47 protein-coding genes are annotated in these 53,007 nt (G+C 41.9%); 25 read left to right on the forward strand and 22 right to left on the reverse strand.

Going from position 1 to position 53,007, the window contains the following annotated elements; genetic code table 11:
• The first annotated feature begins 167 nt into the window (after positions 1-167).
• Both ANME2D_RS16770 and ANME2D_RS06045 read left to right on the forward strand, forming a co-directional pair.
• Positions 168-1,982 (forward strand): sensor histidine kinase, encoded by a 1,815-nt coding sequence (locus tag ANME2D_RS16770; RefSeq protein WP_052368596.1) that lies wholly within the window; start codon positions 168-170, stop codon positions 1,980-1,982.
• Positions 1,979-3,034, forward strand: coding sequence for an ABC transporter substrate-binding protein (locus ANME2D_RS06045; RefSeq protein ID WP_052368597.1), 1,056 nt, complete (start codon positions 1,979-1,981; stop codon positions 3,032-3,034). Before ANME2D_RS16770 ends, ANME2D_RS06045 begins: the two co-directional genes overlap by 4 nt.
• On the opposite strand, the gene uvrA is transcribed toward ANME2D_RS06045, so the two are convergent.
• The 3 genes from uvrA to ANME2D_RS06060 form a co-directional block, all read right to left on the reverse strand.
• Positions 3,035-5,851 carry an excinuclease ABC subunit UvrA gene (gene uvrA / locus ANME2D_RS06050; RefSeq protein WP_048089838.1) on the reverse strand — a complete coding sequence of 939 codons (2,817 nt, stop codon included), beginning with the start codon at positions 5,849-5,851 and terminating at the stop codon, positions 3,035-3,037.
• Between the two features lie 71 nt (positions 5,852-5,922).
• Positions 5,923-6,285, reverse strand: coding sequence for a hypothetical protein (locus ANME2D_RS06055; RefSeq protein ID WP_048089839.1), 363 nt, complete (start codon positions 6,283-6,285; stop codon positions 5,923-5,925).
• A 2-nt stretch (positions 6,286-6,287) separates the two neighbouring features.
• Entirely contained in the window at positions 6,288-7,598 is a 1,311-nt protein-coding gene (locus ANME2D_RS06060) for a homocitrate synthase/isopropylmalate synthase family protein (RefSeq protein WP_048089840.1), read from the reverse strand.
• Positions 7,599-7,721: 123 nt separating this feature from the next.
• Between ANME2D_RS06060 and ANME2D_RS06065 the strand changes: the two genes are divergently transcribed.
• Together ANME2D_RS06065 and ANME2D_RS06070 are read left to right on the forward strand one after the other, a co-directional pair.
• Complete coding sequence (locus ANME2D_RS06065; protein ID WP_048090011.1) at positions 7,722-8,867, forward strand: pyridoxal-phosphate-dependent aminotransferase family protein; 1,146 nt, start codon at positions 7,722-7,724, stop codon at positions 8,865-8,867.
• Between the two features lie 90 nt (positions 8,868-8,957).
• Positions 8,958-10,490, forward strand: coding sequence for a hypothetical protein (locus ANME2D_RS06070; RefSeq protein WP_157833983.1), 1,533 nt, complete (start codon positions 8,958-8,960; stop codon positions 10,488-10,490).
• A 13-nt stretch (positions 10,491-10,503) separates the two neighbouring features.
• On the opposite strand, the gene ANME2D_RS06075 is transcribed toward ANME2D_RS06070, so the two are convergent.
• The 4 genes from ANME2D_RS06075 to ANME2D_RS06090 form a co-directional block, all read right to left on the reverse strand.
• Complete coding sequence (locus ANME2D_RS06075) at positions 10,504-11,598, reverse strand: DegT/DnrJ/EryC1/StrS family aminotransferase (protein ID WP_048089842.1); 1,095 nt, start codon at positions 11,596-11,598, stop codon at positions 10,504-10,506.
• 6 nt (positions 11,599-11,604) lie between these two features.
• Entirely contained in the window at positions 11,605-12,264 is a 660-nt protein-coding gene (locus ANME2D_RS06080; RefSeq protein ID WP_102044966.1) for an acyltransferase, read from the reverse strand.
• Positions 12,265-12,274: 10 nt separating this feature from the next.
• Entirely contained in the window at positions 12,275-13,249 is a 975-nt protein-coding gene (locus ANME2D_RS06085) for an MraY family glycosyltransferase (RefSeq protein WP_048089844.1), read from the reverse strand.
• Between the two features lie 325 nt (positions 13,250-13,574).
• On the reverse strand, positions 13,575-14,105 hold the full coding sequence (locus tag ANME2D_RS06090; RefSeq protein WP_157833984.1) for a PEF-CTERM sorting domain-containing protein: 531 nt from the start codon (positions 14,103-14,105) through the stop codon (positions 13,575-13,577).
• A 279-nt stretch (positions 14,106-14,384) separates the two neighbouring features.
• Between ANME2D_RS06090 and ANME2D_RS06095 the strand changes: the two genes are divergently transcribed.
• The 9 genes from ANME2D_RS06095 to ANME2D_RS06135 all read left to right on the forward strand — a co-directional run bounded on the left by ANME2D_RS06095 (position 14,385) and on the right by ANME2D_RS06135 (position 25,002).
• Positions 14,385-15,008 carry a PIG-L deacetylase family protein gene (locus tag ANME2D_RS06095; protein WP_048089846.1) on the forward strand — a complete coding sequence of 208 codons (624 nt, stop codon included), beginning with the start codon at positions 14,385-14,387 and terminating at the stop codon, positions 15,006-15,008.
• 82 nt (positions 15,009-15,090) lie between these two features.
• Positions 15,091-16,221, forward strand: a complete 1,131-nt coding sequence (locus ANME2D_RS06100; protein ID WP_081810163.1) for a DUF354 domain-containing protein — start codon at positions 15,091-15,093, stop codon at positions 16,219-16,221.
• The gene (locus ANME2D_RS06105; RefSeq protein ID WP_157833985.1) at positions 16,184-17,536 is read left to right on the forward strand and encodes a phenylacetate--CoA ligase family protein; all 1,353 of its coding nucleotides are present in this window, start codon (positions 16,184-16,186) and stop codon (positions 17,534-17,536) included. Before ANME2D_RS06100 ends, ANME2D_RS06105 begins: the two co-directional genes overlap by 38 nt.
• Positions 17,537-17,544: 8 nt before the next feature.
• Positions 17,545-19,152 (forward strand): polysaccharide deacetylase family protein, encoded by a 1,608-nt coding sequence (locus tag ANME2D_RS06110; RefSeq protein ID WP_048089849.1) that lies wholly within the window; start codon positions 17,545-17,547, stop codon positions 19,150-19,152.
• A complete protein-coding gene (locus tag ANME2D_RS06115) occupies positions 19,142-20,170 on the forward strand; it encodes a lipid II:glycine glycyltransferase FemX (RefSeq protein ID WP_048089850.1) in 1,029 nt (342 codons plus the stop codon). Before ANME2D_RS06110 ends, ANME2D_RS06115 begins: the two co-directional genes overlap by 11 nt.
• Entirely contained in the window at positions 20,167-21,171 is a 1,005-nt protein-coding gene (locus ANME2D_RS06120; RefSeq protein WP_048089851.1) for a lipid II:glycine glycyltransferase FemX, read from the forward strand. The genes ANME2D_RS06115 and ANME2D_RS06120 overlap by 4 nt, the downstream gene beginning before the upstream one ends.
• 14 nt (positions 21,172-21,185) lie before the next feature.
• Positions 21,186-22,316, forward strand: a complete 1,131-nt coding sequence (locus tag ANME2D_RS06125; protein ID WP_048089852.1) for a carboxylate--amine ligase — start codon at positions 21,186-21,188, stop codon at positions 22,314-22,316.
• An 88-nt stretch (positions 22,317-22,404) separates the two neighbouring features.
• Entirely contained in the window at positions 22,405-23,532 is a 1,128-nt protein-coding gene (locus tag ANME2D_RS06130) for a carboxylate--amine ligase (RefSeq protein ID WP_048089853.1), read from the forward strand.
• A 6-nt stretch (positions 23,533-23,538) separates the two neighbouring features.
• Positions 23,539-25,002, forward strand: coding sequence for an MATE family efflux transporter (locus ANME2D_RS06135; protein ID WP_048089854.1), 1,464 nt, complete (start codon positions 23,539-23,541; stop codon positions 25,000-25,002).
• A gap of 7 nt (positions 25,003-25,009) precedes the next feature.
• Here ANME2D_RS06135 and ANME2D_RS06140 read toward each other — a convergent pair whose 3' ends face one another.
• The 3 genes from ANME2D_RS06140 to ANME2D_RS06150 form a co-directional block, all read right to left on the reverse strand.
• On the reverse strand, positions 25,010-27,028 hold the full coding sequence (locus tag ANME2D_RS06140; protein WP_048089855.1) for an LVIVD repeat-containing protein: 2,019 nt from the start codon (positions 27,026-27,028) through the stop codon (positions 25,010-25,012).
• A gap of 270 nt (positions 27,029-27,298) precedes the next feature.
• Entirely contained in the window at positions 27,299-27,844 is a 546-nt protein-coding gene (locus ANME2D_RS06145; RefSeq protein ID WP_048089856.1) for a hypothetical protein, read from the reverse strand.
• 327 nt (positions 27,845-28,171) lie between these two features.
• A complete protein-coding gene (locus ANME2D_RS06150; RefSeq protein WP_048089857.1) occupies positions 28,172-28,750 on the reverse strand; it encodes a nitroreductase family protein in 579 nt (192 codons plus the stop codon).
• A 111-nt stretch (positions 28,751-28,861) separates the two neighbouring features.
• Between ANME2D_RS06150 and ANME2D_RS06155 the strand changes: the two genes are divergently transcribed.
• Complete coding sequence (locus ANME2D_RS06155; RefSeq protein WP_048089858.1) at positions 28,862-29,404, forward strand: DJ-1 family glyoxalase III; 543 nt, start codon at positions 28,862-28,864, stop codon at positions 29,402-29,404.
• A 38-nt stretch (positions 29,405-29,442) separates the two neighbouring features.
• Here ANME2D_RS06155 and ANME2D_RS06160 read toward each other — a convergent pair whose 3' ends face one another.
• The 5 genes from ANME2D_RS06160 to ANME2D_RS06180 all read right to left on the reverse strand — a co-directional run bounded on the left by ANME2D_RS06160 (position 29,443) and on the right by ANME2D_RS06180 (position 36,237).
• Entirely contained in the window at positions 29,443-30,597 is a 1,155-nt protein-coding gene (locus ANME2D_RS06160; protein ID WP_048089859.1) for a hypothetical protein, read from the reverse strand.
• Positions 30,598-30,605: 8 nt separating this feature from the next.
• Entirely contained in the window at positions 30,606-31,067 is a 462-nt protein-coding gene (locus ANME2D_RS06165; RefSeq protein ID WP_157833986.1) for a hypothetical protein, read from the reverse strand.
• Entirely contained in the window at positions 31,064-31,390 is a 327-nt protein-coding gene (locus tag ANME2D_RS06170) for a hypothetical protein (protein WP_048089861.1), read from the reverse strand. The genes ANME2D_RS06165 and ANME2D_RS06170 overlap by 4 nt, the downstream gene beginning before the upstream one ends.
• A gap of 776 nt (positions 31,391-32,166) precedes the next feature.
• Complete coding sequence (locus ANME2D_RS06175) at positions 32,167-33,078, reverse strand: hypothetical protein (protein WP_048089862.1); 912 nt, start codon at positions 33,076-33,078, stop codon at positions 32,167-32,169.
• A 27-nt stretch (positions 33,079-33,105) separates the two neighbouring features.
• A complete protein-coding gene (locus tag ANME2D_RS06180; RefSeq protein WP_048089863.1) occupies positions 33,106-36,237 on the reverse strand; it encodes a hypothetical protein in 3,132 nt (1,043 codons plus the stop codon).
• A 274-nt stretch (positions 36,238-36,511) separates the two neighbouring features.
• On the opposite strand from ANME2D_RS06180, the gene ANME2D_RS06185 reads away from it, so the two are divergent.
• The 3 genes from ANME2D_RS06185 (at position 36,512) to ANME2D_RS06195 (ending at position 40,413) form a co-directional block, all read left to right on the forward strand.
• Positions 36,512-38,068, forward strand: a complete 1,557-nt coding sequence (locus ANME2D_RS06185) for a zinc ribbon domain-containing protein (RefSeq protein WP_157833987.1) — start codon at positions 36,512-36,514, stop codon at positions 38,066-38,068.
• 99 nt (positions 38,069-38,167) lie between these two features.
• Positions 38,168-38,944: a hypothetical protein gene (locus tag ANME2D_RS06190; RefSeq protein WP_048089864.1), complete on the forward strand. Its 777-nt coding sequence runs from the start codon at positions 38,168-38,170 to the stop codon at positions 38,942-38,944.
• Positions 38,945-39,120: 176 nt separating this feature from the next.
• Complete coding sequence (locus ANME2D_RS06195) at positions 39,121-40,413, forward strand: sodium-dependent transporter (protein WP_048089865.1); 1,293 nt, start codon at positions 39,121-39,123, stop codon at positions 40,411-40,413.
• A 5-nt stretch (positions 40,414-40,418) separates the two neighbouring features.
• Here ANME2D_RS06195 and corA read toward each other — a convergent pair whose 3' ends face one another.
• On the reverse strand, positions 40,419-41,300 hold the full coding sequence (gene corA, locus ANME2D_RS06200; RefSeq protein ID WP_320408809.1) for a magnesium/cobalt transporter CorA: 882 nt from the start codon (positions 41,298-41,300) through the stop codon (positions 40,419-40,421).
• Positions 41,301-41,324: 24 nt separating this feature from the next.
• Positions 41,325-41,483, reverse strand: coding sequence for a hypothetical protein (locus ANME2D_RS18905; RefSeq protein ID WP_320408807.1), 159 nt, complete (start codon positions 41,481-41,483; stop codon positions 41,325-41,327).
• 218 nt (positions 41,484-41,701) lie between these two features.
• On the opposite strand from ANME2D_RS18905, the gene ANME2D_RS06205 reads away from it, so the two are divergent.
• The 7 genes from ANME2D_RS06205 (at position 41,702) to phaC (ending at position 48,537) form a co-directional block, all read left to right on the forward strand.
• Complete coding sequence (locus ANME2D_RS06205) at positions 41,702-43,018, forward strand: hemolysin family protein (protein WP_048089866.1); 1,317 nt, start codon at positions 41,702-41,704, stop codon at positions 43,016-43,018.
• A gap of 89 nt (positions 43,019-43,107) precedes the next feature.
• Positions 43,108-43,974 (forward strand): universal stress protein, encoded by an 867-nt coding sequence (locus ANME2D_RS06210; RefSeq protein ID WP_048090013.1) that lies wholly within the window; start codon positions 43,108-43,110, stop codon positions 43,972-43,974.
• A 236-nt stretch (positions 43,975-44,210) separates the two neighbouring features.
• Positions 44,211-45,218: a TIGR00341 family protein gene (locus tag ANME2D_RS06215; RefSeq protein WP_048089867.1), complete on the forward strand. Its 1,008-nt coding sequence runs from the start codon at positions 44,211-44,213 to the stop codon at positions 45,216-45,218.
• A gap of 55 nt (positions 45,219-45,273) precedes the next feature.
• Positions 45,274-45,879 (forward strand): ATP-dependent Clp protease proteolytic subunit, encoded by a 606-nt coding sequence (locus tag ANME2D_RS06220; RefSeq protein ID WP_048089868.1) that lies wholly within the window; start codon positions 45,274-45,276, stop codon positions 45,877-45,879.
• A 13-nt stretch (positions 45,880-45,892) separates the two neighbouring features.
• On the forward strand, positions 45,893-46,579 hold the full coding sequence (locus ANME2D_RS06225) for a DUF432 domain-containing protein (protein WP_048089869.1): 687 nt from the start codon (positions 45,893-45,895) through the stop codon (positions 46,577-46,579).
• Positions 46,576-47,397, forward strand: a complete 822-nt coding sequence (locus tag ANME2D_RS06230) for a mechanosensitive ion channel family protein (protein WP_048089870.1) — start codon at positions 46,576-46,578, stop codon at positions 47,395-47,397. Before ANME2D_RS06225 ends, ANME2D_RS06230 begins: the two co-directional genes overlap by 4 nt.
• A gap of 51 nt (positions 47,398-47,448) precedes the next feature.
• Positions 47,449-48,537 carry a class III poly(R)-hydroxyalkanoic acid synthase subunit PhaC gene (gene phaC, locus ANME2D_RS06235; RefSeq protein ID WP_048089871.1) on the forward strand — a complete coding sequence of 363 codons (1,089 nt, stop codon included), beginning with the start codon at positions 47,449-47,451 and terminating at the stop codon, positions 48,535-48,537.
• A 13-nt stretch (positions 48,538-48,550) separates the two neighbouring features.
• Here phaC and ANME2D_RS06240 read toward each other — a convergent pair whose 3' ends face one another.
• The 5 genes from ANME2D_RS06240 to ANME2D_RS06255 all read right to left on the reverse strand — a co-directional run bounded on the left by ANME2D_RS06240 (position 48,551) and on the right by ANME2D_RS06255 (position 52,554).
• A complete protein-coding gene (locus ANME2D_RS06240) occupies positions 48,551-49,735 on the reverse strand; it encodes a radical SAM/SPASM domain-containing protein (RefSeq protein ID WP_048089872.1) in 1,185 nt (394 codons plus the stop codon).
• On the reverse strand, positions 49,722-49,886 hold the full coding sequence (locus ANME2D_RS17910) for a hypothetical protein (protein ID WP_157833988.1): 165 nt from the start codon (positions 49,884-49,886) through the stop codon (positions 49,722-49,724). The genes ANME2D_RS06240 and ANME2D_RS17910 overlap by 14 nt, the downstream gene beginning before the upstream one ends.
• A gap of 17 nt (positions 49,887-49,903) precedes the next feature.
• Complete coding sequence (gene dmpI, locus ANME2D_RS06245) at positions 49,904-50,095, reverse strand: 4-oxalocrotonate tautomerase DmpI (protein WP_048089873.1); 192 nt, start codon at positions 50,093-50,095, stop codon at positions 49,904-49,906.
• 45 nt (positions 50,096-50,140) lie between these two features.
• Positions 50,141-51,433 carry a tryptophan--tRNA ligase gene (locus ANME2D_RS06250; protein WP_048089874.1) on the reverse strand — a complete coding sequence of 431 codons (1,293 nt, stop codon included), beginning with the start codon at positions 51,431-51,433 and terminating at the stop codon, positions 50,141-50,143.
• A gap of 86 nt (positions 51,434-51,519) precedes the next feature.
• Positions 51,520-52,554 (reverse strand): phosphate uptake regulator PhoU, encoded by a 1,035-nt coding sequence (locus ANME2D_RS06255; protein WP_048089875.1) that lies wholly within the window; start codon positions 52,552-52,554, stop codon positions 51,520-51,522.
• A 98-nt stretch (positions 52,555-52,652) separates the two neighbouring features.
• On the opposite strand from ANME2D_RS06255, the gene ANME2D_RS18815 reads away from it, so the two are divergent.
• Entirely contained in the window at positions 52,653-52,784 is a 132-nt protein-coding gene (locus ANME2D_RS18815; RefSeq protein WP_277812910.1) for a hypothetical protein, read from the forward strand.
• The last annotated feature ends 223 nt before the right edge of the window (positions 52,785-53,007 follow it).

Raw genomic sequence — 53,007 nt, forward strand, 5'->3', positions numbered from 1 at the left:
TGTCATTACCCCACATTACCCTACATTGTAATTCTTCTACTTTTCGGATAGGCTCTTAGTTGCCCGATCACATAATTTTTTCGTATTAAAATTTTTAGATACACAACGAAGGGATAATGTTTATCTGATTCTTAGATAATCAAGAGATATAATACGGGGGCAGATATGTGAGTATACGATCCGAACTTGTTATCTTTTTCCTGCTTATATCAGTAATACCGCTATCTGCTGTTGTTTACGCATCTTATGAGCACAGTAAAGAAGCTATCCGCGACTCCGTTATGGCCAACCTGCTTGGCGCGACAGAAAATACCGGTAATGCGATAGATAACTGGATGGATGCAAGAAAGGATGATATTCGTGTGATTTCCCAGTCCAGAATAGTTGTATATGCAGAAAAAGAGCACCTTCAAGAGTACCTGAATACCTTTGAATATGAATACCAGGGTGTATACAAAGAGTTTTTTATGCTTGACCTGGATGGGAACATAATATTCTCGACCTTAAACAGTACAGGAAATAGAGATAAAGAACTTTATTTTATCGAAGCCTATAAGGGGAAGCTGTATGTATCCGATGTCTCTTTCTCCGAGATTACAGGTTCCTCTGAGATAACAATCACCAGCCCGATTAAAAAGAATGATACAATCACAGGAATAATGGCGGCAAGAGTGAGTATTGAGAACCTGTACAGGATAATAGAGAATATTGATATCGGAAAATCCGGGGAGATATTTATAGTTAATAAAGATGGGGACATCATCTTTAATGAGAACAGATCCATAATCCTGCCTGGTAACATAAATAATAATTTTGCAGTAAAAGAAGTGACATATGAAAAGAACGGGATAAACGAGTATACCAGTTACAAAGGTGAAAAAGTGCTGGGCTCATATTACTGGCTGCCGCTTTACAGATGGGGGCTTATAGTCGAGCAGAATATAGATGAGGCGTATGCAGGAGTTGTGATTCTTGAGCGGCTGATGTTGGGTATATCTTCTTTTGCTATTATTGGTGTCGTTTTTCTGGTCGTCATTATCTCAAGAAAACTCACAGAACCTATACGATCTCTTGAAGATGGAGCGCAGGGTCTTGTTAAAGGGAACTTCAAACCAATACCTGTATCCTCAAGCAATGAGATCGGCCGGTTGACAGAGATGTTCAACACGACCGCCACTGAGCTTTTATGTATCAGGAAAAAGCTTGAGGCCAAAATCGAAATAGTAGATAAAGATCTGAAAGAAAAAAATAAAGAGCTTATTACAGCAAATGAAGAATTAAAAAAACTCGATGAACTTAAATCCGATTTTATCTCTCTTGTCTCCCATGAACTCAAAACGCCTCTTTTATTAATAAGGTTATCAGCTGAGTATCTTGAATCTGAGGATAATGTAGATCCTGCTTTGAGGAAAGAGCTGCTGCAGAAAATAATAAGGAACGTCGATCGCCAGACACGGTTGATAAATGATATCCTTGATATATCAAAGATCGAAGCCGGGAAGATGGAATTACGATTAGAGCATGTGGATATTAGTGAAATAGCGAGTATGGCTTTTGAGAATATCAATCAGTTTGCTTTGAAAAAAAATATAACAGTTTCTTTAGATATTCCTGAAAAACTCTCTCCAGTACTTGCTGATAGAGAAAAGCTTATTATTGCTTTAAACAATTTCTTCGAAAACGCATTGAAATTCACCCCGGGTGGTGGAAGTATCCTTCTGTCGGCGAAGGATTGTGTGGATAGTGTAGAGGTTAGAATGAAAGATACGGGTATCGGGATAGAGAAAGAAAAATTAGGAAAGATATTTGAAAAATTCTACCAGGTGGATGGCACATCAAGAAGAAGAGCAGGTGGCTTCGGGCTTGGATTAGCAATATCCAGCGGAATAATCAGAGCGCACGGCAGTGAAATACATGTGGAGAGTGAACCTGGAAAAGGCAGTGCTTTTAGTTTCAGATTAAAAAAGGCAGGTAAAATATGAGAATTTATATTTATATATTAATAATACTGCTATTATCATCGGCCGGGATTATTCTCTATGAAAAATCACAAACTCAAAAGTCGATATACGTTGTTTCAATGACTGCAGATGAGATGTCGGAAAACCTGAAGAATGGGACTATTAAGGGTTTCATATCATGGGAACCATATGATTCAAAAGCCGTTGCCGACGGCTATGGACGGTATCTGGTGAATTCTAAAGATATATGGGATAACCATCCATCATGTGTCCTGGCAGTATCTGAGGATTTGAAAGATGAAGATATGATTAAAGCCATTATCTGGGCGCATGTAAAAGGTACAGGGTTCATCAACGATCCTGTAAACAGGGAAAAAGTCTTAAAATATGGATCAGAATATACCGGACTTGATAGGGCGACAGTATCGGCAGCGATCAATAATACGATGTATGTAGAATTCCCAGATCCTAATGAGACAAAAAAAGGTTTCGAGATACTGGATAAAGCCGGAACTTTTAAAAAGAATCCAGTTTCAATGGGTTATAATAATCCGGATGAATTTCTATCAAGTATAATCCTTGATAAATATTATAATGAGATCAGAAAAAGACTGGATGATGATCCAGACTGGGTGCCACGTGCTGTTAACGGAAGTCTCAGATTCGCATATTTAGAGGGTAATTTGCATGAATTGGCGATGTATGTTGCACAAAAAGAAGGGTATTTTGAGAGGGTGGGCCTTGTCCCCGGCAAGAATATCCAGTTCATCGGCTACCGTAATGGGCTTGCAATAACTAATGCTTTTGACCACCGTGAAGTGGATGCAGCAATCCTCGGCATGACACCGATTTTAAGATACAGGATAAACAATAATGGCAGGGTTAATATTATCAGTGGAGTTAATTCTGGTGGTTCTTCGCTCATAGTGAGAGCAGATTCTGGTATAAAATCTCTCGATGACCTCAGCGGGAGTACAATTGCTACCCCTGGATTTGGCTCATGTCAGGATGTCATAATGAGGAAGATGTTTGAAGGGTTTGAGATAAAGGCCATCTCCATCAAGGCTCAATGATTATGCATTAAGGATTTTTTTCAGGTAGTAACCCGTGTAAGAGCCTTCTATCTTTGCTACCTTTTCAGGCGTCCCCTCTGCAATGATCCGCCCGCCGTTATCCCCTCCTTCAGGGCCAAGGTCTATTATATGGTCTGCCACCTTTATGACATCGAGGTTGTGCTCTATGACAACGACGCTGTTGCCTGCATCCACGAGCAGGGATAGCATATCAAGCAGTTTCTGTATATCGGCAAAGTGCAGTCCTGTCGTGGGCTCATCAAGGATATAGAGCGTCCTGCCAGTATTCCTTTTAGTGAGTTCTGTCGCAAGCTTGATGCGCTGTGCCTCTCCACCTGAGAGAGTGGTAGCAGACTGCCCGAGCCTGATATACCCAAGCCCGATATCAAAGATCGTCTGGAGCGGACGCTTAATCCTGGGAATATTCTCAAAGAACGCAAGCGCCTCTTCCACTGTCATATCCAGCACCTGCGCGATATTTTTATCCTTATATAAGATCTCAAGCGTCTCGCTGTTAAAACGCTTCCCGCGACATACCTCGCACGGCACATACACATCAGGGAGGAAATGCATCTCGATTGTTATTATACCGTCTCCCTGGCATGCCTCGCACCTTCCTCCTTTAACATTAAAACTGAACCGCCCTGGCATGTATCCTCTTGCCCGCGATGAGGGGAGCTTGGCAAAGAGCTCTCTTACAGGTGTAAAAACGCCTGTGTACGTGGCAGGGTTTGAGCGCGGCGTCCTTCCGATAGGGGACTGGTCTATTATTATGATCTTATCTATTTTCTCAGACCCGATTATACCCCTGTGTCTTCCCGGTTTTTCTTTTGCATGGTAGAACTTCTGTGCCAGGGCTTTGTAGAGAATATCGTTAACCAGTGTACTCTTTCCTGAGCCTGATACACCTGTGACACAGGTCATCACTCCAAGCGGTATGTGGACATCTATCTGCTTCAGGTTATTCTCACCTGCCCCTATGATCATGATCTCGCTTACGGGTTTTCTTCGTTTATCAGGAACCTGTATCACTGCTTTGTGGCAGAGGTATTTCCCTGTCAGGGATCTCTCGCATCCGATAACATCCTCCTGACTTCCTGTTACCACGATCTCGCCGCCGTGCACTCCTGCGCCAGGCCCCATATCCACGATAAAGTCAGCACTGCGGATCATCTCCTCATCATGCTCCACTACAATCACAGTGTTGCCAAGATCCCGAAGCTGGGTGAGCATGCGTATCAGCCTGCCGTTATCCCGTTGATGCAAACCTATACTGGGCTCATCAAGGATATAAAGAACCCCGACAAGGCTTGAGCCGATCTGCGTGGCAAGGCGAATCCTCTGGCTCTCACCCCCTGAAAGTGTGCCCGCTGCCCTGTCCAGGGTAAGGTAATCAAGACCCACATCCATAAGGAAGCCAAGTCTTGCCTTAAGCTCCTTGAAGATGGGTTTTGATATGATGGCATCTTTTTCAGTGAAATTGATATTCTCAAGAAATTCCCGTGCCGCTCTCACAGACAGGCGGGATATAGAGATAATGGATCTACCTTCTATCGTGACAGCAAGGCTGGATGGTTTTAAGCGCTCGCCATTGCAGACCGTGCAGGGTTTTATGCTCATGTACTGCTGGATCTTTTCTCTTGATTCTTCGGATTGTGATTCCCGGTGTTTTCTTGCCAGATGGGGTATTACCCCTTCAAAACTGCTCCAGTGCTCCCAGAACCCGTCGCGATCGCGCGGCACATACCTGAAATGGATCTGCTCACTCCCTCCGTGCAGTATTACCTGCACATGCTCAGGATTCAGATCAGAGAAGGGCGTATCAAGTGAGAAACCATAATGATTTGCCACTGACTGAAGCATCTGTCTGTAATATCCGTATTCATATCCCCAGGGCTCTACAGCCCCCTGGCTGATCGATCTGCTTTTATCAGGGATTATCAGATCAGGGTCGAACTCCATTGTACTTCCTAGCCCCTGGCATGAAGGACATGCGCCCCTGGGACTGTTGAACGAGAACATATTTGGCTCAAGCGGCTCAAAACTTATCCCGCATCTTGCGCAGGCAGCATGCTCGCTGAACAGAAGCTCTTTGCTCTCAGGGATATCAACTACAAGGATACCGCTGCCCTCCCTGAGCGCTGTGGCGACCGAATCTGCAAGCCTCTCCTCTATTCCCTGTTTTATTACCAGGCGATCTACAACGACATCGATATCATGCTTCTGCTGCTTGTTAAGATTGATCTCCTCTGATAGCGCATACATCCTGCCGTCCACACGTACCCTGCTGAACCCTGACTGAGCAAGCGCCTCAAACATCTGCTTGTACTCCCCTTTCCTCTGCCTTGCAAGCGGGGCCAGTACATGGATCTTCGTGCCTGAGGGCAAAGCCATGAGCCTTTGTACTATCTGTTCCACCGTCTGCGGGGCTATCTCACTTTTGCAGCTCGGACAGTGCTGCTTTCCTATCCTGGCATACAGCAGGCGCAGGTAATCATATATCTCAGTGACCGTGCCCACAGTGGAACGCGGGTTCTTGCTAGTGGATTTCTGCTCAATAGAGATAGCAGGCGACAGACCCTCAATATACTCCACATCAGGCTTATCCATCTGGCCGAGGAACTGGCGGGCATACGCTGATAATGACTCAACATACCTGCGCTGGCCTTCAGCATAGAGTGTATCAAATGCGAGTGAGGATTTCCCTGAGCCTGAGAGCCCTGTTATAACAATCAGCTTGTTCCTTGGAAGCTCAAGATCGATGTTCTTCAGGTTATGAGCGCGTGCGCCTTTTATAATGATCTTATCTGTTGACATGAAGAGGATGGATGTTTTGCTATATGGCGGGAAGTAACTAAAACATTATGCCAGATGCTTCTTATAGTAGATCAATATTTATAAGAATCAACCTCTTCTATGATCTTTCTGTCTTTTTTAAGAGATTCGTTTTTAATATCAATGTCTGAGGGTATTACTCTCTCTGTTTCTTTGACAGTACCAACCGTCATGGCAATCTTCTGCAGAGAATCTTTTCTTTCTTTTGAGATTGGTTTGCGTTTTTCATGCGCTTTTTTTAATTTATAACCTGCATGCGGCAGTTCGGATTTCAAAAGCCCCAGCTCTACTTTTCTTTTGTTGATTAAATTAAGTATCGGCTGTCTTGAGTTCTCAGGCATGGACGCAAGCATGCGCTCAAGCTTGGCAAGGACTGCATCTTTCTCAGGTTCAATAGTTTTATTTTCGTTTTCCATAATTAACCGGGATTATTTTCCCCTTTATCATTTTCAAGCTGATTTATTTCATCAGCACTGTGTTCATCGATAATCGGCTGAAGCATGAAATATTTCTCGACATATTTCTTGAGTTCTTCATCTGATATGCTGGAGACACGCTTCTCCTGATTATACAGTTTCTGGATCTCGGCCTGGATAGCCTTAATGCGCAGATCGCTTTTATCAACTTTTATAGCTATATTCATCAATTCGTTCAGCGTTTCCTCCACCTTAAAGCGTATTACCTCAAGCCCTGAGGAATCGCCTATCAATAACTGTCTCTTTCCTCCTACAAGTTCAGGCGGATAGGGCTCATAGGTGAAAGGATTCTTAATTATCCCTGCTGTATGTATGCCGCTCTCATGAGCAAAGATATTTTTTCCAACAACCGATTTATTGCGCGGCACCCTTATTCCTATCTCCTTTTCCATAAACCCAGCAAACTCTGTGACTGATTGCAGATTATATTTCTGGAATCCTTCTACACGCTGTATCAGGAATACTGCAACCTTCTCAAGCTCAGCGTTCCCGGCCCGCTCACCTACTCCTAAGAATGTCAGGCTTGACCAGTTAGCTCCATACCAGTATCCTGCAATGGAGCACGCGATCGACATCCCGAAATCATCATGGATATGGGTCTCTATATTTCTTGCCCCTGTATTCTTTAGCCTGCGCACAATATAGGGTATGCCGTACGGCTCATCGACATCAGGGAACGGCAGGCCGTAGCCCAGGGTATCGCACAGGCGTATTGTACAATCAGGGTCGATCTCAAGTAACTTCTCAACAAGCGGGAAGACAAAACCTTCATTATCCGCGCGGGTCATATCCTCGATATGCGCCCTGGTACGAAGCCCGTGATCCACTGCGTACTGCAATGCATCAGTATACTTCCTCTCAGCCTCATCACGTCCTGTCAATCCCATCTTGTCGATGACATGTGAGTCCGAGACAGACATCAGTATGCCTGTTTCTTTTATCCCGTCCATTCCGAGCACGAAATCAATATCTTTTGGATTTGCCCGCGCCCATCCTGTAACCTCAGGGAACTCATAACCCCTGTCAAGCATTTCTCTGACGGCTTCCCTATCACGTTCATTGTACACGAATGTCTCAAGCTTTTCAATCCCGATCTTGTGGAGATACTCATAAATCTGGATCTTATGCTTTTTTTTCATCACTATTCCGGGCATCTGTGAGCCGTCCCGGATTGTGCTGTCGCTTATAAATACCTCCTGTCCCAGTGGTAGCCTGATCTTGGGTAAATCCTCGTATGACCTGTATACCTTCATCGTCTGATTGATTGTTATTGGGATTTATATTACTTGTGGTATTGGAGGGAGATGACAAAAGATATACATGCAAGTTAGTTGTATTATGCGAAAGATGAGAGAGAAAATCAGGAGAACTCCCATATGAATCTTGAAAACACTTTACTGATGATACCCGGCCCCGTGCCTGTAGCCCCGAGGATACTTCGTGCTATGTCAAAGCCGATAATCGGGCACAGGGGAAAAGAATTCGGAGATATGTATAGTGAATGCAGACATATACTTTCTGAGCTTTTTGCTACAAAAAATGATATTTTTATCATAAGCGGTTCAGGCAGTTGCGCCATGGAAGCAGCGGTTGGCAACGTTATCGGAGAAAATGATACGCTTGTGACCATAGAGAACGGAAAGTTCGGGGAGCGCTTCAGGGAGATAGGGGAGCGCTATGGTAAAGTAAGATCTGTTAAATTCGACTGGACAAAAGGTGAATCAATAGAACTGGATCGAGTGGAAGATGCCCTGGACGCGGGAGCAAAAGCTGTTACTCTTGTGCATAATGATACCTCAGTGGGTATAAAGAACCCGGCAAAAGAGGTAGGAGCGCTTGCAAAAAAGTACGGCGCCCTGTTCATAATGGATGGCGTTACGACCATAGGCGGGGATGAGGTACTTGTGGATAAATGGGGTGTGGATCTGGCTGTGGTGGGCTCCCAGAAATGCATCGGCGCCCCACCAGGATTATCTGCGATCTCGGTGAGTAAAAAAGCATGGGACTCCATTGTCGAGAGACCTCCTTACTACATGGATCTTAAGGCATACAGGAAATCAGCAAGCAAAGAAATTGCCCAGACACCATATACGCCTGCGGTGCCGCTGTTCTTCGCGCTGCACGAAGCACTGCGCATCATAAAAGAGGAGGGGCTTGAAGCCCGTATCAAGCGGCATGCCAGGTTTGCAGAAGCCATACGCGCTGCAGCAGATGCGATGGATGTGGAGATGTTCCCGCAGTTAAATGAGTACAGCAGATACTCAAATACGGTCACTGCCATGAAGATACCCACAGGCATTGATGACAAGAAACTCAGGGGCGGGATAAAAGATCTGGGAATCCAGGTTTCAGGCGGCCAGGGACCTCTTGAGGGCAAGATATTCAGGATCGGAAGCATGGGTAATATAAGTAAGCTTGATATCCTGAGTACCATACAGACAGTGGAGCTTGTGCTTCATAAGAACGATGTCGTCAAGAAGATGGGAACTGGAGTCGAGGCAGCAAGCAATGTGTTGAAGTAATTGCAGTTCAATAAACAGCGACCTGCATCTGGAAGATGATAATCATTATTCTGATAGGTTTTTATAGTAGAATAATAATAAAGATATGATTTGCATATGCCTATAGCTGATGAGTTCATAAAATACTGCACCCAGATACTGGAAGTTAATTTCGGAGAGTATTCCAATAAAATCATAAATAAAGTAAAATCAAAGAAGAATTTAAATGATGCATCGAGCATCAGAGATTTTAAAGAATTTATTTGTCTAATCGGACTCTACACCAGTGTGCTTGCAGGGAAAAATAAAGCAGTTGATATATGTGATGCTCTAAGGGCTAAAGCAACGGAGATAACTGGAGAACAAAAGCCACCTGAGGTTTCTATAATCAGCGAAATGGACAGAGAGATAAACACTTTTTTGATGAAAAAGACTCTTTCAACTGAAGATGATACTACCGATTATGCTAAATATTTAGCATTGAAATACGGCGACAATACTAAAGAGGTTGAAAAAGATCTTATTAGAAAAATTAAAATTTATATCAAGAATGCAATCAACATAAATAGAATAAAAGAGGCAATAAACCGATTCCTTACAAACTACCCGCAACCAGCACAGAATGATATTGATGATTTTATCCATTATATTCGCTTATTAAAACTTAAGTTCAGAGAAGATGAACTGCTGCAACAGATTAAAAAAGAAAGACTCTTCCGTAAATTCCAGGAACCCCGGAATTCAGAGGAAAAACCCGAGATTAATCAATTACTGGACCTTATTAAAACCCATAATGATAAAAAAGATATCATCAAATCAATACAAAAACAAGAGATCAGTCATATCATTAACCATGAGCCAGGATTATCTGATATATTGCTATCTGAAGATCTTGAGGATCATAAATTGAATAATCCCATTGCGCTTTGCGATGAAAAGCTCATGGTACTTATCGATAATAAAGGCGGAATTGTTAGAGGAAACGGAAGCAGTGAGACCAAAGAGATCTACAATGAGTTGCCTAAAAGAGAGGATGATAGATCCTTTGAGCCTAAAATCAAAGATGCACTGGATTATTTTTTTGAAACAAAAGGTATCCCGGCCGAATCAGATATTGATGATATCGTAGATTATTTAATCTTGTGCGGCCATAAGCAGGACAAAAAACAACTTATCGAAACGTTTAAGCAACTTTCAAAAGAAAAGATCATTTCGGCATTGAATTACTGTGTAATAAATAATGAGATCAAGTATTTCATTCGTAGATCTACATCATATACTCAGCTGGATATTGAGAATTTCATCTACTATATGAAAGCAAAAAAACTCGATATAAACGATGATGATGTGAAGGATATGATCGAGAGAGAGCGGCTTTTCAACAGGTTCAACGAGATGGATCGAGAGAAAAGCAAAGAGGAAAAAATATCCAGACAGTATATTGCATTGTCTAATTCTGGTAAGAAGAACTATTATGAGTATATTCTCATGCTTGATGAAGAGCTAATCCAGTTAAAATTACAACTGAAACTAGCGAAGGTTTTGAAAAAGAATCAAAAACATGGGAAAATTGGCAAAAAGCATTTAAAGAAAACTGATAATCAGGATGTAGATCAAAATTCTGTTATCCTCAAGTTACAGTAGCCAAAATCAACGTTCAACAGCCAGATAATATCTCCCTCAATGCCTCAGAGATCGTATCCAGATCACTCTTACTTACAGAAGGATGAACCGGCAGGGATATGACCTCGGACGCTGCTCTCTCGGATACTGGCAGAGAGTCGTTGTATCCTATCTGCTTATAGAAGGGCTGTTTATGTATCGGCAGGGGATAATATATCCCTGTTCCTATTCCTCTGTTGCTTAAGAGGGATGCAGCATCATCCCTTAAGATAGATTCGCTGTTTAACCTCACAGTGTACTGGTGGAATACATGCCTGCAGTGCCCTGATATACAGGGAATCTTTATTCCTTTGATTTTATTTAACCTGCTGCTCAGGTACTCCGCATTATTGATCCTGGTCTGATTGAAACCATCAAGTCTCCTTAGCTGAACCAGTCCCAGAGCAGCAGCCATATCGGTCATGCGCAGGTTGTACCCCAGCATCTCATGGAAATACCTCTGCTTTGAGCCGTGTGATCTGATCATTCGTGCGCATTCTGCTGCGCTCTTATCATCTGTTGTGATCATGCCCCCTTCTCCTGTGGTCATGTTCTTGGTTGGATAGAAACTGAATGCGCCTGTGCCGAATGAGCCCGTCATTTTATTATCATATGTAGCCCCGTGCGCCTGGCATGCATCTTCTATCACAAGCAGGTTATTATCCTGCGCGATCTCAAGTATTCTCCTCATATCTGCAGCCTGCCCGTACAGATGAACAGGAACAATTGCCTTTGTCTTCGGGGTTATTTTCTCAACAATGCTCTCAGGATCTATATTGTATGTGTTCTCCTCGATATCAGCAAAAACCGGCCTTGCGCCGGTGAATAAAATCGAGTTGGATGATGCAACGAAAGTAAAGGGAGTAGTTATAACCTCATCCCCGGTCCCGATATTATGCGCAAGTAATGCAACATGAAGCGCGGCAGTTCCTGAGCTAACTGCAACCGCATATGATGTGCCCGCATACTCAGCAAAAGCAGACTCAAAATCTTTTACTTTCTGACCTTCAGCAATATTACCGGACCTGAGCGCCCCGGTAACAGCATCGATCTCTTCTTCACCAATAAAAGGCTTTGCTATAGGAATCATAATTATTCAGATGGTATTAACAGTTCTTAGTTCTTCGGTCAGATCCTTTATTACGGCCGGGAAACCTATCGCTAATTTCCATGGCGGCACATCCTTTGTCACAAGTGCGCCTGCAGCCACCATAGCGCCCTCACCGATCTCAACTCCAGGCAGTAAAGTGGCATTTGCCCCAACAGATGTACCACTTCTCAGTATCGGGCCTATCAGATCTGATTTTCTCCTTACAGGATATCTATCATTGGTAAGCACTGCGCACGGCCCTATGAAAACATTATCCTCAATTACAACGTTCAATGGTATGTACACATTCCCCTGTATGCTGACGTTGTTTCCAATCACTGTGCGTCCATCTATGATAGTATTGGTGCCGATAAGCACATTATCCCCTGTGATGGTCTCTTCACGGATCAGGACATTGTGTCCGGTACGCAGGTTACTGCCAGTCTCGACATCAGTATAAATAATAGAATTCGACCTGATGACCGCATTATCCCCTATAACAGCACCTCTAAAATCCATGTCATCTATACTTATCCCATCAGATGCTGCCTGCCGCAGAATACTGGCTGTTGGATAGCCAATAATCACACCTTCACCAAGTATGGTGTTCTTTCCAATGTTACTTTGCCCATATATTTTGAAATACCCTGTTCTTTTATGTTCCATAATTAACTCCTTATCCATCAATAAATAATATCCCTATAATAGAGAACACGGCTGTAACTGCATACATAGCATAGGTTGCCTGTTTTTCTGTCATCTTCATGTAATATGGAAGTACCCACTTAAGAGTGAGGGGATTTGGGACCTCGAGTGTGCCATCGTCCCTTATCTTTCCAAATTTTGCAGGTGGGTATTTTTTGATGCGCCAGTACACATACAGCAAGAAATTGACCGTATGGGGAATAAGCATTACAAACCCGCTGATGATGTAACCCTGCATGACTATCATTACGCCAATCGCCGCACCTACGGTCAATGATCCTATGTTTCCCCAGAACACGCGGGAGGGGTAGCGCTCGAATAGATGAAAACCAAGTGTTGCACCTGTGATCGCAAAGATGGCCATAATCTTATTGATATCCTCAATAGACCCCGTTATCAGGGATTTAATGAGCAGTGAGATAAGAACTATGAGCGAAAGTCCTGATGACATTCCATTGAAGCCTGAATGCATATTCACGAGATTAGCAGTTACCAGTACGTAAGTAGGCACGATAAATTGACTGTAGAAATTTGCAAAATCGACCTGGCCAAAAAAAGGAGATATCACTCCTGAATGTGTTGCATACTGTATTAATGGATATGAGCTATAATACACAAGGATAAGCTTTACTGTCCTTCCGATATCTATCATATCATCGAGGATGCCGAACAGACCAAACAGCATAATCACACTTAGTATCACATAATTGATGGCATCGAATTTATAGAACAGTGAATTTATGGACAGAGAGAAAAGAGCAGCAAGCATGATGGCAATCCCCCCACCTGTAGGTACCATCTTCTCACCCTTCTTATGGTAATCCTTTGCCACAAAACCCTTTTCTTTGAGCTTCCGTATAAGGTACGGCATAGTGATAAGCATAATTAAAAAAGGAAGCAGAAATACAACCGCTATCTCAATAAAAAGCCAGTAGATATACTTCAAATACTCTCACCCTGATTATAAATATAAATAAACCTCAAACACTCACCAGGCTAATAATGGTGGATTACATATATAGATTTATTTGACAAAATAAAGGAAAAAGAGAAATATCAGTTAAGTGTTCTGCATTTCAAGGACGGCTCTCCCGTATACGAGTCCATGCATCCAAGTGTACAGAACATCTTTTCCCTGATATAATCCTCTTGAATATAGATCTTCCTGTTGCAATTCTCACATTTAACTTCAATTATCTCCAATATACATCCTCTTTTTACTGCAATAAAAGAGTAGCCAGGAAAGTCTGGCTATCTTTTCTCAATCTCTGTTAGCTGTTTCTCCCTTTTCTGTACTGGAAGAGGAATACCAGTCCCATTATTGCTGCGATCGGCAGAGCTACTGTCGGGAATTCAGGGACGCTGACAGGAGGCGTTGGTGTTGGAGTAACTACTGGTGTTGGTGTTGGTGTCGGTCTTATTTTGATGTCATTCTGTATCTTTGCTTTCTTAGTTATAGGATCACCGTGAGTGAATTTTGCTGCATAATTGATGGTGAGGTCTTCATCTGATCCACCTTTACCATTAACAAGGGTAACAGTAAATGTCTTAGGAGAGGTGAAATCTCCTGAGATTGATGTCCTTTCTTCCCCATCAATAAATACATCGAACTTATCTGTTATTTTAAATCCAACGCCACTGACTTTAAGTGATGTTATATTACCATCTTCTGCAGTTACAGTTACTTCCTGTGTTGCCGTTCCACCTGCGTCGATAGTTATCACGCCAGGTTCCACTCTGATCTCATTCTGAGCCGCCGCTATTCCCGTAATGGCTATCATCACAGCAAAAAGCGTAGCCACAGCTACAATTTTGTTCCTAATATTAACCACTCCTTTAATTTTCGCTCAAGGCCTACCCACTCGCCAAGAGCATTAGGTACTACTACCTGTGACTATATAAATTTAGCGATTTCCAAAGGCAGAAATTATATCATTATCAAGATAATATTGGATATATTTAATATTGCTTTATATTCAATCCTGCTGCAACTCATGGTCCAGAAATACCGAACTGTATTTTAGATAGGCTTATTACAGATGCGGTATTATTATAAAAGCATTAACGGGGGTAAGGTAGGAATGGTAGGAACCATTTTAATTCTCAGCCCGCACACAGACGATGGTGAGTTAGGTTGTGGGGGCAGTATCGCCAGATTTGTTGATGAAGGAAAAGAAGTGTATTACGTGGCACTCTCAACGTGTGAAAAATCAGTACCGGCCGGGTGCCCTATCGATATACTCATGCATGAGGTCAGGAAGGCTACAAAAGTGCTTGGAATAGAGAATTTGCTTCTTTATGGTTTTGAGGTCAGGGAATTCCCGCGTCTCAGGCAGAATATCTTAGATGCGCTTATAGAAATAAGAAAGGAAATCAACCCGGATATTGTTCTCGCCCCGTCCTCCTATGATACCCACCAGGATCACAAGATTGTCAGAGAAGAGACCCTGCGTGCTTTTAAGAAATGTACCATACTGGGCTATGAACAACCCTGGAACAATATAACCTTTAATACAATGGCATTTATCCCCTTAAAGAAAATACATATATTAAAGAAGATAGAAGCATTGAATTGTTATGAGACCCAGAAGGATAAAGGCTATTTTTATGAGGATTTCATTAAAGGGCTTGCTCAAACAAGGGGAACGCAAATAGAAGAGGAGTACGCCGAGGCATTTGAAGTTATTAGATGGGTCATAAGATGAAATGGATTTATACGTAAAGTCATGTCAACTTATGCACAACCCTCCTGCATATAGAAAAGTTAATAAAGGATTTATGCGTTAATTGGTTGTAAGAGTGGAGTTAATTGTAAGAGTGGAGTTAGTCGTGAGAGTGGTAATTGATATAGGCCATCCTGCCCATGTGCACTTTTTCAGGAATACAATAAGGAATCTTGAGAACAGGGGACATGATGTAAAGATCACAGCCAGAAATAAAGAAGTAGCTCTTATGCTGCTGAGTTTATACAGGCTTGAATACACCAATATTGGTGAGAACTATGATAGCATACTGAAAAAAGCCCTGGGAATGCCTGTGATAGATTATAAGCTTTATAAAACCATTAAAAGCTTCAAGCCCCAGCTTCTTATAGGAGTACATAACCCCTATGCTGCCCAGGTCGCTAAACTTACAGGTGCAAAGAGTTTAATTTTCACGGATACAGAGAATGTTAAAATAGCGAGCGCACTGACGTATCCTTTTGCCAGTACTATATGCACGCCTGCATGCTTTAGAGAGATACTTGATTCTGATAAACATGTAAAATATAATGGGTACAAGGAAATTGCCTATCTACATCCTGCATATTTTAAACCTGATGTTTCAGTTCTTGATTCTCTTGGTATATCCAAAAACGAGAAATTCACAATCATGCGGCTTATATCCTGGAGAGCCAACCATGATATAGGTCTGAAAGGGATTAAAAAAGAGGAAGAATTTATAAGAGAACTGGAGAAATCTGGCCGCGTTATTGTAAGCTCTGAGAGAGCACTCGATAAAAAGCTTGAGAGGTTTGCCCTTAAAATCCCTCCTGAGAAGCTTCATTCCCTGCTTGCTTTTGCGCAGCTCTACATAGGAGAAGGAGGTACTACAGCAGTCGAAGCAGCCATGCTCGGGACACCGGCAATCCACATAGAGGCTGATTCAAAAGGCAGGGCTACAGGCGAATCGAGCGGCAACTTCCTTGAACTGAGAGATAAGTACGATCTACTTTATTTCTATCCAGATACTGCTTCTGCCCTCAAGAGAGCAGGGGAGATACTTGAGGATAAAAATTCAAAACCAGAGTGGGGACGTAAGAGGGAGAGGCTGTTAAAGGATAAGATAGATGTAACCGCCTGGATGACCGATTTTATTGAAGGATACCCTGGGAGTTTTTATGAGTACAGGAGGGGGAGTGTACAGCAAAATTTTTAGAAATCTATTATTCCCGGTAATGGAGCTGTGTTATGGTACAAATACACAGCAGTATCTTTCATTGCTTTGCAAAACACAGTGGTGGTCAAGAGAAGGACTTGAAGAATTGCAGAACAAAAAACTCAGGGTGCTGATCAATCATGCATATACCAATGTTCCATATTATCATAAAATGTTTAAAGAGAGAAATATCCGTCCTGAGGATATAAAGAATAAGGATGATTTAGAAAAATTACCCATTCTGACAAAGGATATAATACGTAAGAACCTGCCAGAGCTTGTTGCAAGGAATATTAATAAGTCAAGGATTATAGAATTTCACAGCAGTGGCTCAACAGGCGAACCCATGAGGTATTATCTTGATAAAGGAGCATATTCCTCCGGATGGGCGCAGACATATCGCTGCTGGACATGGGCCGGGTATAATATAGGCGATCCGTATGTAAAGATAAGCCTGAACTCAAGAACAGCAGCCAGTAAAAAGATCCAGGACAGATTACTAAATACCTGTTATGTTTATGCTTCAGGAATTACTGAGAATAACCTGGGTCAGGAATTAAGCAGAATAAAAAAATGTAGCCCTAAGATCATCAGAGGATACGCATCGTATCTATATACTATATCGAAACTTATGGAGAATCTATATATATACTATACAGGAGCTAATATTGCGACCACCGGGGATATGTTATTTCCACATTACAGGGAGGCTATAGAAAGGCAGTTCAATTGTAAGATCTTTGATGGGTATGGTGGAGAAGGAACCCCGATCTCTTTTCAGTGCGAGAACCATAATGAATACCATATCTGCGATGAAGATGCGGTTGTAGAATTTATCAGAGAGGGAGAAAGAGTAGCACCGGATGAGATCGGCAAGATTGTTTTTACAAATCTCAATAACTATGCTATGCCGTTTATCAGGTACGATATAAACGACCTTGGAAAATCCTCTGAGGAGCTGTGCAACTGCGGTAGAGGACTATCCCTTATGAAATCAATTGAGGGCAGGGATACGGATATAATAATAACTCCTGCAGGTGGTTTTATAGTAGTACAGTTCTTTACGGTTCTATTTAAAAGCATTGAGGGAGTAGACCAGTTTCAGATAATCCAGGAAAGAATAGATAGAATAATTGTAAAAATTATTAAAAATGATAGATTTACAGCAGATGATCTACATAATATAAAGAACAAAATCCAGAGCAAAGTTGGGGGTGATGTAGAAGTGAATATAGAATTCGTTGATGAGATTCCATTATCGGGAAGGTCCGGGAAGCGAAAATTTATCATATCCAGAGTACCGCTGAGAATTTGAGATCCGATATGAGCATAACAATTAATTTTGCAAAAGACAGGTACTCTCTGTATGGCCTGAGAAGTTTCCTTATAAAATACGGTATTGATCTTACAAGCACAGATCAAAGATCACAGATACGGTTTGTTTCTTTTAATCATAATAGAATCAGTCTTAAAAATATAACCGGCTGGATTGAACTGGGGAATGAGAGATTACCTGTGTTTAGAGCTCCTCTTGACCTGGCTGATGAAGGGGATGCACTGCTAACATACTCAGGGGGTAATAGAAAATACCCATGTGCTGTTACTGCGGGCGAGGATATCATCATAGGCCTGGATATATTCGGGCATATAGGCTACAGCCTGTCGGGATACCTTGAGAAAATATGGATGCATATAGGAGGAGAAAAGAATGGGATAGTAAACATTCCATTTGCCGATTACTATGGTGAAATTTTATTTAATTCATTGCTCAATGCCCATAAGAGGTCAAACCTGCCCCTTGTACACAAGGCATTCTGGCCAGACGGGAAGAGATTTGCAGTCTGTCTGACACATGATGTTGATGAGATAAAAAAATTGTACCAATGGATAACCTATCCTCTCAGATTTGCCGCCAGATATGACCTGAGGGGTATCTATAACCAGTCATCCTCATTTATACATAAGATCAGGGGAAAAGAACCGTACTGGACTTTTGAGAGGATAATGGAACTGGAGAGTAAGCTTGGTGTCAGATCCTCTTTTTTCTTTCTTAATGAAACAGGGAAAGTAAAACTGCTTGATAAAAAAACCTGGAGGCACTCCGGCAGAAGATACAGTTTTAATGACCCGAAAGTTGCAAGTATGATAAAGGAACTGCATTCAAAGGGATGGGATGTTGGTCTGCATGGTTCTTTTTATTCACATAACGACTTTGAGAAAATACAAAAAGAAAAAGAAGCACTGGAGGGTGCACTTGGTAGTGAGGTCCATGGCATCAGGCAGCACAACCTTAATCTTAGCATCCCCCAGACATGGCTGCATCAGGAGAGGGCAGGGCTTGAGTATGATACTACCCTGGGCTTCAATAACTGTATTGGCTTTAGATGGGGCACATGCTTTCCGTTCAGGCCTTTTTACGCACATGAGGACCGCGCTCTTTCTATCCTTGAGATCCCTCTTGTGATCGAGGATCTTCCTTTTTACAGGTACAAAAACCCATGTGTAGAGGGATTAAAGGTTCTAGGAGAAGTGGAGAGGTCCGGGGGTGTAGGCACATTGCTGTGGCACCACTCAGTATTTAATGATTATGAATTCCCGGGATGGAGTGCTCATTATGAGAAAATGATAGAGTACTGCAAGAAAAAGAATGCCTGGGTTACAAGCGCCAGGGAGATCTCCAGATGGTGGATATGGAGAGAAAAAACAAGCTTTGAGTGGGATTATGAAGGTACATGCCTGAGAATAATCCCTTATCCAAAGGAGAAAAACCATTTCCTGAATGTTTATCCACCTGAAAAGATGATTGTTAAGAAAATCTCCAATGCCAGGGTTACCGGGACAAATGGGGATCTATTTTCAATCCGAACAGATAGTCTTAGAAATAATGAGTGTGTAGAGATAGAATTCACGGAGTGGAACCATGGAAATTGAGTCGAGAATCGCTGATGATAGCGATGCTGAACTGTGGGATAGGATAGTGGAATCTTCACCCCATGGCACTGTATTCCATACATGGAAGTGCCTGAAGATATTAGAGAAATATTCTAAAACAAAGCTGTACCCTGTAATAGTACAAAGGGGCATTGAACCTGTAGGGTGCATTCCCCTCTTTTACCAGAAAAAACTGTGGATGAAGCTTCTATTTTCCCCCCCGCCCCATGTAGCCATCCCCAGGCTTGGACCTGTATTAGCGGGTTATGATGGATTAAAGCAGCATAAAAGAGAATCAATTACTATAGAATTCCAAAAGAGTGTTGATGAATTTATATTCTCCAGCATAAATCCGGATTACCTTGTCTTAAGTTCTGCGTCTTTGCAGGACTCACGCTGCTACAAGTGGGGAGGATACGATGTTGAACCGACATACAATTACATCTTCTGCCTGAATGATGAGTTAGATAAAATATGGTCGAATATCAGAAAAAACACAAAACAGGATATAAAAAGAGCGCAGAGGCGTGGTATCTCTGTAAGGGAGGGCAATAGAGAGGATATGCTGCGTGTCTATGAGCTGCTGGTGGAACGATATGCCGAGCAGGGAAGGAAAGTCCACGTCCCAAAAGACTATCTGCTTGAGATGTACGATGCACTCTACCCCTACAATCTCAGGGTGTTTGTGGTAGAGCATGAGGGGAATGTTATTAGCGGTTCAATTGATGTTTATTTTAAACATTCAGCCGCTGCATGGATAGGTAATGTTAAGGCAGTTGAGCACGCTAACGATTTATTAGACTGGGAATGTATTAAATGGGCATATGATAATGGCTTCAAGTATTACAGGATAACAGGAACCGCAGGCGATAGAAGGCTTTATAGCTCTAATTCAAAATTCAATCCAGACCTGGTAGTTACTTTTTTGGCAGAGCGATATTCTTCCTCTATATCAAAGCTAATTACTGATATTGTTAGAAAAAACGTTAGTGTAAAGAGGTGGGTGAACAAGATATGACCCTGGAGATAAAGGTAGCCGGTGAGTCGGATGTAGAGAAATGGAATAGTGCAGTAGCATCATCATCGCATGGAACATTATTTCATACATGGGAATGGCTTAAGATCGTACAAAACCATACCAGCAGTGTCCTTTATCCTCTAATGGCCTACAGGGGCGAAAACCTGGTCGGAATCTATCCAGTATTTATACAAAAAAAAGGATTTTTTAATATTGCCTTCTCACCTCTTCCTAAGGCATATCTCCTGTACCTGGGGCCGGTTATCATGGATTATGATAACTTGAAGCAGAATAAAAAAGAGAGTACTTTTATGCAGCTTCAGGAAGAGATCGATAGATTTCTCTTCATGAAACTCAAATGCAAGTATGTCAGGATTCGCTCCTCCCCTGGCCTGTTTGATTCAAGACCTTTTATATGGGGCGGATACCAGGTAGAACCACTATACACCTATCGTATTAATCTTACCGGTGGCGTAGATCGTGTATGGGAGCAGTTTGATAGAAAGCTCAGAGTAGATATTAACCGGGCGATTAGAGAGGGTGTCAGGGTAGAAGAAGGGAATAAAGAGGATTTAAGATTTATACGCTCCTCCCTGTACAGGAGATTTGAGAGGCAGGGTTTTAAGCCATCAGACCATAGTAGATATCTATCAGAATTATATGATACATTTTATCCAGACAACCTGAAGATTTTTATTGCTACATACAAAGGAGAGAAAGTAGGAGGTATGATCTCTCTGTGCTACAGGGATATCATGTACCTGTGGGTGGGCGTGCCAAAATCAGATCTAAAAGGAATATCTCCTAACGACCTGGCACAGTGGGAAGCTATAAAATGGGCATGTAATAATGGATACAGATATTACGAGGAAATGGATGGCGGCGATGATCCAAGATTGCGGCATTTTAAATCAAAATACAATCCTGAACTTGCTATATGGTATTCAGCAGTTAAGTACTCATCATATATTTATAAAATAGCAAAAGAAACTGTAAAATAGGGAGGAAGAAAAGAATGAATGCGGTTATCATAAATGGTGAGTTTAATGTTGCTCTATCTGTTTTGAGATCTCTGGGAAAAAAGGATATAGATACTACTGTAGTTGCAAGTGACAGGTATGCACTGTCATTCTATTCAAAATACTGCAACCATAAGGCAATATCTAACTACAATATTGATTTTTTCAAGAGAATGTCTGGGGAGGATATTATAATGCCTATGGATGAGGATGTTATGCTGCTTCTTGCTAAGAATAAGCAGAGACTGAGATGCAGACTGCCATTCTCTGAATACTCTACTCTTGAAAAAATCATTAACAAATCTTCATTGATCAGGCATGCCATGGAGAATAAGATTCCCTGCCCTAAAACATGCTTTGTTAATGGTTCAGATACTTTAGATGGGGTAGCAAAAGAACTTGATTTTCCAGTTGTAATAAAACCTAATAGCGGAACTGGCGGGAGTGGAATAGCAATAGTAGATTCACCAGAAGAACTAAAAAATACTTACAGGCATGTTTTAAAAAATTATGGCCCGGCCTCTATTCAAGAAAAAATTCCTTTTAAGGAAAAATATAAAGTACAGGCCCTGTTAAATAGCGATTCAAAGGCAAGGAGAGTTACCGTATTAAAAGTACACAGGGCATATCCACTGGTAACAGGGCCTTCAGTTTTTGTGGAAACCGTGGAGCGGCCGGATCTAGTAAATTATAGTTTAAAGTTGCTTGAATCCCTGAATTATTATGGTATGGCTGATTTTGATTTTGTGATAGATGAACGCAATAAAAAGCCAGTATTAATGGAAATAAATCCGAGGTTCTGGAAATCAATTCAGGCAGCAATTACATCCGGGGTTGACTATCCGTATTTATTATATAAAATGGCAATAGAGGGGGATATCGATGTTTCACTTAATTACAAACTCGGGGTAAAGTGTCGTTTTGCCATATTTAATGACCTGTATCGTTTACTGACAGTATTAAGGGGAAACTACCCTCTCTCTTATAAACTGACCAATCTGGTTGATTATCTTAAATTTCACCAGGATGATTCATATTACATCTTTGAATTAGAGGATGTTAAGCCATTTCTGGCTTTAATCCCGATCAAACTACACAGAAAATTTGGGGCAAAGAAGGATACATAAGGGGTGATTTAATTCTGTATATTAAATTGAAAAGCACTGGTAAGAGCGGTACTGAGCATAGAACAGGACTAATGGAAAGGAGCAAAAGATGAGTGCAGTAATCACTGCTGGTGACGGTAACACTGCTTTAGCAATAACAAGGTCTCTTGGAAGAAAAAAGATAGACACTACTGTAGTTTCAAGTAATAGATACGCGTTAACTTTTTTTTCGAAATATTGCAGTCGCAGGATAGTATCTAATAACCATATTGATTTTTTTTCAAAGCTATCTGATAAAGATGTTGTAATGCCTGTGGATGAAGATCTGATGATGCTTCTGGCTAAAAATAAGGCAAGATATAAATGTAGATTACCATTTTCTGATTACCCTGTTCTTGAAAAATTAAGTAATAAATCCTCACTGGTTAAACATGCAATAGAGAATAATATCCCCTGTCCTAAAACATACTTTGTTAATGGCTCAGATAATTTAGACAGGGTAGGAAAAGAGATTGGTTTTCCACTTTTGATAAAACCTGATAGAGGAACCGGCGGGAGAGGAATAGCAATAGTGGATTCGCCAGAGGAATTAAAAAGTGCTTACAAACATGTCCTGAATAATTATGGTCCCCTGATTATTCAAGAAAAAGTTCCATTTAAGGAAAAATATAAATTGGAATTTTTGTTAAATAGAGATTCCAAGGTCAGGAGAGCGACTATATTAAAAGTAATCAGGACTTATCCTTTAAAGACAGGGCCGTCAACCTTTGTAGAAACTGTAGAGCAGCCCGATGTATTAAAGCTGGGCATGAGGTTTCTGGAACATCTGGATTATTACGGTGTAGCTGACTTTGATTTTGTAATAGATGAACGCGATAAGAAACCAAAACTATTAGAAATAAATCCGAGGTTCTGGGGCTCAGTGCAGGCAGCTATTGCGGCCGGGGTTGATTATCCATATTTGCTATATAAAATGGAGGAAGAGGGAGATATAGATGTTTCACTCAGTTACAAAACAGGATTAAAATGCCGCCATCCCGTATTTTCTGATTTATATCATTTACTCGCCATATTAAAAGGTGAATATCCTGTCAATTATAAACTAACTGAATTAATAAATTATATTAAATTTCATGAGGATGATGCGTATTACATCTTTGAGCTTGAGGATATTAAACCATTCCTTGCCTGGATTCCAATAAAATTCCTTAGAAGGTTAAAGCGTATAACATTCTGAGTACATATGAAGAAGACATTAACGTTCTATTCAATCCTTTTTATACTATTTGTAGTCCTGCAAAGAGGGGTAGGCGCACTGACAAAGGTCGTGCTTGCAAATAGCATAACGCCTTATGAATATGGAATTATAACGCTGGTGGCGATCTCACTGCCTGGAATGTTCCAACTGGTATCCACCCTCAATTTTTTTTACATACTGTCCCATGCTGGTGAGGGCAAGAACTATTTCGGATCAGCAGTGGCTTTTAGTCTACTGGTAACAACCCTCTTAGCTATTATTTTGCTTATATATAATAAAGAATTTTTTAATTACCTAAACCTGCCTATGGAGAGATGGGAACTTCTCTATATCGTGATCATAAGTTCGCTTCTTTTTATTAGCATAACCGTGGTCTTCCAGGGACTTTTTAAGGGATTGAGAATCTACTCTATGCCAGGGATAATAATGACCCTGCCATCGCTATTCAGATTAGCGGTTGTATTCATTCTAGTTTATATACTCAATATAAACTCTTTTGCTATAGTAATTCTTATTTTTGCTCTCTCTAACGCCATTCCTCTGGTATATATATCATTATCAGAGCGGTTCAGGAGTTATATTAGCATGATTCGGCCGATCAACATCCCGTCAAAAAGGATGTTTGTCTTTGGCGCCTCGCTCTTCATTGTTGGCTCTTTTTCTTCAATGGGGCAGTACATAATTAAAATTGTCCTGAGCCATGATCTGGGCGTTGTATGGCAGGGCTATTATGATGTTTCTTTAACTATCGCTTCTGTTCTGCTCTTCTCAGTGGGCACTATGAGCTACGTATCCGTACCAGAAGCAACAAATCCGAACAAAAATACTATTTATGAAAAAGGAGGGTTAGGTGATGTAACAAGAGGGCTGTTCTCTCTGCTGGTCTTTCTGATAATAATACTGTACTTCTATGCAGACTACATCGTGGTAAAATTTTTTTCAGAAGATTATATACTTGCATCCGAGTATGTATTTATATTAGCGATAGGCTATCTTTTCAATTTTATTCAGATATTCCTTGCAAACTTGAATCTATCTTTTACCAAAAATGCAAAGGATTACATATCACTTACCATTAGAAGCTTTTTTCTCCTGCCTTTGTTCTTTTTCCTGACCAGATTCTTAATAAATTTTTTTGAAGGATACGGCTATGGAAATGGATTTGTGGGAGCATATATATCCTATACAGCTCTTTTGAGCCTGTATACACTGTTAACCATACATTACTCCAGTGATCTCTCCCCTCTTAAGATTCTCCTGCACAGGATAGATCGGCTTATTACGTCGCTTACAGTCACATTCCTGTTTTTATATTATATAGATCCACCCGTCCTGATAGGGATTATTACCTCAGCCGCTCTATTTACATTACTGGTTATCAGCTCAGGTTACCTGAGCAAAACAATGTTCCTTGAGATCATAAGAGGCTCAAAACCAAGCCTGCAATAACTATACTTTAATCTGCAATTGGCACAGAGAGGATATATGCTCCTGCTTTGCCAGCAGCAACAAACAGCTTTCCATCAGAGTAACGTATATCTTCTGCATTCTCTGGCAGGTCAAAGGTATCTATTAGCTTTATGTTTGATGGGTCTGTAATGTCAAACACCCGGATATCTCCTGTAGGCCCCCCGGCTGCATAGGCGATGTTATTATAGATATCGACTGAGCGACCAGACCATGCGCCTGAATAATCTATCTTATTAAGTAGAACAGGGTTTGCTGCATTACTTATATCGAGTGTAACTATGCTGCTCCCGGTAAGAGCAAATGCAGTATTTCCGCTGATTGCAACATCTTTATAAGCTACTCCAGAATCGAATACACTTACAGGCACAGGATTGGTTTTTTCGCTTATATCAAATATATGCAGTCCTCTGCTGCCGCCTGCAACTGCGGCTAATAAATAGTCCTGGCCGTATTTTGCGAACCTGCTTTTTGAGGTATTATATGCTGATTTTGATACATATACAAGCTTTTTCGGGTCGGACATACTGATAACTCCCAGTGATTTGGTGGGGTAATAGATAGAGGTGTACAGATAATCCCCGTCTGGCAGGGCATTACCATCAATATTATCCCCGTAGCGGTTCACCACAAGCTCAGGATTTTCCGGGTCAGTTATATCAATCGTATTAAGCCCTCCCCAGTCAGATGCAGCAAACAGGTAATTACCCTGTATCTCTACACCCTCATTTCTCCCCCCGCTATTAATAAATGCAACTTCTCTGGGCTCTGCAGGGTTGCTCACATCCACAACCCAGACTCCATCGTTATGGGCACCTATGTAGAGGTAATTATCTTTTAACGCTACTGAATCCGCACCACCAACCACAGGTATTGTTACCATTAATCCTGGTTCTTTTACATCTGATGTATCATATATGACCAGACCCTTGGATTCGGCTGCAACAAATGTGTATCTGGATGTCGGGAATATTCCCTCAATATATCCTTTAATACCTGTTCCTTTGCCAATGATTTTGATATCAGGTGGATTGGAGATGTCTATTATATCGAATCCCTGATACCTTACTGACACGTAGGCATAGTTATCAAGGATCTTGATATCATTGGCATTGATGCCCATCAGTTTTGTCACACCAATGGGATTTTCCGGGTCTGATATATCCACAACATGCACGCCCTTATGGTACTCGGCAACATATGCGTATTTTCCTTCCACAGCAACACCGGACAGGCTACTATTTCCAGAGTCTGCAGACCAGCTTCCCCTTATCGATGGATTTACTGGATCTGTAATATCTATAATATCCAGCCTGTTATCAGATTCCATGGCAACGTACAGATAGTTATCAGATGTTGTGAGTCTTCTGGGTCTGTTATAGCCGCCAAGTTTAAGTTTAGCTGCAAGCACAGGATTTTTCTTATCAGATATATCAACTACTAATACCCCGGCACCCGGGGCTGAGAGAAAAGCGTAATTCCCTTTGATCTCAACATCACGCAGTTGTGCTGATTTCGATGTAAGCGGCTCGATGTATGATACCATAACTGGTGAAGATGGGCTGGAGATATCAAGAATAACAAGCCTCTTCGTGTTCGCTATGTACAGATAGCCTGAGTCGATATACAGTGCTCTCACAAGATATTCCGTATTAATTCTAAAAACGTAATCTTTCCAGTCAAGCTGCGCTATTTTGCTTTCGGATGAGGTATCATATACCCTGACCTCAGTGCCCTGACCGGCATACAGGTAACCATTCGCCTCCACCATATCAAACGAATTTCCATTTCCAAGGTGTCCGATCTTCTGGATCTTTGAGGTAATAACTGTCGGGGTCTGTACTGGTGCTGGCTCCGGGGTTACAGTCGGAGCAGGCGGGGGATAGGTCTCTTCTCCTGTCTCAATGAAGAATATGGCAGCAACACCCGCTAATACAATTATAGTTATGACTATTGCCTTCTCCAGTTTTGTTGAATTCCGAAGCCATTTAAGGAATCTGTTATACATTTATAAATCTACTATTCAATTTAATTTACAAGCTATCCCACTGAGCAATTATGAAATGGACTATGATTGAATAAATACTTTATTATCAAAAAATGTAGGAGGATAGTGGGTAGTTGGGGATTGTGGTGGTTGGTGGTGTAAAAAAAGTTTATTTTACTACCCACTATTGATTCGTAGATATGCGAACTTGATATATATAGTTTACGTTCTTTGTAAACTTACGCTTCTTTTGAAAAAAAAAGACTAAAGCCAGGGTTCCAGCTTCAGTTTTTAATTACGCCGCTTCAACAGGAAGAGCAATGCCAATAATCCAGCCAGGGAGATTATAAACCCGAACCCAGGAGCAGACGGAGTTGGTGTTGGTGTAATTATCTCGTCCGGAGTTTCTTCAGGAGTCTCTTCTGGAGTTTCTACTGGTGTTACTTCCGGAGTCTCTTCAGGTGTCTCTTCTGGTGTTACTTCCGGAGTCTCTTCTGGAGTTTCTACTGGTGTTGGCGTAACCATGTCATACGGGGTTTCCATCGGTGTTGGTGTTACGCCCGGGGTTCCTGTTGTATCAGGCGGAGCCCCTATAGCCATCAGAGCTGCACTGGGATCTTCAGCATAGTTTGGTTGGTCTCTAAAACTACTCCCATAAGTAGTCAAATCTGCTGCAGCTTCTGGGCTTGCAGGTGCTGGGTTAACATGACATGTACCGCATGTACCTTCACCATACACTGCAGTTAGATTTGAAAGATATTCGGGTCTTGCTAAGGCATCCGGTGCCCCAATAAAAGCTACGATTAGTAGTATTACAGGTATTATTTTCCTATTCATTTATTCATCTCCCTTCTATACATATCTTATATCTTTTATTCTCTGTTTTGTTTAGTGATTTCGTGCAAATGTCTCTTTTACACAGGATTAACATCTAAAGCAGAGAATCATACATTAACATAAAATCACTGATTTGATATAAAAACATCGAAAGTTTTTAGGATTGTTTTAGTTTTTTAGCATATATAAATGCTAATTTTTGTTTTTTATAGTTTATAACGATACAATTTTCTATTTAACTCCCGGATACTGCCCCGAATGCTCATATATACTTTATTCATAATCATCATAGTTATCAATAAAAAAAGATCTAAACTAAAGAAGGGGTTATTTTAACCAGATAATTTCTGGCTTGCTTCTTTCAGGCATCTTGATTTCGCCTTTCGGATAGCCGAATATCAGCGGTGCAACAGCTTTATAGCCCTCCGGAGCGCCGAGTTCTTTTAAGAAAGTCTCGTCCATGAGTGCAGGCAACACGCCCCCAACCCAGCAGCTTCCAATACCTCTGGAGTGCGCTGCCAGCATCATGTTCTGTGCCGCCATAGCGCAGTCCCAGTCGGTTGTCATCATGTTTTTATTCCCGAGGATAATCACAAGCACAGGTGCTCCGTAGAACATATCCGTGCCCTTTGTTTTAAGAAAGACGAGAAATTCCTTTGCATTTTGTGATGTGTCTTTAAACGGATCAATTAAAGGGATCATAGCCTTCTTGCCGTTTTCCGAGATCTTTCTCATAACGTCTTTATTCTCTATTACTAAAAAGCTCCAGGGCTGAAGATTAAAACCTGAAGGAGCATACTTTGCGCAGTCGATGAGGAATTCAATCTCCTCCTCCGGTACAGGATCGTCCCTGTATTTTCGAACGCAACGCCTTGTTTTTATTATTTCGATTACATCTTTCAACATTACCACCTTTATCTTAAATGGTTCTTAATATTAAAAACCATATCGCTCATAGCTTTCTTAAAATGGCGAAGGTATTTAACACTAAATGAAATAGATATCGTGGTAATCAATATGATAAAAGCACTGGTTCTAATGGCAGAGGGCTTTGAAGAGATTGAACTCTCAAGCATAGTAGATATACTGAGAAGAGGCGGAATAACAGTGACAACGGCTGGTTTAAAAGGCGGAATCATAACAGGGTCCAGAGGTATTAAAATACAGCCTGACTCGTCGCTGGATAGCATTAAAGAGTTGTATGATATTGTAATATTACCTGGCGGCTCTCCAGGATACATAAATCTTGGCAGGAACAAACGGGTTCTGGATCTGGTGAACAAATACCATAACGAAGGAAAGATCGTTGCAGCTATATGCGGGGCTCCTTCTGTGCTGGCAAAATGTGGTCTCCTCTCCGGACGGAAGGCAACCATTTATAAAGGGATGGAAAACGAGTTAAAAGGCGCGGAGTACGTAGTTGAACAGGTTGTTGAGGATGGAAATATAATAACCTCACAGGGTCCTGGAACAGCTATCAGGTTTGCTTTAACAATATTAAAGAGGCTCACAGACGAGGAAAAAGCAGGAGAGATTCAAGATCAGTTAATGTTCAGGTGAATGAGAGATAAACACTTTTTAAATGTCTGCTGCCATAATTATACCTCAGGCTCAAAATAATGCAGCATCACAGTAAAACCCGCCTCATGTGCATCTTTTGCAACTTTAAGTATGCGCTTTGTCTTTTCTTTCATATCAGGCTCAATATCAGGTCTTGAAAGCAGCCTCTCGCACTCCTCAACCAGTGGCTCAGGTTCCTGCTCGTTTTCCATTGCATAGAGTTCCATTAGACCTGAGAGAACGGGAAAATCGCCGAGATTTCTTACTTTCTCAACATAGTCCTCAAGCTCATTTTGTGTACCGAATTCCTCATCAAGAGAGTCGGGATCCATATTAACGATGGTTACTGAGCCGCAAGTATCGTATTTACCGGGCGGGAGATCTAATTTTTTTGGTTTTTTGATTTTGGCTGGCGTTTCCGCCTGTAGAGGAGCTTTTTCTGCGGTGTAAACATCGGCAAAATACTCCTTCAAATGGAAATAATAAAGGTATCCTTCAAGTTTGTCCCTGTTCTCTCGCAGGCTTTTTATGTATTCTTCGATACCTGCTTTTGCCTTTTGGAGATTTTCCTGGGTTGGTTCTAATTTGTATTCGCATAATGGGACAAGGGCTTTAGGGAGGGCATATTCTACCTTTCTCCACATCTCGCCGGATTTTTTATACTTATTCAGGTAAGGGATTACCTGTGTCAGAGGTTCATATGCTTCTTCGTATCTTCCAAGGTTCAATAAGGCATAACCGCGCCACAGGTATCCTACTGCAATTTCGTCATAAAGTCTGTATTTAATTCCCGCTGCTATGTCTTCATCTGATTGATAGCAGTTCTCAGCAGCCCACTCGAAGAGCTGGTTGGCTTTTTGCGGATCGGTTTTTGCGAGGTTGAAGTAGATTCCCTTCCTTAATTGATATATTCCTTCTTCAACTAAGGAACTTGTACTTTCTTTATCTTTTCCAGTCGATTCCTCAATTCTTGATGTAGGCACGCGAAAAGTAGTAAAGTATTGAAACATTTTCCTTGATTTTTGTTCATCACTCCAATATTTGTATATTACTGCTAAATTGTTATAACATCTTGCAGTTTTTGATTCGACTTCCCTTGGAAATTTATCATATGCACCTTTTTCCTTTAAGTAAATCTCGCATCTATTTTGCTCATTTTTTATAAATTCAATAAACTTTTTATTGTTTATCATGATGCCTCTTACTTATTCACTGCTATGACAACGATATCAACAGTTCCTGTAATTTCTTCTCCAGTTATAGAATCTTTGAACTTATACGGCAGACTCGCTGGCAGATTCAAATTATCCTTTATTGCCTGGCTTTTCGGTCCATTAAGATAGAGAATAAATTGCTTCTGAACGTTTTCGTTCTTAAAGTAATCTTCTCCAACGTCCTTAACCACATATTTTGCATTAAACTCAAGGGCATCTGTTAATTTATTAGGTTTAATGTACCTATCTAAATTGCCCAACGTCAAGCTCTGCCTTGCCTTAGCCTCCACAATCTTCAGCACAGTCCCATCGAGCACTGCATAATCCACGCCGCCTTTATTGATATGTTTCAGATCAATTATAGTAGTACATAATGAGTGTATATTGCTTAAATTAGATAACTTACTCAATAAAGAGTTTCCATCGAATGGATGCAACATCTCTATCACACTGGTTCGACTGCTTTTAGATCAAGTCGTGCTCCTTTAAGTCTAATATAATCACCTTTCTTGAATATTTTAAGACGCTCTTTACTGAAAAAAATGCTTAATTTACCTACTCCTATATTCAAAACAGCATGTGGAATCTCCTCCATCTTTTTATCGATGGGTACAATAATATCTTCTATATATCCATATATATCAGCATATGGACCTTGGTATTGGTTCTGGTTTATTGAAATTGGTATAATTTTTAATTCTTTTTTATCTGTTTTCTCAATCAAATCTGCAACATAGATTAAAACTTTTAAATATTTTAATTTTCCTAACAAATCGTCCTTTCAAAGTTTTTTTGAATCGTCCAATGCCAGTTTTGTACCATCATCTAATTCGACTATTATATCCTGGGTATAGATTTTCTCCTGATAAACACTTAGAACCTATCCGAAAAATCAATCAATAGTATATTTCCGAACGAACCACAGAGTCGACTATGAACGCTGTTCATAAATGAACATGAAAAAGACGATTAACAACGAACTCAAAACGAACTTAAACGAACTCATAAGCCCGAGTTCGTTTAAGTTCGTACCAGTTCGTTGTTTATATTAGCTCAACCACATCGGAATCTAAGATGCAGTATAGTTGAACTTTTTCATACCAGGACACAGAGGGCACGGAGACGTCTCTGTGTTCTCTGTGCTCTCTGTGGTTTTAACTTTTCGGATAGACTCTTACATGTATAATTTTAATTATGCGAGCCTTTAGACTCCCACTTTCTTCATGGTTCATAAAGGTACTCCTGGGCGAGCGGTTACTACATACCCATTATCGCCAACTAAGACAGATAGCTTCTTTCTATCAGTATTTGGCACTTCGTAAACACGCCATATATTTCCATCAACCATTTTTGGCTCCTTCTAAAATAAGATTTTGAATCCTACTTTCATCTGCATATTCTGAACCAGAGATCAGGAACTGATTACCAGACGGGTTTATTACATGATTATCTCTGATATGAGCCCAACCAGATCCATCCGCGTTACGTGTACATGTCGTAGCGCCATTTACCGAGTTTGCCATCTTTTAACGTAGCTCATCAATAAGTTCACTCTTTGACTTTTCGAATATCCAATCTTCCTACTGCTTTAATATAATCCCCTATTTTTAGATTCGAACCCTTTGGTATTTTTACTGCAACAAAAATACCACAATCTACTATTACATATTTGTAATGATAGTCTTTTTTTATGTAGTTCGAACCCTTCTTTACCTCGCAATAAAATTCAATTAAAGGAACAAATTCTACTAATTTACCAGAAAGATAACAATATTCTTCGTATCTTTCTACATTTTTGATCTCTTTTTTAATTTCACTAGTTTCAGTTAGTACAGTGGGTAGTAATGAAAGCATCACATTATATTTCTCTCCTACAAAGAAAGTACCTTTTTCTTCAAAATCACTAACGAAACACTTTAGTTCACGTCCCCTAATATTGATTATAATACGTTCTCTGGATTTTTTGAGATCTAGTCTACCTTCTGCTTTAATATGATCTCCAATTTTAAAATCATAGTCTTTTGGCATTTCTATAGCAACAAAAATGCCGCAATCCACAATACCATCTTTATAATCAACATATTCTCTGATATAGTAGCCATCTATTGCATCATAATATAAGCTCACTAATGGAGTAAAGTCGACTATTTCGCCAGAGAGTGTATAATGAGTTTCATATTTTTCTCCTTTTTCGATCTCTTTTTTAATCTCGTCAGTTTTAGCTAGTTCGGTAGTCAGTAATGAAAGTACCACATCGCACATCTCTCCCTTAAAAAAAGGACCTTTTTCTTCAAAATCACTAACGAAACACTTTAATTTATTTCCTTTAATGTTGATAATAACATTTGCTGTGATCTTCTGAATGTCAAAATCTTTAACATCGATGATTTCTACCTCTAAGGAGTATTTATCGTCTTCTACATTCACTATTTCTATCTCTTCGGAGCGCATCTTATTCATTTAATCACCTATAAATGGAATGCAAATTTATTTTATCTCATCTGGGAATGCAGTTACTACATTACCTTTACCAATGCCACCCATTTCAAAGGGTCTGTCGCTTACAACAACACTAAAATCGTGTAATGATCCGTCTTTGGCTGTGAATTTCTTCGTATATTTATATTGGTCTCCCGGTATTGATTTGGCTATCTCACCATACTTTATAGTGTCAAAAATCATTTCTTGAACTTCTTGTTCTGTTTTTGAGCCAAATTTATCGATTATTTGTGCCCAATGCACTTCCTTAATCTTCGTCCATCCCCAAGTACTTGTTCCCTCCTCCAGCCACCTTACTTCATCATCGCGCTTGGTAACACCAATGGTCTTTCTCAAATCTCTATTATTCTCAACCACTTTCAGAATATCATCAGCAGTAATGTCCCCTTTCTTCAAGGCGCTCACAGCACCGCCATAGATAGCATCCAATGCCCCCAATTTAACACCTTCGAAAGGCACGTATTTCAACACGTATCTTGCCAAAACCTTACCAACATCGATAGCTTTGCTCGGATATTTAGTAATAAACAATCCTACAGCTCCGCTAACCTTGACAGCATCTCCTAATCCTGAAAATATACCTGCTGCATTCAGTGCCGCGCCAAGCGCATCTCCATTTATAAACGCCTGCACAGCATCCCTTGCATCAGCTACTGCTCCTGCTACAGGTATTAATGAGAAGCCTATCCAGCCCACTAAGTAATAGGGTGAAGATGCTATATCGCCTACTAACCAGTTCATGCCTCCGCCTTCGATGCCCGTTTCTCCGAAGACCGCACCGAGTATGATCGCCCTTCCTATTTCAAGAGCACCAGCTTCTGGAGTAGCCGTTTGTGGGATAAGCGGCTCCGGATCCACGTTATCAGGAATGCCGTCGAAATCCGTGTCAGAGTTTAAAGGATTAATTCCCAGTGCGATCTCGTCAGGGTCATCTATTCCATCGCCATCACTATCCACCAGCGTTGGCTTACTGTTAATCTTGAAATACTTCTTTCCATCAACTTCAACGAGTACTCCAGCCTCTTCCCCATCCGACAGTCCATCGCCATCCGTATCAGGATCATACGGGTCAGTAAAGTACCAGTTCCCAAGCCCATCCCTGAACCCTCCTGTCTCCAGGGCATCAGGGATGCCATCGCCATCTGTATCTGCATGTTGGGTTTCTTCAGCATAAACCAAAACATATGTAGCATCCGCAGAATTATCTCCATAGTAATCGTCTTTATCCCAGATTCCAATAGGCCCGCCCTGATGTGTAAACTCTAAAATACCTGCTGCAACCCTCAGTGCGCTCACAGGTGAGTCACTGTTTCCATATCTTACGTGCATTCCATAGTTCCCTGAGCCATAAGACTTTGCCCTGTTGCACCAGGCGTAAATCGGTCCGCCATCTATGCCAGTTTGATCTGGGCATCTGGGAGTACCACCACCTGACCAATGATGATACCAGCCTGATGCGTTTATTCTGTACAGGCCAGGCAGGAATGAAGCACTTCCATTAAACCAGTTTGTTCCACCATGTCTATTATTGGTAATACGAATAGTCCACGAATTGTAAACAACATCACGCCCTGTATTCATTTCAGCCTCGAACAGGGCATTCCATGCAGGTACGTAAAAGATCGCGAACACAGAGAAGTGTGATGTTGTTCCTGTGACCGTGCGATTATCAGGATCTACTGTTGATTCTATCTGGATAAAGGTGCCAAGAGTCTCATTGAAATAGAAAAGAGAGAGGTTTGCAGGATCGCTTACTTTATCTGGATTGTAAGGCAGGCTTATCCTGGCTGTTTCAAATGATCTATTCAGGCTGAGATCAACAACAGGACTTACAAGTGCAGAGACGTTATTGAGATATCCTGAAGCAACATTATATATCTTCAAATCTCTTGCCAGGTCTCCTCTACCTGTAATTGATACCCTGACATCGAGTGTATCGTGAGTTTTTACAGAAGTATAGACCTCATCCCCGTCCAGGATACCGTCGCCGTCTGTGTCAGGGTTTAAGGGATCTGTACCAAGGCGCAGTTCACTGTCATCATCCAGACCGTCGTTATCTGTGTCTTTCAGAAGTGGATTCGTGCCTATGCTTACCTCAAAGCCGTCTGGCAATGAATCCTTATCTGTATCGCTGACAAGGGGATCTGTTCCGAGCGTTTGTTCCTGAAGATTGGTAAGACCGTCGTTATCTGGATCTTCTTCTGCATCGGGTATTCCGTTGCTGTCTGAGTCGACTGAGCGAATGTCAGTGAGAAGACCCAGCTTCATCAATTCAAAGTAATCAGTTAGACCATCGCCATCCGTATCTTCTTTGAAGGGATCTGCTCCTATGCGATATTTTACAAACACGGGTAGCTGGCCTCCCAGCATCTCATAGCCGTCTTTAATTCCGTTCCCTGCCTCGTTCTCCTGTGTTAATGAGGAGTCTGAATCAGGGTTTTGCGGATCGAATCCCAGCAGTCTCTCGTAGTATTCGGGAAGCATGTCCCCATCAAGGAGAAGGGTGATGGATCTTGTCCGTCCGATTGAATCTACGGCACTGATGGTGATGTTGTTTATTTCAACAAGATCTACGATTGTTGAGAAATTCTGATCTATGACCGGTACTGTGAATGCCGCTCCGTTGTGAGTTAAAGTGATACTGGTTACTGCTGCCTCGGCTATGGTGCCTGAGACTGTGATTGGCTGGTTTGAGGCTGTGTCGTCGGATGGGGAAAGTATGGTGATTAATGGTGTTTCGTCTTCTATCCAGAGCGTGGTATGGCTTCCAGGGCTGCTTCTTACCTGAATTTCCAGTTCATTTTTTTCTTGGACTGCTATGTTCTTTTCTATCAGGCGGATGTTTTGATTGAACTCGTTTGTCCTGACTACTGTTTCTCCGTTGAGCCTGATTAAAGAACTGCTGCTTTGATTGTTTTCTTCATCGCCATTCTGGATGTATAAGGTATAGTTACCGTTTATTCTGCTAAGTGAGAAATTATCCTGGACTGTGGCAGGTGCACCATTGGTCCGCTCAAACTTAACAGGGCCATAAACAATTGAGGCTGTTGCTGCAGGGCTGAATGTCGATACAAGAATTAATGCTATGACTATATACGAAGTGAAGGGCCTATGATCCATACCTAATACCACAGCTATACGTAGATTAATTAAGATATATATAATTATTGATTATAATTATAATGATGATATGTAGGTTTAGGACAGGAGAATACTGATGACAGAACGTTAGGGTCAAGGGGTGAGCGCAAGCTCCCGATTTTAATCGTGGAGTAAGCGAACCCCTTGTAAGAGCAGCTATAGAAAGCATAATAAGAATAGCAGAATAACAGCCGCCGACACATATATATATGTATTCAAAGATTATAATAGTTATTGTCCAAGAAGTACAGTTATGAAAACTACAACTCCATCGTTCATATTAGAACTGCCCTTAAAAACAACTACGGTACAGGAATCCACTATACTGGTACGATTGGACGCTGGAAGGCAGTTATATAATGCGTGTCTTGGGGAATCCCTTAAACGTCTGGATTTATTGAGGCAGTCAAAAGAGTATCAGCAAATAAGAACCCTTCCAAAGGTAAAAAGCATGACCGAAGCGTTCAATGCACTGAACAAGAAGTTTGAGTTCACGGAATACGATATTCATCATTACGCTGCTGGAATAAGACATAGTTGGATTCAGGATCATATCAATATCCATATAGCTCAGAAACTGGCTACAAGAGCCTTCAAAACCGTCCAGAAAAAGTCATTCGGAAAAGCAAAGAACGTCAGGTTTAAGGGCAAGAACCAGTTCGATACTTTGGAAGGTAAAAACAACGAAACTGGACTGATATTCAGGAACAATACCTTATACTGGGCAGGTCTTGAGATATCCTGCATAATCGATGAGAAGAGCGATGTAATAACATATGGGTTGGGTCACGAAATCAAGTATTGCCGTATTGTCAGAAGAAAGATCAATTCTAAGAACAGGTTCTACGTACAGCTCATCCTTGAAGGAACTCCATACCAGAAGTCTAAAAATAATATCGGTACAGAAGAAATAGGATTAGATGTAGGTCCCAGTACGATAGCCATAGTTGGAGACACCAAAGCCGAGCTAAAACAGTTTTGCAGCGAGATAGCACCAAAACAGAAAGAAAAACGAAAGCTGCAAAGGAAACAGGATAGGCAGAGAAGGGCCAACAATCCGGAGAATTATAACGAGAACGGTACTGTCAGGAAGGGTAAGAAGAAATGGAAGAAATCAAATCATTATAAGAAAACAAGCAGCGAACTGGCAGAACTTGATAGGAAGTTAGCTGCCCATAGAAAGTCCCTTCACGGAAAAGATATCAACGAAATAATAGCCATGGGAACGAGGATTACCACTGAGAAAATTCCATATACAGCATGGCAGAAGACGTTTGGAACATCAGTTCTGATGAGAGCACCATCAATGTTTATGAGTAGTCTCAAACGAAAAGCTGAAAATGCTGGGGGCTACCTGATAGAATTCCCTACGAACACAACAAAACTATCTCAGATATGCCATATTTGTGGAGAAGCGCTTCCGAAGCCGTTGAGCCAGCGATGGCATATATGCTGTGGTATAGAGATGCAGAGGGACTTATACTCAGCATTTCTGGCTAAATGTGTTGATATAGAAACAAGCTCCCTTGATATAGCCAAAGCGAAACAACTTTGGCCAGGTCTGGAACCAGTCCTGAGCGAGGCGGTATCAAGGGTTATTCAATCTGCAAATGGCGGGAAAGTTCCTTCCAGCTTTGGCGTTCCAGCAAAAGGGCTGCCGAAGGCGCCCGCATGTTGCGAAGAGACGCAGTCTCTCGACCAGAGACAGAGCGGATCGCCCGTTAAACCAGTAGCGACTGTAACTGAGGCTGCGGATGATGTAATCAGAGATAATATCTACGAAGATGAGAGCCGCAGAGAGGTTATATGAACGCTGGAATCTCCAGCCGAAAGAAGGGAGAGGTCTCAAAGTGCAATTGCCATAATTTATAGGGTAAATTTATCACAAATTGTAGATATCTTGAGCATTATGAAAAATTTATCCGAAAAGCCGGACCAGTTCTCACAGAAAATTCCAGTTAACACCGGCAGAGAAACCCCCTCTCTCAGATCATCCTGGTCCAGCCTGTTTAAAGCCACTTACCATTGGATCATTCAGCATGACGATAGTAAAATTTTCGTGGTGCTGTACATTGCCCTTGCCGTGGTGTTGAGCATATTCATCAGCCTTTTCTGGCTGGTGTTTGTGGTATGGGTTCATTTGATATTCGAATGGTTACGGCAGAGGCATTTACTGCCGGATGGGGTTTTTCAAATATTCGCACGGGTGCTCTGGGAACTCAAACTGGATATTGCCCTTATCCTTTTTGCTTTCGTCGTAACCGTATATATGGAATTTATTCTGGGCGTAGCCGGTTTGAGTGCCGCCTCCCGGCTGGGCCAGGCCGGCCAGATCGGGTTGAAAGGCGGAACCAAATTCGCCGGCTGGCAGCGGGCCATTCGCGGATTCTTATTGTCTGTGGATGATGCCGCGCAGGTATTGCGGTCGATGTCGGGAGTAAAAAAATCCGGGGCGTCGAATAACCCGAATAACCCGGAGGCAAAACATATTTCCCAATCAGTGGATCGTCCTGAAAAAATTTGTAGATGGGGTGGTTGGCAGGCTAAATGGTCATGCTGGGATCGGATTTCTCTGGCTTTTGCAGCTCTATGCTTTCTGCTGCTGGGAATCGCACCATGGATTACGGAGCATACCTTTTTCACAGTCCTGCAGGCGATCTCTCTGGAATTGCGCCCTTTCCCGTAACAACGTGCAATAAGTATATATGTTTCAATGACAATTCTAATCGAAGCCTGAGACAATATCAAATACAGCCATCCGTGATTGATTTTTATGCATTTATACAATGTTATAAGAACCTGTAGCGGTAGCGGTTTGTCCGGCATAGTACAATTAAAAATTTAAAAAATTTGAATAATATCATGCAGCGAGAAAAATGGTCATCAAGCATGGGCTTTATCCTGGCGAGTATAGGCTCTGCTGTAGGTATAGGTAATATCTGGCGTTTTCCATACATCGTGGGCATAAGCGGAGGCGGGGCATTCCTGATCCCATATCTGATCGCTATTTTCTTATTCGGCCTGCCTTTGATGATTCTTGAGTTCGCACTGGGAAGACATTTCAGGGCCTCAGTGGTGCCAACCTTCAGCACTATCGGGAAAAGATTCAGATTTGCAGGTTTCTTCATTGTCTTTATCATGGTCATGATAGTTAGCTACTACCTTGTGATTACAGGCTGGGTGCTTGCTTATTCCCTCTTCTTTATTCTGGGAGATCCTATCTCTTTCTCCCTGTTCACGGATTCTTATTATCCACTGCTGTTCTTTTTAATCTCAGGCGGGATATCCTTCCTTGTAGTCAGGGCGGGTGTCAGGAGTGGTATTGAGAAACTTTCAAAATTACTCATACCAATTTTGCTTATAATTCTGCTTATGTTACTGGTTTTTTCCCTCTCCCTACCAGGCGCAGCGCGCGGGGTAGAGTTCTATCTCACTCCAGATTTCTCAAGGCTATCTGATCCTATTATATGGACAGCAGCTTTCGGGCAGGCGTTTTTCTCTCTGAGTGTGGGCGTAGGCATAATGCTCACCTATGGCAGCTACATGCGTGATGAGAATATTGTAAAAAGCGCCAGCATAATTACAGTATCCGATCTTCTGATCGCGATCATAGGAGGACTTGTGATATTCCCCATCGTCTTCTCCTTTGACCTTGACCCGGCAGCAGGCGTACAGCTTGCTTTTGTGACACTGCCTCCTGTTTTTCAAGAAATGGGTTTTGGAGTTATCCTGGGTGCTATGTTCTTTTTACTTCTGTTCTTTGCAGCCCTGACCTCTGCAGTTTCCATGATGGAGGTACCTACGGCTACTCTAATTGATTTCTATGGTTTTGAGAGGAAAAAGGCCACCTCGATGGTCTCAGTCATTATCATTTTTATAGGACTACTCTCGGCCTTAAGCTATACTCCCCTCAGATTACAGCTATTCAGTGTACCAGTTTTCGATACCATGGACTTTGTCTTCGGCACTCTTGGTATCATAGCGGCCGGATTGGTTTTGAGCATAATCGCAGGATGGTTTTTTGATCTTGGGATCATATGCAAAGATATTGGATGCAGCCTGAGGATGCAGAGGTTTCTTATGCTCGTCATTAAATTTTTCATACCGGTTATACTTTTCGTCAATCTTGTGGTAAGAGTGATCGGATTTGTTTAGTTCCATTATAGCCATTTTTTCCTTCTGAAATAAACAAGCATTGAGACACTGACTACCATTATGATGACCCACACCACAGGATAACCCCAGCGCCATTTAAGCTCAGGCATATATTCAAAATTCATTCCATAAACACCTACTATAAAGGTCAGAGGAATAAATATTGTAGCCATAATAGTCAGTATCTTCATAATTTCATTAGTTCTATTGCTGATACTGGAGATATAAATATCAAGCATACCTGAGAGCATCTCTCTGAGCGTCTCGATCGTATCAATAATCTGGATTATATGATCATAAACATCTCTTAGATGGATATCAGTATAATCATGAATAAGCAGTGAGTCGCTCCTCTCAAGTCCACTTACCACCTCTCTTAATGGCCAGACCGATTTACGCAAAAGTATCATCTCTCTTTTTAAATTTTGAATAGCCTTTAATGCCTCTGGCGTGGGATTGGCTACCAGGTCTTCCTCGATATCTCCTATCTTCTCCCCGAGTCTCTCAAGGATTATAAAATAATTATCGACAATTGTGTCCATTAGAGCATAAGCAAGGTAATCTGCCCCCATCCTCCTGATACGGCCTTTGCCACTTTTGATAATCTCTCTTACGGAATTAAAAATATTCAATTCCTTTTCCTGGAAAGAAATAACAAAATTCTGGCCGAATATTAAACTGACTTGCTCTGTTAGTATTCGATTTGCTTTTCCTTCATAATAGAGTATTTTTAAAACTATAAATACGTAATTCCCAAAGTCCTCCATTTTCGGGCGCTGCTCTGTGTTCAGAATGTCCTCAAGCAGGAGAGGGTGAAGGTTAAGTTGCTTTCCAATTTTTTCTATAATCTCAACTTGATGAAGACCATCTATGTTAATCCACGTGATTGCTGGCTTATCTCTGAGGGGAAATCATTCCTCAATTGTTTTTACCTCTTTTTCCTGAAAATGCGCTTCATCGTAATCAATGATTGTAATCTTTACCCTCTCGGTCTTCCTCTTACCTATATGGATTAAGGTTCCTGGAGGAAGACCAGCTTTTTTTGATCGTCTGTTAGTGTATTTTGCCATTACATTCTACCTCACGCTTAAAAAGGGATAAATTGGATAACATATCAAGAGCACCGGGGTAATACATCAAATATAAGTACATACAATATAAGTATAAGAAGTATATCCTCAGATTATAAATACATACGTAATATATGTGTATGAGAGAGTTGGCAGATTAAGAACAAAGAATCAAATCTGGTATTTATTAAATTACATTCGATGTTATAAGAGGTCTTATGGTCGATATTACTTTTCAAATTCTGTTTATAATCCTGCTTATCATTGCCAATGGCGTATTTGCCATGGCAGAGATTGCCATTGTCTCTGCACGGAAGGCACGGCTTCAGCAATTGGCCAATGAAGGTGATGCGAAGGCACGTGCAGCGTTAGAACTGGCAAGTTCGCCCAATCGTCTCCTGTCTACGGTTCAGATTGGCATAACACTCATCGGTATACTGGCAGGCGCATTCGGAGGGGCAACCATAGCAGGGGAACTGGCTGCACGCCTGAGATCTGTGCCGTTATTTGCACCGTATAGTGAAGCTATCGCTGTAGGTGCTGTTGTTCTTGGCATTACATATCTTACACTGGTTATCGGTGAACTTGCACCCAAAAGGGTGGCATTACACAACGCCGAACAGATAGCTCGTATTGTTGCCAACCCCATGCGTGTAATATCCCGGCTTGCCTCCCCTGCTGTTTATATATTGAGCGTTTCGACAGATGCAGTGCTCAGGATATTAGGTATACGACCGATTCCTGCGCCTCCTGTCACAGAAGAGGAGATAAATATCTTGATTGAGCAGGGCATGAAAGCTGGAACATTCGAAAAAGCAGAACGGGATATGGTAGAACATGTGTTCCGCCTGGGCGATCTGCGGGTGGGTGCATTGATGACACCGCGCACTGAGATTTTCTGGCTTGATATCGATGATTCACCTGAGGAGATAAGGCAAAAGATAGCCGACAGCGGGCATTCCCGCTTCCCGGTATGCCAGGATAACCTTGATAATATCCTCGGCGTGGTGCAGGTTAAAGACCTGTTGAGCCATGATATGGCAGGTAAGCCGGCTGATCTGAGGACAGCTATGCGACGTCCATTGTTTGTACCCGAGAGTACGCACGCTTTAAGAGTCCTGGAATTGTTCAAGCAATCTGGCATACATATCGCACTGGTTGTCGATGAATATGGCAGTATCCAGGGATTGATAACACTCAACGACATCCTGGAAGAGATCGTTGGTGAAATACCATCTATAGAGGAGCTGGCTGAGCCACTGGCTGTGCAGCGCGAGGATGGTTCATGGCTACTGGATGGAATGTTGCCAATTGTCGATTTCAAGGATATCTTTGGCGTCAAAAAGCTGCCGGGAGAGGGAATATATCAGACACTGGGCGGCTTCATAATGATGCAGATGGGACGTATTCCTTCAGTCAGCAGCCATTTTGAATGGGGCGGGCTGCGCTTTGAGGTGGTGGATATGGATAAAAACCGGGTGGATAGGGTGCTGGTCATGCCTGCCAGAAGGGCTCCACCTGCTCAAAAAAAATAGCTAAAAAGCGGATGGTCTCTGGCCTCAGAAAAGCTTTATATAGCATTAAACTTTCGTATAAAGAAAACGTAAATACAGGCAGGGATATAATGTTTGAAAATATATTATTTCCAACGGATTTTTCAGAGTATGCGCAGAAAACCCTTGAATGCATTGGTGAGATTCCAGGAGTAAAAGAGGCGGTGTTGCTTCATGTGGTAGATGTCGCGCATCTTTCAAAGCGAGGAGTGGCTCAAGAGCCCTATATTGAAAATGCCAGGGTTCGCCTCGATGAGCAAAAAAAACAACTTGAGAGTCTTGGGTTGAAAGTTAAAACAAAGGTAGATGTGATAACAGAGGGTGATGCTTCACACGCTGTTCTGGAAAACGTAAATAAAGAAAAAGTATCTCTGGTTGTAATGGGCGCGCACGGTAAAAGTCTCATCGAAGGCATCCTTCTTGGAAGCGTCGCCACAAACGTACTGCGATACGGAAACACGCACGTTCTGATTATGCGTTATAAACTGGCAGAGTGGCTGGGGACAAAAAAATTTGAAAAATTCTGTTCGAGGATATTTTCAAAAGTGCTTTTACCTACTGATTTTTCCGAACCTGCCATGGAAGCGTTATCGCTTGTAAAAAACCTGGAGGGGATTGAAGAGGCTGTGCTGGTGCATGTGGTTGACAGGGGAGAAACACAGGAAGAGATAGAAGCCAATGTCCAGGAGGCAAAAAAGAAGCTTGAAGATATTAAAGAAGATCTAAGCAAAGCAGGTCTAAGGGTGAAGGCTCACATCTGTGTGGGTAGTCCACCAGATAAGATCATTTCTGTGGCAGAGGAAGAGGATGTTTCGTTGATAATAATGAGTACGCTTGGGAAGGGTGTGTTCAGGGAACTGCTGTTAGGAAGCACTGCCCGTGACGTGGTAAGGCAGACGGAGAGATCTGTTCTGGCGGTTAGAGCTAAAAGAGTGTGAAATGCGTGAATAAATGATTATAAAAACAGTACTTATATTGCTGTTAACGGTGCTGGCTCTGACAGGGTTACCAGAGGCTTTGGCAAGCCCAGCCTATCTGGGTGTATTCAACACAAAATATAATACTTCAGGAACGAGGCTTGACACTTGCGATGTTTGCCATACTACCGGGGCAAATCTGAATCCGTGCCCGTAAGAAAAAGTTGAGGTCGGAACAACAGACATAGGAGTATGACATGGTGCTGCGTTTAATAGAGGTGGTACTTCCTGAAGAGAACACCCGAGGGATACAGGAGCTGCTCAAAGAGCAGCAGTTGTTAAGCATCTGGTTCAAGGAGCTGTCTGAAGGACAGATGCTCGTAAGAATTCTTCTTTTAGCAGAGAAAGTCGATGGGGTACTTGATATCCTGGAAAAAAATTTTGGTATGATAACCGATTTCAGGATAATAATTCTTCCTGTAGAAGCTACTATGCCAAGACCGGCTGAAGAAAAGCCGCCGAAAAAGGAGGGAACTGAGCCTGAGAAAAAGTCTAATGCAGATCGAATCAGTCGTGAAGAGCTGTACACGGATATAACAGGTTCAACCAGGCTTTCAAATGTATACGTCGCAATGATCCTTCTTTCCTCCATAGTTGCCGCGTTCGGTCTATTGAAAAACAATATAGCTGTTATAATAGGAGCGATGGTCATCGCACCGATGCTGGGACCGAACATGGCTCTATCTCTTGCTACCACCCTCGGCGATATCGTTTTAGCTCGCACCGCGCTGAAAGCCAGTGCAACAGGGATTCTCATCGCTCTCATTATTTCTGTCTTAGCAGGATTTATTTTTACAGTCAATCCTGACATCCCGGAGATTGCTTCGAGAACAAAAGTGGAACTTGATGATGTTGCCATTGCCCTGGCATCAGGCAGCGCAGGAGCGCTCGCATTTACAACCGGAGTCTCTGCTATTCTCATCGGTGTAATGGTAGCGGTGGCATTGCTTCCTCCGCTGGTAACGTTTGGACTGATGCTTGGGTCTGGAAATGAACAGCTTGCTTCAGGAGCTTTATTGCTGTTCTTTGTAAACATCATCTGCGTCAACCTGGCTGGAGTTATAACCTTTTTAGCCCAGGGTATCCGTCCAAAAACATGGTGGGAAGCTGATAAAGCGATGAGAATGACACGAATCGCAATTGGACTGTGGATTATACTGTTACTGTCACTCATAATTGTGATTCTTCTGCTGCAGAAGAGCTAAAGAAAAACGGTTAATACATGCAAGATGATTAATACAAAAAATTGGAGGACGAGCAATGGCAGCTCCTAAGACACTTTATGTAGCGCATGGTACGCAGTCAGTGGATATTTATTCGCGCCTCCTGGACGACCAGATAATATTCCTTACAGGTGAAATTAATGATGATACAGCAGAAAGCATCATAGCACAGCTTCTTTATCTGGAATCAAAAGACTTCGAGGGCGATATCCAGATATATATAAACAGCCCTGGAGGATTAATTACCTCAGGTCTTGCCATTTATGATGCCATGCAGTGCATCTCCTGCAGTGTTGCTACCATCTGTGTTGGTCAGGCCTCCTCGATGGCAGCAGTTCTACTGGCAGCAGGGACTAAGGAAAAAAGGATGGCATTTCCTGATGCACGAATGATGATACACCAGCCCCTGGGCGGTGCGCAGGGACAGGCATCTGATATCGAGATCCAGGCGAAAGAGATGAGCAGGGTCAAGAAGCGCATGAACGAAATCTTAGTATATCACACAGGTCAGCCTATGGAGGTCATCGAGAGAGATACTGACAGGGATTTCTTCCTGACAGCAGAAGAAGCTACAAAATATGGATTGATAGATAGAATAGTGAGGGCCGGGGAAGGAATAGTAAAACGAATAAAGAGATCCTGAATGAAGGCGGAGCATGATTGAAAAAAACATAGCATTGAAAACAGACTTCTTTGGGAAAGAGTATGTTTTTGAGAAACTGAATCCATTTACAGTCAAAATCACCTCTGAAACGCAGCACACCATCACAAGCTTTTCCGGGGAATTATCTGTTGATATGGAAAAGGATTTTTATGAAAGACCCTATCTGATAAAATTCAAGGATAGCCTGCACCTCTCCGCCAGATCACAGCTCAAGTTCTTCTTAAAACTTCCTCTTATCACAAAACTTGTGCTTAAGAACAATAGAAAATCAATTGAGATAGACCGGCATATCGAACATAAGAGGAAGGCGTGGCACGGCGAGGTTCACAGAGGTACACTCTGCACATATGTAGAGGCAGAGTTTGCATTCGAACCTTTCTCAATACAGGATGCCCTTGTGCCTTTAAGAATCGTCAATAGAAGCGACGTTACAAGAGAGATATCGAAGATAGTGATTGAACCAGAGAACCTGTTACTTGTAAAAGGAGATAATGGTCTTTTTACAAATAAGGTATACATACTTGTCGTATCTTCGAATGCGTTCGGTGTGGAATACGGTACTGAAACTACTGCCAGGGTAATTAATCCGCGAACAATAATAGACCTGAAGATTTCCATAGCCAAGACCGTTTTAATAAGATTTGACAGGTTTGGTATTGCAAGGGAGCTGGGACTATGATCGATACATTATATGATGTTTACTCACAGTACACAACAATAATCAAGGCCATACTGATATTAGTGATAGGGCTAATTATCTCAAAGATCATTTCAAATGTATCAGGTAAACTTGTAACATCAAAACTCGGAGGTCACATAGGGAGTGTGACCAAGAATATCTTATTTTATGTGCTTGTAGTGGTAACAATCATCGTATTCCTGGGAACATTTGATATCAATCTCACAGGAATACTGGCTGCAGCAGGAATACTGGGCATTGTTATAGGCTTTGCTGCCCAGACATCGGTTTCCAATATAATCTCAGGGTTCTTCCTTATTGCTGACAAGCCTTTTGAGATCGGCGAAGTAATAGAGATCGACGGACAGGGCGGCCATGTTCTCGATATTAGCCTTCTATCAACAACAATAAGAACCTTTGATAACCGGTATATGAGAATTCCGAACTCTACTGTTGCAAATGCAAGAATAGTGAATCTATCAAGATATGAAATAAGGAGACTTGATATAACAGTTGGGATCGCTTATAAAGAAAATATACAAAAGGCACTTGAAGTACTGGATTCAGTGGTTAAAAATCATGAGAATGTTCTTTTAGAGCCTGAGCCGTTCATCCTTATTACGCGATTCGGAGAATACAGCATCGATTTTGAGATTCGTGCCTGGATACCGAGATCTGAGCTTTTCACAACAAGGACTGAGCTTATAAAAGGTATCAAGAATGCCTTTGACGAGGCCGGAATTGAAATACCCTTTCCCCATAGAACGGTGTATTTTGGTGATAATAAAACGGCTGAAATAGATTCACCCAAAAGGTAGTAAGCTAGAAAAGCTTTATATGTTTTAAAATAACCTTGATGCGAAGAAGCTATGAACGCACTTGATTTAATAAAAGACTCTAGAAAATTCGCAAAAGGAATGAGAATATTGCTGGAACAATCTGATGAAATTTCAACCGGGACAACGCCTTCTGAGGTAGTTTACAGTGAGGATAGGATGAGGCTTATCCATTATATCCCCAGGGTAGAAAGACCACATCCAGTTCCGGTACTCATAGTATATGCACTTGTAAACCGGTATTATATCCTGGACCTCCAGCCGGATAAAAGTGTGATAAAGAAGTTGCTGGATGAGGGCCTTGATGTCTATATCATTGACTGGGGATATCCCTCAGGCTCTGATAGATACCTTACACTTGATGATTATGTGAACGGCTATATAAACAATGCTGTGGACAGGATCAGGGAAATATCTGGACTTGATAAGATCACGCTCCTGGGCGTATGTCAGGGAGGGACCCTCTCAGTAATGTATGCCTCATTGCATCCTGAGAAGGTGGAAAATCTTGTTACCCTTGTGGCACCTGTAGATTTTGATACAGATAAAGGACTTCTTAACATCTGGGCAAAGAGCACAGATGTGGATAAGATCGTGGATTACTATGGTATAGTGCCAGGGGACTTATTGAATATGGGATTCCTGCTTCTGGACCCGTTCAGACTTACGATTGATAAGTATGCAAGTATGTTCGAGCGCATAGAATGCAAACCGAATGATATAGAATGCCAGCGCAGGAATGAGGAGATCATCAAGAATTTCCTCAGAATGGAAAAATGGATATTCGACAGTCCCGGTCAGGCAGGTGAAGCCTACAGGCAGTTCATGAAAGATTGCTACCAGAAGAACCTTCTTATAAAAAACGAGATGAAGCTTGATGGAAAGAGGATCGATCTGAAAAATATAACCATGCCTCTGCTCAATGTCATGGCAGAGGCCGATCATCTGGTTCCCAATGAGGCAAGTATACCGCTGACTGATGCGGTATCGAGCCAGGATAAGGAGGCGCTGATCTTCCCGACAGGACACATAGGTATCTTTGTTGGCTCCAAATCCCAGAGAGAGGTCGTCCCAAAGATTGCGCAGTGGTTAAAACCGAGGTCTCTTTATAATCTATCCTGAATTTCCTGAGATATCACAGGAATGTAAGAACGCGGTTTGCATGGCATAGTATCGGGTCTGGCGCCAGTATTCCTCTGTACTGCTTTGCCCTGAACCTGCACCCACCCCTGCAATCACGAATGATCTTACAATCGCGGCAATCAAGCTTATCAAGCGTCCATAAATAATCTCTACATACCTTTGCCCATGCTGCTTTAAGATCATTAACATTCCCTACCTGGTTATCTTCAAAAAAACCGCATTTACTGACAGTACCATCAGACGAGACGGCACAGAGATGCGATCCGCATGTATAATCGCCGCTGCTCTCATGTGTTCCGGCACCGAACCCATACTTTAAGAACAGTGCCGCCTCCTCATTATCAGGTATGTAATCCGGGTTATCCTTTAGATTCCCGGTAGCGCAGGGTACGTCAACACCCCATGACAGGATATTCAGATCAGAAAAAAGCCTTTGCATCTCCTCGAATTCTTCCATGTTGTATCTGTGTACCATTGTAGCGATAGAAACAGGTATATCGAAACTCTGAAGATTGGAAATACCGCGCATGGCTTTATCATAAGTACCCCTTCCTCGCAAAAGATCGTGCGCCCTGATGCCATCTATACTGACCTGTACCTCGTCCACATATTCTGAGAGTTCTTCAGCCTGCTTTTCGCCAATCAGGGTTCCATTTGAGAGGACTACTGTCCTGAGTTCATAGGAAGCCAGAATTTCCATAAGCTTCCAGAATCCAGAGTGCAGAAATGGTTCTCCACCTGTGATCATGAGTTTAAGCCCGCCCATGTTCTCAAATTGCGAGACTGCCCTCTCAAACATGTCTATTTCAATTTCTTTATTCCCTTTTTCAAGATAGCAGTGCCTGCATGCAAGGTTGCATTTGTTGGTAATGCTTAATAGAAGATACCGAAGGGATGGTACGGCTGATTGCTCTGCTCTGATCTCTCTTATCTGAGGAATCTCCTGCATCTGGATTATGCCTTCGCTCAGCATATAATCAATGGCTTCCCGATCCTCGCCAATGTCCAGGATCAGGTTTGAGAGAGGAGTTCCACCATCGCATTTTTTCAAGAAAAAAAACGCCTCATCATCCAGTTCATATAGCTCATCATCAGGTATATTATAGATATATGGACTCTCAAGCTTTCTCAGTACAAAACCAGGTGCAAGTACGGGAAAAAACTCATTTGAGGACATCTTCTATCGCTTCTGGAGTGATCATGCCCCGTTCCAGCATCGCCTTCAAAACTTTGAATGCAGCACACTCAAGCTGGACATCATCTTCCCTGAAGAACTCGCAGTGTGTACAGATAAGTGCTACATAGGGATTATTCTCATTTTTTATCAAAGGATAAACCAACTCAATCAGACTTTTCTATCAGAGATTAACTGGCCGCCTACGGATACGTTCTCAGGCTGGGTCTCTTTAATCAGAACCACAATCGATTCTACAGGCAATTTGTAAGCCTCTACTGCAGCCTCTGTCATCTCTTTTACAAGCTTTCTCTTTATCTCAGTATCATTTATCTGTGGTCCATCTATGGTAATAAGCGGCATTCTTTCACCACTTCTCTGATGTATGTTCCAATTATTTAACTTTTATTATCTTACCTGCAGCCCGAACTCACCTAACTTCTCTTTTGCAAGCTCCCTCTTCTCCTGATGCTCTTTTAGGAACTCTCGCATCAGGTCTGCAGCATATTTCTTGCACCTGCCGCAGACACGCGTTCCGCCCACGCAGTCCTTATAGTAATCCATGAGCTCTTTATCATCCTCAACAAGATGATAGAGCAAAAGCTCATACACAGTGCACTGCTCTGGCTCACCGCCAAGCCTTTTCTGCTCCTCAAGCGTTACCCTCCCGCCTGTCTTTGCGCGCATGACCTTCTTTGCGCCCTCATCAGGTGTATCTGTGAGGGCAATATAGCTCTCAGGTATGCTGCTTGACATCTTTCCACCCTGAAGCCCTGTCATGAACTTGTGATATGTGGATGCAGGAGGCATGAAGGCATAACCACCATGCTTTAACTCTACTTCACGAACCACGGATTCTACTTCCTGGAGATCGCGGGCAAAAATATCCACATGCTCTTCATAAAGTTTGCCTCCGGTACGCTTTGCGATCTCAAGGAGGGCTCCCTTCAAAGCCGCCTTGCCCCGCACGCTTATATATGCTCCCTCTGCGCCCGATCGCTCTTCCACAATGAACATGTTCATCTTATACGCAAGACCACGGGTCAGCCTGATGTGCGGGTCCTGATCTGCGCCCACAGGAATGACCACGGGCTTTGGCCCTCCAGAATCCTTTAACTGGGGATGGAGTATGTCTGCGCTCTGCGTCAGGACGCTTACCATGTGTGCTATATTCGTCTCACCGCTGAAACCATACACTGCTGAGAGCTCTGAGAAATTGGCCTTTATACCAAGCTCAAATGCCAGGTCTTTTACAGGGTCTGATCCTGACTGGAAATAGATATGGCCGCCAGGCTCAAAGCCAAGCGCGATTGCACTTAGAATATATTCGTTTATGCCCAGTTCCCTGCATTTCTCCCATGATATACCCCTTACTGCATGCGCTTCCCTGTCTGCAATGGCCAGGTAAGCATCCCCGCCATGCTTCTGGTGCCATATGATCTCTTCCATCACCATCTTATGTCCAAGATGCACCCTGCCAGAGGGCATGAAGCCTGAGAGGGCAGCAAAAGGCTTACCTTTTAGCATGGCATCCAGGATTGATTCATAGCTTCTGTGCCCGAAAATAACATGCCTTCGCATGTATCTGTGCGGATCTGGTATTCTTCCAAGAAGCTCATTGAACCTTGATATCCCGAACTCATCAAATAGCTTTGAGTAATTATCGATTCTAACTGCGCCCCATGGATCAAGTGTTGTCATATGGAATCTTTTCTACTAAAAACTCTTACAGATATGTAAAGCTTATTATGGTTTGAGTGAACTGATTTAAAATCGGGAGTTTGTACTCACCCCTTGCCCCCGTTTTTCCTATCATTAAAAGTCATGGTACCTGCCGACATATTAATAGCTATCTCGGCTATATCCCCGCTGTAACTTGCTATTCTCTCAATGCTATCAAGCATCGTTTTCTGAAGGATAGCAGACTGGATATTTTTTGGCTGGAGTAATTCGTTTGAAATATCAGAATGGTATTTTTTAACCTCTTTTAACTCCTGGAATATCCTCTCAGCCATTGCATGATCTCTTGTAAACAGTGCATGGACTGACCTTTCGAAAATTACAACTATACTACTGTTAAGTTTTATAAAATCATCAAGCTGTGCATTCCCCTGAACCTCGATTAACTGGATATAGCTTTTTGCTATGTTCTCAATATGGTCTGCAATTCGCTCAAGCACTTTGACCGCGATCCTGTAGCCCAGGCAGTCCCTCTGGTTCTCTATTCCGAGCTTCTCTGCTATCTGCTGGTATTCCACAGCGCTCTTAAGCTGCCTGACGACTAAAAAATAAAGCCTGTCGATCTCCCGCTCTCTCACTATTACGTCTTTTGCAAGTCCTATATCCATGGTCTTCAAAGCCCTGCCAAGATCAAGAAGCATTGACCTGTTAATAGAGTACATTCTCTGGAGTATCTGCATGGATGTCATGCGTTTGTAATCAACCATTATCTCAAGGGTCATAGAGTCGTCCGTATCCTCAACTATCTCTATGCCTATAAGATAATCAAGCATCTTCCGTATGCTCTTTCTATAGGGGAGATGATCTTTCCTGTCCAGCTTGATCCTGATCGTATCATAGCCCACAAGATAGAAGGCAATAATCATGCGCTCAAGGGCTTCGCTTGATATCAGTTGTGAGATCCTGACCTCTTTTACTCTTGATTCTTTTTCTGTGATACTTGTCTCGATCAGTAAAGAGCCGCCCTGCTCTGTAACTACAAGAGAGTCCCCTGCTTTTAGATTGGCCTTCTTGACCCATTTTTTCGGCAGCGAGATCACATAGGTTGAGCCCCCGCTTACGTAAACTTTCCGTGTTTCCATGATATTTTCTCCTTGTTATACTGATATTTTATAGTATATATAGATTATTTGGAGAAAATATATAACTTTGTGAGAAGAATATAGATTAGGTGATAGAAATGAAAGAGATTTTGAAAAAAACATTAACGTGCAGAGCACGATATTATTTGCTCAAAGAGGAATTTCAGGAAATGGATAGAGAAGATAAAGAGTTGTACCTGTTCCTGCGCGGTGGTTTTGCTGCCAAGTGAGGCATTATGAAGTTCCATCTTTTGCTGGGATAATCTTGGATTGATAGGTGCTGTACTGTATATCGGATTACAGCTGTCGTTTTTTTGTGGAATATCAGGTGAGATTATCCTGAATATCAAGGGTAGAAGAAAATGGAATGAGTATTCTGGCTCGGGGTTGATAGTGTCACGTCAGCTCTCAAGAGTCGGATAAAGTCTGGATAATTTAATCCTTGCATCTTCC

The organism is Candidatus Methanoperedens nitratireducens (genome assembly GCF_000685155.1).
In the GTDB taxonomy this organism is placed as follows: domain Archaea; phylum Halobacteriota; class Methanosarcinia; order Methanosarcinales; family Methanoperedenaceae; genus Methanoperedens; species Methanoperedens nitratireducens.

Bases quoted from the DNA above. Each gene is read 5' to 3' on its own strand.
- ANME2D_RS06175 (WP_048089862.1), bottom strand. From the start codon at position 33,078: ATGAATAAGATGCGCTCCGAAGAGATAGAAATAGTGAATGTAGAAGAC.
- ANME2D_RS06160 (WP_048089859.1), bottom strand. From the start codon at position 30,597: ATGATAAACAATAAAAAGTTTATTGAATTTATAAAAAATGAGCAAAAT.
- ANME2D_RS06240 (WP_048089872.1), bottom strand. From the start codon at position 49,735: ATGTCCTCAAATGAGTTTTTTCCCGTACTTGCACCTGGTTTTGTACTG.
- ANME2D_RS06045 (WP_052368597.1), top strand. From the start codon at position 1,979: ATGAGAATTTATATTTATATATTAATAATACTGCTATTATCATCGGCC.
- ANME2D_RS18815 (WP_277812910.1), top strand. From the start codon at position 52,653: ATGAAAGAGATTTTGAAAAAAACATTAACGTGCAGAGCACGATATTAT.
- ANME2D_RS06095 (WP_048089846.1), top strand. From the start codon at position 14,385: ATGGTAGGAACCATTTTAATTCTCAGCCCGCACACAGACGATGGTGAG.
- ANME2D_RS06080 (WP_102044966.1), bottom strand. From the start codon at position 12,264: ATGGAACATAAAAGAACAGGGTATTTCAAAATATATGGGCAAAGTAAC.
- ANME2D_RS06060 (WP_048089840.1), bottom strand. From the start codon at position 7,598: ATGAAGGTATACAGGTCATACGAGGATTTACCCAAGATCAGGCTACCA.
- ANME2D_RS18905 (WP_320408807.1), bottom strand. From the start codon at position 41,483: ATGGCAAAATACACTAACAGACGATCAAAAAAAGCTGGTCTTCCTCCA.
- ANME2D_RS06135 (WP_048089854.1), top strand. From the start codon at position 23,539: ATGAAGAAGACATTAACGTTCTATTCAATCCTTTTTATACTATTTGTA.
- ANME2D_RS06180 (WP_048089863.1), bottom strand. From the start codon at position 36,237: ATGGATCATAGGCCCTTCACTTCGTATATAGTCATAGCATTAATTCTT.
- dmpI (WP_048089873.1), bottom strand. From the start codon at position 50,095: ATGCCGCTTATTACCATAGATGGACCACAGATAAATGATACTGAGATA.
- ANME2D_RS06145 (WP_048089856.1), bottom strand. From the start codon at position 27,844: ATGAATAGGAAAATAATACCTGTAATACTACTAATCGTAGCTTTTATT.
- ANME2D_RS06255 (WP_048089875.1), bottom strand. From the start codon at position 52,554: ATGGAAACACGGAAAGTTTACGTAAGCGGGGGCTCAACCTATGTGATC.
- ANME2D_RS06155 (WP_048089858.1), top strand. From the start codon at position 28,862: ATGATAAAAGCACTGGTTCTAATGGCAGAGGGCTTTGAAGAGATTGAA.
- ANME2D_RS06210 (WP_048090013.1), top strand. From the start codon at position 43,108: ATGTTTGAAAATATATTATTTCCAACGGATTTTTCAGAGTATGCGCAG.
- ANME2D_RS06150 (WP_048089857.1), bottom strand. From the start codon at position 28,750: ATGTTGAAAGATGTAATCGAAATAATAAAAACAAGGCGTTGCGTTCGA.
- ANME2D_RS06190 (WP_048089864.1), top strand. From the start codon at position 38,168: ATGAAAAATTTATCCGAAAAGCCGGACCAGTTCTCACAGAAAATTCCA.
- ANME2D_RS06225 (WP_048089869.1), top strand. From the start codon at position 45,893: ATGATTGAAAAAAACATAGCATTGAAAACAGACTTCTTTGGGAAAGAG.
- uvrA (WP_048089838.1), bottom strand. From the start codon at position 5,851: ATGTCAACAGATAAGATCATTATAAAAGGCGCACGCGCTCATAACCTG.
- ANME2D_RS06065 (WP_048090011.1), top strand. From the start codon at position 7,722: ATGAATCTTGAAAACACTTTACTGATGATACCCGGCCCCGTGCCTGTA.
- ANME2D_RS06250 (WP_048089874.1), bottom strand. From the start codon at position 51,433: ATGACAACACTTGATCCATGGGGCGCAGTTAGAATCGATAATTACTCA.
- phaC (WP_048089871.1), top strand. From the start codon at position 47,449: ATGAACGCACTTGATTTAATAAAAGACTCTAGAAAATTCGCAAAAGGA.
- ANME2D_RS06125 (WP_048089852.1), top strand. From the start codon at position 21,186: ATGAATGCGGTTATCATAAATGGTGAGTTTAATGTTGCTCTATCTGTT.
- ANME2D_RS06230 (WP_048089870.1), top strand. From the start codon at position 46,576: ATGATCGATACATTATATGATGTTTACTCACAGTACACAACAATAATC.
- ANME2D_RS06130 (WP_048089853.1), top strand. From the start codon at position 22,405: ATGAGTGCAGTAATCACTGCTGGTGACGGTAACACTGCTTTAGCAATA.
- ANME2D_RS06205 (WP_048089866.1), top strand. From the start codon at position 41,702: ATGGTCGATATTACTTTTCAAATTCTGTTTATAATCCTGCTTATCATT.
- ANME2D_RS06185 (WP_157833987.1), top strand. From the start codon at position 36,512: ATGAAAACTACAACTCCATCGTTCATATTAGAACTGCCCTTAAAAACA.
- ANME2D_RS06115 (WP_048089850.1), top strand. From the start codon at position 19,142: ATGGAAATTGAGTCGAGAATCGCTGATGATAGCGATGCTGAACTGTGG.
- ANME2D_RS06140 (WP_048089855.1), bottom strand. From the start codon at position 27,028: ATGTATAACAGATTCCTTAAATGGCTTCGGAATTCAACAAAACTGGAG.
- ANME2D_RS06220 (WP_048089868.1), top strand. From the start codon at position 45,274: ATGGCAGCTCCTAAGACACTTTATGTAGCGCATGGTACGCAGTCAGTG.
- ANME2D_RS06110 (WP_048089849.1), top strand. From the start codon at position 17,545: ATGAGCATAACAATTAATTTTGCAAAAGACAGGTACTCTCTGTATGGC.
- ANME2D_RS06105 (WP_157833985.1), top strand. From the start codon at position 16,184: ATGAGTACAGGAGGGGGAGTGTACAGCAAAATTTTTAGAAATCTATTA.
- ANME2D_RS06195 (WP_048089865.1), top strand. From the start codon at position 39,121: ATGCAGCGAGAAAAATGGTCATCAAGCATGGGCTTTATCCTGGCGAGT.
- ANME2D_RS06215 (WP_048089867.1), top strand. From the start codon at position 44,211: ATGGTGCTGCGTTTAATAGAGGTGGTACTTCCTGAAGAGAACACCCGA.
- ANME2D_RS06075 (WP_048089842.1), bottom strand. From the start codon at position 11,598: ATGATTCCTATAGCAAAGCCTTTTATTGGTGAAGAAGAGATCGATGCT.
- ANME2D_RS06120 (WP_048089851.1), top strand. From the start codon at position 20,167: ATGACCCTGGAGATAAAGGTAGCCGGTGAGTCGGATGTAGAGAAATGG.
- ANME2D_RS06055 (WP_048089839.1), bottom strand. From the start codon at position 6,285: ATGGAAAACGAAAATAAAACTATTGAACCTGAGAAAGATGCAGTCCTT.